The following is a 47,106-nucleotide window of genomic DNA, read 5'->3' on the forward strand; positions in this document are numbered from 1 at the left end:
TCCAACAGGAAAATACGCCATTGCTGCAATCAAAGCAGCTGAGAAAATGAACTTCTTCATGTGAAATAAATTTTGATAATGATAAAAAACTGGCCAGTAAGACTTCACTCGAAATCCTGCTACTAAATTATTATTATTATTATTATTATTTGCAAACTAATTAACTAATTTTTTTTGGAAAAGATGAGGAATTTCTATTTGGGAGGAAACTTTGCGATTGAAAAGATTAAACTATGGAAATCTTGTACCTTTGTATCCGATTATTAGCTACTCTATGAAATTACAGGACATCTATATTTATCCCATCAAGTCCTTGGGGGGCATTCGATTGGAGGAGGCGGTTTTGGAGGAGCGGGGTTTTCGCTACGATAGACGATGGATGGTGGTGGATAGAGAAGGGATGTTTATCACTCAAAGAACGCACCCGATCTTGGCATTGCTTCAAGTGGAGCTGGTAGCGGATGGACTAATGGTGTTTCATAAGCAGTATCCCGAGCAGCGCATCGTTGTTCCTTTTCTGCCATTGACCCAACGATTCATGCGTGTGACAATCTGGGAGGATACCGTGGAGGGACAAGTTGTCCAAGAGGAGGTGAGTGCCTGGTTCCAACAAATCTTAGGATTGGACTGCGAGTTGGTTTGTATGCCGCTCAGCACGCAGCGGAAATTGAAGGAGAAATATGCGGTGAATGGAGAGTCTGTCAGTTTTGCCGATGGGATGCCTTACCTGATCATTGGGCAGGAGTCTTTGAATGATTTGAATGACAGGCTCGAGAAACCAGTTCCTATGGATCGCTTCCGTCCAAATTTGGTGTTTAGTGGAGGAACTCCTTTTGTCGAGGATCAGTGGAAAGAAATTCGCATAGGCGATGCACGGTTCAAAGTAACCAAACCTTGTGCCCGCTGTGTCTTGACCACTGTGGACCAAGCTACTGCCGAAAAAAGCAAGGAACCCTTAAAGACCCTTGCAACCTATCGTACGTTCAATAATAATGTCATGTTTGGGCAAAATATGTTATTGCTTGTGGGGGAAAAGGTGAGAGTGGGAGATGACTTGGAGGTAGTCTTTTAGGTTTATTTAGACACAGATTTAGAAGATGTTCACGGATTAGTTCAGATGTTCCTGTTTACAGATTCCTTAATTATTGAAGCGTAGATTCCTTTTGGAATTGAAAAAAATCTACCTCTCTTGACTTCATATTTCTAACTTAAAAAAAAGCCCTCTGAAGCTATATCAGAAGGCTTTAATTTTTTTATTTGGGGTATTTTCAAAAACTAAACCCAGTTGCCAGTCTGTAAAAGGATTCATTTCCCTCATAGAAGTCTTTCCCAAAGGTAAATCGTACAAATGCGCCACCCTTTGGATTTTTGAATTGAATATAGGGTCCCAACCATTCGAGTTCGGTTGCCGGAGCCTCAATATTGGAGCCTCCTGTGTTGATTAGCTTCTCATAATGGGCCCCGAAGGAAAAAAAATCAGAAGCTCTGAAACCAAAGTTGGCTAAATAGTGAAGGTAAGAAAGTGTAGTGCCTCCCATAGGTGCTTCGTTTCTTAAGGGAGCGTAGTACCAAATTGCGGCTTCTCCTTCAGTTTTTGCCTTTTTCAGCGTGACAGTGAGATTAGGAACAATACCATCTCCCAAAATACCCGGTCCGTCAGCCCCTTTGGAAAGTAAGCTGCCTCCCAAAACACCAATTTGAGGGCTCACGTAAATGCCTTTAGCAGGTTCAAAACCTACGCCTACACCAAACTCGGTCCAATTACCCCAAGCAGCTCCTTCACCACCTGCCCATAGAATTCCATAAAATGTAAAGTCTAGTTTGCTGTTAAGTTTGTATGCTCCAGAGAAATAGGGATAGAAGCCCCAAAATTGGTCGGAAAACAACTGTACATCCATACTGAACCGATCTTCTTCTTGCGCAGATACTTGGGCAAATGCAGTTGTAAAGTAGCAAACAAATGCCAGACATATTGCTAGTGTGATTTTTGTAAATGTGTTTTTCATTAGGTCTAGTTAAGTGTTTAAGGGGTAATTGATTGTAGTTTTTTAAATTATTCAGATTTCGGGACGCAAAAGTATGATTGAATCAACACAATACACAATTATTTGTTTTTACTGGCAAAAAAAAGCCTGCTGAATTGCATCAACAGGCTTTGAGTCTTTTTTGGATAATTCAATCAGAAGCTAAATCCTGTAGTCAGCTTGAAGAAAGAGTCATTTCCTGCTACTAAGTCAGTTCCGAAAGAGAATCGTGCAAAAGCACCTCCTTTGGGGTTACTGAACTGTACATATGGACCTAACCACTGATAGACATCCGTAGCTTCTGATATCTCTGATCCACCTGTATTTACCAAATGCTCAAAGTGAGCACCTACTGAGAAAAATTCGGTTGCTTTGATACCGAAGTTTGCCCAATAGTGCAGATATGACAAGGTGGTTCCACCTACAGGAGCTTCATTTCTTAAAGGTGCATAAAAGCCTGCATAAATTTCACCCTCTGTTTTGGCTTTATCTAGTCCAATTGTCAGGTTTGGTACAAGACCATCCCCAAAGATACCTGCGCCTACAGCACCTTTTGAGAGTAAGCTACCTCCTAAAATACCAATCTGTGGGCTGACACTGATCCCTTCTGCAGGTTCAAAGCCAACACCGACACCAAACTCAGTCCAGTTTCCCCAGCCTCCGCCAGTACCACCGGACCATAAGATGCCGTAAAAGGTGAAATCCAAACTACTCGTTAGACTGTAAGAACCAGAGAAGAAAGGGTAAAACCCAAAGAACTGGTCGGAGTTGAGGGTTACATCCATATTGAAGCGACTCTCTTCTTGGGCTATTACTTGCTGAGAACTCATTCCCAAATAGCAAACAAACGTGAGTGCGGCCGCAGCCGTGATTTTTGTAATCTTGTTTTTCATAAGTTTAATAGGTTGTGTGAAAATTGGTTAAAAAAGAAGCCAGAAAAATCATTTTTTGATAATAATTCTGATTTCTTGGTGTTAAAATTAACTACTAAAATCAAAAATGCAACAAAATATTATTTCGAATGTAAAAAAATTAACTTCAAGCCTGTTTTATTGTAAATAATGCAATAACTCACAAATCCCGTTGAATACTTGTTTAGAGGGGTTTTTGTGGTTCAAAATCTTATGGAGGAAGGGCGATAATTCGCCGAATAAAAAATTGATAAAAAATAAAAAAGAGCGCTTTTGGCGCTCTCTGTATTAGAAGTTTTTCACAGTTTCTATAAAAACCTTGACTTTGTCAGGGCTGATGTCAGGATATACCCCATGTCCTAAGTTAGCAATATGGCGCGTGCCTTTGAATTGCTCTAGCATCAATCGGGTAGCAGCCTCCACTTCCCGGTTGCTACCATATAAAGCTGCCGGATCCAAATTTCCCTGGAGAGTTTTGTCTGGGCCAATCATTGCTCGAGATTCGGCAATACCCATGTTCCAATCAAGGCCAATAGTTTGGCAGTCTAACTTACCCATAGCCTCTCTTGCAAAGAAGGCTCCTTTGGCAAAAACTGTTTTTGGGACTGTTTGAATGGCATCACAGATTTGTGCGATGTATTTCAAGGAAAACTCTTCGTAATGATTGGGAGGAAGGATACCCGCCCAGCTATCAAATAACTGTACCAAATCAGCTCCAGCCTCAATCTGTGCTTTCAAATAGTTGATGGTACTATCGGTGATCATTTGAAGAAGTTGGTGCGAAAACTCAGGTTGCGTGTACAACATGGCACGGGCCTTAGAGAAGGTCTTACTGCCAGAACCTTCTATCATGTATGCAAAGATAGTCCATGGAGCACCAGCAAAGCCTATCAATGGTACTCTTCCATTCAACGCTTTTTTGGTGATTTTAATGGCTTCAATAACATAACTTAGGTCGTCTACCCCATCAGCAATCCGTAACTTCTTTAAATCATTCGCTGATTGAACTGTTTCTGGAAACAATGGGCCTCTTTTTTCAACCATTTCGTAGGGTAAACCCATGGCCTCTGGAATAACTAAGATGTCTGAAAATATGATGGCAGCATCTACCCCCAAAATATCCACCGGTTGGATGGTGACTTCAGCCGCCAATTCCGGAGTTTGTGCCAATTCAATAAATCCACTGACAGATTCTCTTACCGCTCGGTATTCAGGTAAAATTCTTCCAGCCTGTCTCATCAACCAAACGGGAGTTCTTTCCACCGGTTGACCGAGGGCTGCTCGTATCAATAAGTCGTTTTTCAATTGCATGTTGCAAAGATAGTTCAGTAAAATATTATTTGGCTTATACGGGAAAAGAAAAGTCCTGGGTTTGCCAGGACTTTTCTTTTTTTGATGTTTTCAAAAGATTATTGTCGGAATTTGACAACATCTTCTTCTGTTTTGCCAAGAAATTCCATTACTGCATGATAATCCGTCAAATCAAGTCTTGCATTGGCAAAATCTGCTGGAATGATAGCTATTCTGAAAATTTGATTTCTGGAGAAATCCGTTGGTACTTGGTTCAATGGGAAATTAGCCTCTAAAAAGAAACTGAAGTCGAACCTAGTGAAGTCGAAATTATAAATCATGATTCCATTTTGAAGAAAAATGGTTTGTGGTAGCGGTCTCCAAATATCTACTCCGTTATCAACTTGCCAAAGGATAAATGAGGCGATTTTATCGGAAGGTTCAATTGGGCGAGTAAACTCAAATACTTCCCGATAACCGTTGGCAGCAGTGAAGTTTACGTTTTCAATTTCAAATACTTCAGATAGGATGTTGATTCCTGGTTGGCCGGGTGCACCTTGGGGGCCTTGTGGCCCTGGAATCCCCGGAGGTCCCATAGGTCCTGAACACGATTGAATTCCTGCGAATCCTCCTAGAACGAACAGGATGGCTAATAATTTTCTCATATGGATAGCTTTTGGTAGTTAATGAATGAAAACGACTATGGGCAAGTTTTGGTTGCTTAAAAATTTTACCACTCCAAATCTGTACCAAATTTTCTATGTTATTTGAGAGGAGCCATAACTTCCACATGGTCAGGACTTATAATTTTATCTATAAAAATCCCTTCTAAATCCAATCCGTTTTCTTCTGCGAAGGACCGAATTTTCTTTTTCACTCGCTCAGGCCCAGGCATTACGAAGCGATTGGCCTGAATCGTAGCGACGATAAATGATTTTTCTTCGAAATTAAGTCTATCCCAATCCCCAATAAATGCGGGTAGTTCAGTATCCAATCCAATGTAAACTTCCATAGTATCCAATTTTCCAGCGGGCTCGATCAAATAAATGGTATGCAGCCGGGCTTCTGGGCTTGCCTCTTGAACTTCTTGGATATCTTTAAAAGCCTTGGCTAATTTGCGGTCTTGTGGTGTTCCCCTGTAATACACACCAGAAAGTGTCAGATCAAGTGTTTGTATTTCTAGATTGACAGGATTGAACCCTCCTAATTGATAGAATCCGATAAAGCCAACGCTTATCAGGAATAACACAGCAAATATGAGTAACTTTTTTTTCATTGAAATTAGAATAAATATCGGATACCAATCCCTCCTTGCAGTCGTAAATGTCCAAATCTATCCAAAACCTCCATGAAAAGACCGATTTCTGCAAATACACTGATAGGCAAATCATTGAAATAGTATTCCGCTCCTCCAAATGCTTCTGCACCGAAATCAATATTGGTTCGATCATCTCTGAACACGGCCGCTGAGATACTTGGGTCTGTATAGGCATAACTTACGCCTATGGATCGCAATTGTGCACCTGCACCTGCGTATGCCAGTAAATAGCCTTCTCCTATATTTAGATCATCGGTAATGTCTTCGTGAAGCATTCCTCTTAAGCTCAGGGAAAATCCACTTGATGCCGCATGGGAAGCATAGAATGCATTGGGGGTAGCTGGGTTTCTGTCAAAAGCCCTTCTGTAATAATTGGAAGAATTAGGACTGCCTCTTCCGATCATTGCTTCCAATGCAAACTGATCATCCAAGAATTTTTTATAGGTAATGGTCAAAGGCTCACCTAATCGTAACCCGACACCATCCTCTTGTGCAAAGCCTAAAAAGGGGACAATTAAGAAGGCCAACAAAAGAATCTTTTTCATAAAATATATTGGTTTAGTTTAAATCTGCTGATTTCAACGCACAAAATTAATGCACGTTTTTAAATTGCCATGGATTTTAATTGCATCTGATGCAATTGGGCGTAGTATCCACCTTGTTGAAGAAGGTATTCATGTGTGCCTACTTCCTTGATTTCTCCCTGATGCAACACAATAATTTTGTGTGCTTTTTGAATGGTCGACAATCGATGAGCAATTACAATCGACGTTCTTCCTTTCATCATTTTATCTATAGCTTTTTGGATCATTTCCTCAGTCTCGGTATCTACCGAAGAAGTAGCCTCATCCAAAATGATAATCTCAGGATTGTAGACCATGGCCCTTACAAATGAAATTAACTGGCGTTGTCCCACAGAAAGCGTGGCTCCTCGCTCCATCACATTGTAATCCAATCCTCCAGGCAATCGCTCAATGAATTTTTTTGCACCTACCAAGGTAGCGGCTTTCATGACATCTTCTCTCGAGATATTTGGGTTTCCGAGGGTGATGTTGTAATAAATTGTATCAGAGAACAGGAACACATCCTGTAAGACCACCCCAATGTGTTTGCGAAGTGTGTCCAATTCAAACTCACGGATGTCGGTGTTATCAATTTTAATGCTTCCTTTATTGATTTCGTAGAATCGGCTAATCAGATTGATGATGCTGGATTTTCCTGCACCGGTAGCACCTACTAAGGCTACTGTCTCACCGTGCTTGACATCGAAATTGATGTTTTTCAATACCCATTCTTCATCATTATAAGCAAACCAAACATTCTCCAACTGTATATTCCCCTTGATTTTGGCAGGCTTATGAGTGCCCTCATTCGGGATTTGTTCTTTGCTTTCCAATAATTTGAAGATTCGGGAAGAACTCACTACACCTAATTGAAGAGTATTGTAACGGTCTGCGATCATTCGGATAGGCCTGAAAAACAGTTGCAAGTACATGATAAAGGAAATCAGTACCCCAACTTTGATATCTGCATCAAATACGCCTGTTGCACCATACCACACCACCAAACCAATACCGATTGCTTGGATGATTTCTGCTACCGGGAAGTAAATGGAGTAGTACAAAACAGATTTGATATGCGCTTTCCGGTGCTCGCGGTTGATGTCCTTGAATTTTTCATATTCCCGTTGCTCCCGATTGAAAATCTGTACGATATTCATCCCGGTGATGTGCTCCTGCAAAAAGGAATTGAGGTTAGAAACGGCATTCCGTACGTCATTGAATGCCACCTTAATTTTCTCTTTGAAAATATAAGTGGAAATAATCAGGAGTGGTAGTGTACATAAAGAAACCAACGTCAACCTCCAGTCAATATAGAACATTACAGCAAGGATGGTAATCAATTGAAGCAAATCTCCAATGATAGCTGCCAGCCCTTCCGAAAAAACATCGGCGAGCGTTTCAATATCTGAGATATTTCTGGTTACCAGTCGACCGATTGGAGTATTATCAAAAAACTTCAGACGCATTTTCAATAAATGCCTGTACAATTTGATCCGGATATCTTTGATGATCACCTGCCCAATCCAGCCTGAAAGATATGTATGGGCAAACTGTACGATTGCTTGTAGAATTAATAAAAAAATCAGAAGATAGATAATACGCACTAAACCTTCCCCGTCTCCAACAGCTACGTAATCGTCTATGGCGACCTGTATGAAATAAGGACGGGTAGGCGCCAATACGGCCAAACCTATGGTCAAGAATACCAATAAATAAAATTGCACTTTGTACGGTTGTACGAAGCGATAGAGTTTCTTTAATACTTCGGTGTCTATAATCTCACCGCTTTTGACATTCTCTTTTTCGAGGCTCAAAACGTTACTTGTCTAAATGAAGATACTTTCCGGGTAACTCACCTTGCACAGGTATAAACCTTGTGCCGGTGCGGCTGCCTTCGCTTCTTTTCTATTTTTACTTTCAATAATTCTTCTGAAATCCTGCGTACTAAGCTTGCCTGTACCGACTTCTACCAAGGTTCCCACAATCGCACGGACCATTCCTCTCAAAAACCTGTTCGCTGATATGTTAAATAACAATTCCTGTCCATTTTGTTCCCACTTGGCCTCAAATAGTTGACATAAAAAAGTATTGACATCCGTATGGACCTTACTGAAGGATTCAAAATCAGTATACTCCATCAGGATTGCAGAGGCTTCATTCAATTTTTCAATGTCCAAAGCCTTGTAGAATAACCAATGAGAATCTTTGAAGAAAGGGCTTTTAGTTAATGTGATTTTATAAATGTAGCTCCGAGAGATGGCATCAAAACGGGCATGAGCATCCGGCTTTACTGCATGCAAATCATATACAGCGATTTCAGGAGGGAGGATCCCATTGATCTTTTTCAGAAATTCAGATTTTTCCAGCGTGACAGGGCTGTCGAAATGCGCAAATTGCTGGGTTGCGTGTACACCGGTATCTGTTCTACCACTTCCCATGATACCGATGGGTGTTTTTAAAAGGGTGCTTAGTCCTTTTTCCAAAGCCTCCTGCACCGTGTACGCATTGTTTTGAATCTGCCATCCATGGTAATTTTTGCCATCGTAGGCCAATTCAATAAAGTATCGATTCATTTCCCCCATAACTGCCTGCAAAGATACTATTCCCAAGCAATTTTGCAGTAAGAGATTGGCATTCCTTGCGATTGAGCTATTTACCTTTTTACTTTGTCAAAATTATACACGCATCATGATACAAAGAATTCAAACAGTATTCCTGTTTTTAGTGGCTGTTGCCATGGTTTTGGTAGTCACTTTTCCTATTTGGCAACAAGTCAATGTTGGTCAGACAGAATTGGCATCCATGGACGCTTGGAGCCTTTCAGTCAAAGTTATAGAGACAGACGAAGTACTGACATCCACCAGTGTGTTTTATATAGGTTTATTGGCTTTGGTAGTGGCTGGAATGGCGATTTTCAGTTTGCTTCAATTTAAAAACCGTAGCAAACAAATGTTGATCAACATGATTAATTCCTTGTTGATGGCAGTGACGTTAGGGTTAGTGGTATACACGACTTACTCCTTCAATGCAGAATTTAACCCACAAGCAAATGGGGCTTTTGTCTTAGGTTTTTGGGCAATTATAGGCGGGATGATTATGAACATCTTAGCCAATCGCTTTATTCGAAAAGATGAGCTATTGGTTCGCTCAGTGGATAGAATCCGTTAATTTGAAAGTTTATATCAGAAGCCAGTTTAACCGCTGGCTTTTTTTATTTTTAAAAAAATATTGAAATCATGAATATCGAAACCATTGCGATCCATGCGGGGAATATCGTCACTGATAGCCACCAACCGGCGGTCATGCCCATCACGCTATCCACTACTTTTCAGCATCAGGAAGATTCGCTGATTTATTCCAGGGCTAACAATCCCAATAGGATGGCTTTGGAGCAGGTGCTCACTCAGTTGGAATTTGGAGAAGATGCAGCAGCTTTTTCCTCTGGGAATGCGGCTGGAATGGCGGTCTTTCAAGCGTTGGAGCCTGGATCTCATGTGATAGCGCCGGATGATATGTACCATGGGTTGAGAAATCAATTGGTCAATATTTTTAAGGGAGTCTTGTCGGTGAGTTTTGTGGATATGGGTAATGTAGAGGCCGTTGCAGCAGCTTTCCGCCCAGAGACTGTGTTGGTCTGGATAGAGACACCGTCCAATCCTTTGTTAAAAATCGCACCCATCGAGGCCATCACCCGCTTGGCAAAGAATCATTCCTGCATAGTCGTCTGCGACAATACTTTTGCCACACCGATTTTTCAGAATCCATTGAAGTTGGGTGCGGATATAGTCATGCATTCTACGACCAAGTATTTGGGCGGCCATTCGGATATTTTGGGAGGTGCATTGGTAACGAAACAAAAAGATGCATTTTGGGAACGAGTGAGGATGATCCAACATACAGGAGGGGCCGTTCCTTCTCCATTTGATTGCTACTTTTTATGTAGAAGTATCAAAACCCTGCCTTATCGCATGAGAGCACATGCCGCCAATGGGAAAGCAATTGCATCCTATTTAGACACTCATCCAATGGTTGAGAAAGTCTATTACCCAGGATTACCCAGTCACGTCGGTCATCAAATAGCAGCTAATCAAATGAAGGATTTTGGAGGAATGCTTTCCTTCCTGATTAAGGGAGATGCATCTGCAGCGGATAATTTTGTATCCAAATTGCATTATTTCACGAATGCAACAAGCCTTGGTGGGGTAGAATCGCTGATCGAACGTAGGGCAGCTTCTGAGGGGCCCGACAGTCTAACACCCCCTAATTTGATCCGTGTTTCTGTTGGATTGGAGTCTTTGGACGACTTATTACTAGATATGAATCAAGCATTTCAATAAAAAAAAAGGCCCTCTTAGGGCCTTTTTACTGCTTAATCGGGTTGATTGTTAATATTAGGGTGACTACAAGCAACTTTTTTTCATAAGCTATTTACTTGCAAATAAATACAGAAAAATGAATTCTAAAAAAATTTACTTAACTTTTTTTATATACCGCTGTGTTTTTTTTATGTATGGTTGAATAATCTGTTGAAATCACCCTGCCCAGCCTTCTCTATCCAAACTTCTATACTGAATGGCCTCTGCTAAATGTTCCACTTTGATATCTTCGGAGCCCGCCAAATCTGCAATAGTCCTTGAAACTTTCAGAATCCGATCGTAGGCTCTAGCGGATAGACCCAAGCGTTCCATAGCTGTCTTCAGCAATACTTTTCCAGCTTCATTGATTTGACATACCTCTTTGACCAGGTGTGAAGGCATCATGGCATTACAGAAAATATCGGGGTTGTCCTGAAATCGGGTTTGTTGGATTTCTCTCCCTCTGATCACTCGCTCACGAATCATATTGCTAGGCTCAGTTTTTCGAGTGGAGGTCATTTCATCAAACTTCACTGGTGTCACCTCTACGTGTAAATCAATCCGGTCCAAGAGTGGACCACTTACTTTGTTAAGGTAGCGTTGCACGATTCCCGGTCCACAAACACATTCTTTTTCGGGGTGGTTGTAGTAGCCACAAGGACATGGATTCATGCTGGCGATCAGCATAAAGTTAGCGGGGTAATCTACGGAAACCTTAGCCCGAGAGATCGTGACTTTTCGCTCTTCTAGAGGTTGACGCATCACTTCCAACACAGTGCGCTTAAACTCGGGTAGTTCATCCAAAAACAGCACGCCGTTGTGGGAAAGCGATATTTCTCCTGGTTGTGGATTTCCTCCTCCGCCAACAAGCGCCACGTCACTAATCGTATGGTGAGGACTTCTAAAGGGCCTCTGCGCAATCAAAGAAGCATGTTTCCCCAGTTTGCCTGCAACAGAGTGAATCTTGGTAGTTTCTAGAGCTTCCTGTAAGGATAGTGGAGGCAATATGGAGGGTAATCGCTTGGCAAGCATTGTCTTTCCTGCTCCAGGAGGACCAATCATAATAACATTGTGCCCACCTGCTGCAGCAATCTCCATCGCCCGCTTGATATTCTCTTGACCTTGCACATCCGCAAAGTCAAACTCATAGCTCTCCAAAGAGTTGTAGAAAATATCTCGGGTATCGGTAACTAGCGGAGTGATTTTTAATTGGCCCTCCAAAAAGTCGATTGCTTCCCGTAAATTTTGTACCCCAATGATATCCAAATTATTCACGATGGAAGCTTCTGAAGCGTTTTCTTCTGGTAGAATAAATCCTTTAAATCCTCTTTTTCTTGCTTCAATGGCAATCGGGAGGACACCTTTTACTGGTCTCAAAATCCCATCTAAGGAAAGCTCGCCCATGATGACATATTGTTCCAATTCGGAGAAAGTAACTTGTTCAGAGGCTTTCAATATCCCCAAAGCAATGGGTAAATCGTAAGAAGATCCTTCCTTTCGTATATCCGCAGGAGCCAAATTGACTACCATCTTTTGACGGGGCATCCTATATCCGAAATACTTCAAGGCGGACTCTACCCGCTGCTGACTTTCTTTGACAGCACTGTCCGGCAGTCCTACCATAAAAAAACCTGTTCCCTGCCCTACATTCACCTCAATGGTGATCAATTTGGCATCTACACCTGATACAGCACTTCCAAAAGTTTTTGCGACCATAGTTTCAGTGTTTGTGAATAAAAAAAGGAATCCCTTCGGATTCCCCTAAAATTAATCAAATACGATTTATTTTTATAGTTTATTTGAAATTTTGTCGGGGTTTTATTCCTGTATTTTCTTTGTCCCCTTCTTTTTCCTCCAGTTTGCGTTCAATGTTTTTCAATTTTACGCCTTGTTCCAAATCGTATAGCTTAGCCTTCAACTCATTTTTTTCAGCTTCTTTTTTGGATAGTTCACTTTCGGTAGAGTTCTGTACGAGTACCGATGTGCCCCATGCACCCAAAAACAAGATACTTATAAACAGTATAAAGTTGACTACCAATCCACTGGATAATTCCTCAATTCCTAAAAGGCCTTTCGTGGTATTAGAACTTAGGAAAAATACCAAACTTACGCCTAACAATAAGGCAGTCAGTAGGTGCATAATTTTATTGAATTGTTTCATAAAGCAATTGTTTGGGTGTTTCTAATCCGTAAGTTACTAAACTGATTGGATATTCGAAAGTTGCTGATAGAGCCCCTCTTCTTGAGAGAGGGACTCATGAGTGCCTCGCTGTACTATTTTCCCTTGTTGGATCACTAAGATCTCATCTGCATGTTGAATGGTACTCAATCGATGGGCAATTACCAAGGTGGTTCGATTGGCCATAAGCTTTGTTAAAGCCTCCTGAACCAATTTTTCTGAGTTGGAGTCCAAAGCTGATGTAGCCTCATCCAAAATTAGAATAGGTGGGTTCTTTAAGACTGCACGAGCAATGCTCAGACGTTGGCGTTGACCACCAGAGAGTTTGCTGCCCCGTTCACCTATATTGGTATCGTAGCCATGCTCCAATTGGACGATAAATTCATGTGCATTGGCAATTTGTGCTGCTTCAATGACTTTTTCTTGGGAGATTCCCTCTAGACCAAAAGCAATATTGTTGAATACCGTGTCATTGAACAAAATAGATTCTTGCGTGACAATACCCATCAGTTTTCTTAGATGCTCAATGTCAATTTCCTGCAAGGGAACACCGTCTAGGGTGATTGTTCCATTGCTTGGGTCATAGAATCGTGGTACCAAATCCGCAATGGTAGATTTCCCCCCACCGGAAGGACCGACGAGCGCAATGGTTTTCCCTTTGCTTAAGGTGAAATTAATATCGGAAAGCACCTCTTCTTTTTCGTATTTGAAGCTGACTTGTTGGAATTTTACGGATTCTTTGAAGTCAGTAATTGCTTGTGGACTTTTGCTATTTTGGATAGCGCTTGGGGTGTCTACCACTTCGAAAATCCGCACCGCTGAAGCAAGTCCTCGCTGAATGCTGGACGCTGCTTTGGAGATTTCCTTAGCAGGGTTTAATACTTGAGTGAAGATGATGATATAGGTGATAAAATCGGAAGCATTGAGTTCGGAAGTATTGGATAAAACCAAACTTCCCCCGTACACCAAAATACCTGCGACTACAGATACGCCCAAAAACTGTGAAATAGGAGAGGCTAGTTCGTTTTTCTTCGCCATGGAAACATTCACATCAGAATAGAAACTGGTCTCCTTATCAAACTTACTTTGAATGTATTTTTGTGCTCCAAATGCCTTGATGACGCGCATTCCTCCGATGGTTTCATCGAGGATATTGACAATTCTACCCAAAGATTCCTGGCTTTCGATGGCTTTTTTACGCAGTCTTTTGGTAATACCTCCAATGATTGCTCCTGAAATCGGGATGACTAGGATGGTGAAAATGGTCAATTTCACGGACATCATAAAGAGCACTGCAAAGTATAAAATGATGGTTGCGGGTTCTTTGAATACTACTTTCAAAGACTGTACAATCATATTTTCCACCTCTTGGATGTCATTGGTGATTTTGGACATCAAGTCGCCTTTGCGTTCGTTGGAGAAAAAGCCGATATGCATCTGCGTAACTTGGGTGAAAATACCCATTCGCATTTTCTTGATGACTTCTGCTCGTACTTCAGCCAACACCACACCAGACAAATAAGTGAATAGGTTTGAAAGAAATACTGAAATTACAATGATGATACAGACGTACACCAAAGTGCCGAATTTACCATAGATTTCAGCAGTCTGTAAAAAGTGGTAATTGAATAAATGGATGAAGTAATCCAAGGAAAGACTGAAATCAGGCTTATTCATAAACCGCTCCATGGAAGTTGGCTCCACTTGTTCAAAAATCACATCAAAGAGTGGCTTAAGAAGTGTGAAGTTCAGCAAGCCAAATACAATGGCGAGCAAGGTATAGAGGATGTAAATAGGAAAATATCTTCTGTAAGGCTTAGCGTAGGATAAAATCCTGAGATAAGTATTCATGCCAATGATTGGGAGTTAAGCCCGCAAGTTACACATTTTTGGGGAGCTTAAACTCCTTCTCCAGCACTAGAACAAGTAGTCTTTCCGTACCATGTTGATCCGAAGGGCGAGATTGGTGAAATTGGTCCTGGCAGGGGAGTCCAAATCCTGTGCTGTCTGTCTCCGGTAGGTATGGCTGAAATCCAAGAAGATGTTCTGCTTCCACATGTAAGAAGCTGTAAACTGCGCCATGACTACTTGATTTTCTATCCCTTGCCCGATGCGGTGTCCAAAGAGACCCAAGCCGGTATTGGCATTCAAGCGATTTTTTAAAGGGTCTCTTCCGAAATTAACCTCCGGGCTGGGGTCATCTCCGAAAAACTGATACATCCCCGTAAAATTTGTTTGAAGCCTCGGGATAGGCTGGTAACGAACAATCCCAATGGCTTCTCTAAAGTTAGCTCCCAGCGGATGGGTCAAAGGGGTTCGGAAGTTGGTGAAGGATTGGAAATCAAATTTTTCCTGATAGGTGTAGGGTCTTGCTTGGTTGTATTCCAACTGTAAATCCAAATTATTGACCTTGAGTACATTGATGTATTTATAACCTGCTTGTAATCCATATTTGTTTCGGGAGGACTGTCGCCCATCAATTCCGAAAAATTCACCAAAAACAAATTCATCTAGCGCAAATTGCCCGTAAAGCTGCATGCCTTTGGCAAAATTCCACTTGGCATCTGTACCTAGCATGATTTTGTCAGGAGTTCCGAGTTGATGCTCTACCCATCGGTAGAAGATGATAGGATTGAGATAATTCACACTGAATTGGTTCATCATGACGGATTCAAAAATCCCAATATTCAATCGCTTGCCTATATTGGCCCCTAGGCGGTGCATGGCAAACCATTTTTGTGGATAGCGGTCATCGGTGGGTCTTCCAGCAAAGTCGTAAGTAACATCTGCGGTCATCTGTCCCCAGACATTGGTTAAGTTCAGTTTCCAAATGTTGGTGTTGAACTTCACAAACATATATGGATTGGAAAAATCGGATAAAATCATCGATCGAAATCCTTCGCCCACAAAATTACGATCGTGTCCGATTTGAGCTTGGATATGTTTGCTGACATCAAAACTGATGTGTCCCATGGCGGAGAAGTAGCCGTACCCTTCCTGATTGAATCGTTTCCAGAAACCTTCGCCGGGGATTGCTCCGCTATGTTCTACATAGTCTTTGACCCAAGAAGGAAAGATTACCTGATTGGTGGTCATGTGTGCATAGAAAGCGATTTTGCGGTCAATACTTCCTCTGAATTCCAAGCCTCGACTATTGCGTAAGCGGAAATTTTCAAAACCAGGTTCTCTTCCAGCGGCTAGATGAATCACGGGGTTGACATGAATATCAAAAACCTCGTCTCGATAGTGATAGAAATCAGCGGGTTTGCGATAGAATTGTTTCAAGATAGGTTGCTTGGAATCGGCTACCTCTTGAGTGACAAATTCCCAGTTGTCATTGGTAAGGTATGCGAGATTGAATCGGTCGGCAGCACTTTGGATTGTTGCGGATTGGATGAGAGAGTCCAAGTAAATTCCTACATGGTCTCTCCGATAAGGCTTAAAGCCTGTGTGAAAAATAGGGTTGTTGGGTCCTTCTAAGAGTTCATAGCGCTCTACTAGATGGTAGTAATCTCTATTAAAGGGAATGTAAGCCCCTTGGCCTAAGACCTGTATGTTGGTAAGGAGGACAAGTGCCCAAACAAGCAATGATTTTTTTTTCATGAATGCAACGCTCTCTGTTGGTAAAGCTAAGAAAAGAATGGGGAAATTATGGATAATGAATTGTTTGACGGATTGAAATAGTAAGGGGAAAGGTTGTCTGAATTAAATTATGTACATAATTTTGTACCAAATAAAATACATAGTCATGCAAATAACGACTGTCTCAGATTTCCGAAAGGATATGAAAACTTACTTGGATAGAGTTGCCAAGAACTTTGAAACTTTGATTATAAACCGAGGTAAAGATTCAGGGATTGTAGTCATGTCACTGGAAGAGTACAATTCACTTATGGCTACTAATCACGAATTATCATCTCGAAAGAATGAATTAAGGTTAGATGCTGCGATTGAAAAATTGAAAAAAGGAGAAACTTTCAGTAATGACTTAATTAAAGATAAATGAAGTATATTTTTGTCGATGAGTCTTGGGAGGATTATTTGTACTGGCAAAAGACGGACAAGAATAAACTCAAGAAGATCAATGAACTTTTAAAAGATATTGCTCGAAATCCTTTTGATGGACTTGGAAAACCTGAGCCTTTGAAACATAAATATGCAGGATTTTGGTCAAGACGGATCGATAGTGAACATCGGCTCATTTACCAATATCGAGAAGGAGAAATATTAATCGCTAAATGCAGATTTCATTATGACTAGATGGAAATTTTAAACCTTGGATTTGAAATGTGGTGTAATTTTTCAAGATTTTTTAGTTGGTTAAAACTCAAAAAGCACAAATTCTATGTGGTCGTTGGGAAAATAGATTAGGGAGTTAAATGAATATGAAGAGGAGACAATTTCAATTTTCTCAGTATAATTGGTGAACTATTCCTTATTTATAATCTCAATCGCTTTTTCTAGTATTTCATCTCTGCCCTCTCTTATTCCTTTGATTGAAGGTTTTATTTTTATGTCGGGAATGATGCCTATTCGTTGAGTCTCCGTGCCATCAGGGTAATAAACACCTATTCCGGAAATCAGTGTAAATAGTCCGCCAGGAAGCGGTATTTGAGAGATATTTCCATCAGCGCCAGCAGTATTGCTACCAATGATGGTTGTATTTTGGCCTGCCCTTAAAGCCATAGCGGTATATTCAGATAAGCTGAGAGATTCTTCATTTACTAAAACAATCACTTTGCCTGAATAAGTTTTTTCAATGGGCTGAAGTAGCAATGGTTCAGTGAAGATAAATTCGCCAGGGTTTTCAACAGTTCCATTGGTGAATTTGACAAACTCAGTAGGAGAGGAGATAAAAAAACCTCCCAAACTAAAAGGAACAAAATCTGCTGGATAATTTCGAATATCGATGATAATGCCCCTACTTTTCTCAAATGTTTCTATGACTGAGGGAATCTCATCATTTCTAAGTGTTTGAAGGTTAATATAGCCAATGTTTTTGTCAAACCACTTGTGTGATTTTGGAGTTTTATTTCTTGCCCATTCAATTGTTTTTAAGTCACTGAAAGCATGGAGTTGTAGTTTCTCTGTTTTTGTTGCTCCATTTTTTTTGATGTATTCAATTTCAATTTCTGATGAATTCGAACGTAAGATGTCTGATGAAATCTTAAGTAATTTTCTTGGAAGATTTGATTCAGGATAATATCCTGACTTTTCTTCAATAATCGATTCAATAGTTTTCCCGTTAATCTTTGAAAGAATATCACCCACTTCAAGCTTCGATGTCATCGCTGATTTTATTTGTGGATTGTAAAAGTCAGTGATGGTCAGTTTATCTTCTATGAATCTTACTTGAAATGGCGCGTAATATTTCCCTTTCCATTCATCAATTGTATGAGCTCCGCTGAGTGAAGCATGGGAATCTTGGATTTCACTGATTAGTTGAAGCACTGCAAGTTGGTAGTCTAATTCATTTTTGGCATCAATAAATATCGGTAGGTATTCTTTCAATATAGAGTCCCATCCATCGTCAATGAGATGTTTATATGGGAAAAAATAATTTATCATATTCCAATATCTAAACAAAGACAATAATCTAAATCCATCGTCTGGATAAAGCATATTGGAATAGGAATTTTCGTTGGTAAATATTGGGTTCCCAACACCCAAGGCCATTTCTATGTAGTAATGATTCCCCTGGGACCTATTCTTGTAGATATGATCAAGTTTATCCTTAAGCAATGTACTTTGGTTGTCTATCCATCTTAAGTCCGGTTTGAGAGGGGAGTCTATTTTGGAAGGTAAGCATTTATTACATTTGCGGACTTTTCCCAAAGAATCAATCCATTTTATCAATAGCTTATCTCTTTTTGTGTGGTTGCTTTCATAAAGATAATCTGGTAAAAATCTAAACAATTCATAGTCCCAATTGTATGCGCCATCAGCAATTTTAGGATGATGATATTTCAAAAATCCCCAAATCTTTCCCAGTAATTCAAGGTTTTCAATGGTTTCTGAGTTGAGTTCAGAAATCACAATGGATGAACCCTTGTCAAACGCTTTATCCAAAGGAGCTAAATATTCCTTTTTTTCAATTGGCAGGATTTCTTCAACATTTTTACCGTCTATTGTAAGAGCCAATTTATCAATCCACATTTTGCCTTTTCCTGCTAATAAACCACCAAAAACAATTTGCTTGGTGTTTGCAGGATTCATATCTAATGTGATTTCATATTTTGCCCAGTCGTTGGTTCCTTTTAATCCACGAGAATTCATGTTTTCAAAAGCAATTCCGGGGTCAATTCTCATCCAAAGCCCAGCAAATCCATCTGCTACATTTTCTGTTTTTATAAACCCAGTGAGGGTAATCTTTTCACCTGTATAATTGTCGGGGAGTTTGAATTCTAATGCTTTGAAGTCAGGGTTATCCCCATCGAACTCTATGAAAGCGGAGAATTTGCCATGATAATTGATTAATGAGTCAACACCAACTAAATAGTCGTTGCCTCCAAAAGTACTCCAACCAACAGGTAATCCTTTTTCAATATTTTCGAAGTCAAGGTTGAAATCTGATCTTTTATTTTCCTTTTTACAGCCAACAAGGACTACCAAAAAAAATAAAAAAAGTAGGTATATCGAATTCTTCATATGTAGCAAAGTAAGTAATAATGAAAATCAGACCATCCTAGAGGTACCCGAAAAGGCTGAGAAAGATTACCACATTTTTTATTATTTACAAACCAAAGTCTTAATTTAACCTTTCTTAACAGCTTGATAAATAGTTTAAAAAGGGTCATGGGGGTATGAGTTTAGAAGTGTTTTATTGAATGAAGTGAACCTCATTTTTCATTTACAAGGAAATGGGAATATTAAAATCTCTCCAAATCAAGCTCTCTAAAATCCTTGATTTCGGATAGCTTGATCAACCGATCGACTTTGATGGTTTTCCATGTTTCCTTGAAGATCTCATCCTCTCCTTCTTTATTTTCAAAGGTGTTCTCTCTTTCCAGTTTTTTTCGTGTCATAAAATTGATACTAATTTCCCGGGCTACCACAGGACCGAAGTTGTCGCTTTGATCATAACCGATGAGTTCGAAGTCCGAATGTTGGTATCTGAAGGTGTACTTTGAAGATCCATATCTCCCGTGGTCGAAAATCACATATAAATTGCCTTTTGCTATCTTAAAAGATAAATCCGGTGCATAATAGACACCCCCATCTTCATTGTCAGACGGAAAGCAAGTATAATTTTCTAAGGCCAACTCGTAAGTGCCTTTTTTTTGAATTCGGATGACGATTCCTCTTGGGTTATGATTGAGGGTTCCACGGGACTCATCTTCTACAAATAGCTTTTCGTCGGTCCCTTGGATGATATACACCACATCCTCCAAGTGATCTTTGGTTAAGTCTCCCCTCAATTCTTCCACCACCACGAAGCTCTTTGGTAAAAATTCATCAGGTTTTTCTGATGGGTTTACCTGGGCATATGCGGAGGTTAGTAGTAGCAGAAGAAGGGACATGCTAAGAATTCCATTCATTCCCGTAAATTAATTAAAAGCCAAAGAAGAATGGCAAGGCAAACACCACAAAAGCTATCCAAAGTAGATATACTGGAAGATACTTTACCAAGACTAAGCCCACATTGGGTGCCCTTGTCGCATCCCAAAAGGCAAACCACAGGCTTTTGGTCACCAGTAAAAGATGCACAAGCATCAGGATATTGCTTCCCAGTACGGCAATACGATTGGGCGACCAGCCAAACTCTACAATGCGGATCGAAATGGCATGTAAAGCAATGCTATTGATTAGAATAGTGATCGACGCTAGGGCAAACAGGATCAATGTTTGTATTTTCTTATGTTCAGTTTTGGAAGTTTCACTCACCGAAAACACGATCAAGGCCATCACTCCGATGAGCAGAAGATTGAAAAGCAATAAAAATTCACGATCTGTATAAATGCTTTTGTTGGAAAAAATCATCGATACGAGATAAGTGACCAAAATTACTAGTACCAAAGGACTAAAGAGTTTGGCAATGATAGGAGACACCCGATTAATCAGCGTGGGATTGTTGACTAAAATAAATCCTGCGATGACGGGGATGGAAGGGAGGATAAAAAGCACAATATTTTCAGTAAAGAATGCTCCGATCTGTATGCCAATCAGTTCAAAAAGACCAATGGTCATTGCTGTGATAATACCTCCAGAAAGTACCATGACAGTGATTAAGATGAGTATTTCTGCATTCAACCGGATAAAGCCTAAGCGCTTGGATAGGTTAAAAGGCTCGTGGCCTTGGTAGCTAAGTCCAAACAATCCCCACATCAGGAAGGGCAAGTGTATGCAGGCCAGAATGAATGTGTCGCTTTCTGTATATAAAGGCCACCAATTGATATGCAAGAGCGACAATAGACCAATTGCTGCTATCAACAATTTTGTTTTTTGGGTCACTTGATTTTTCCATGAGAAAAATGCTATCAAAACGCCAAAGGCTAAAAATCCTGCATTTCTTGCATAAAAGCTATCAGTTTCCATCGATAAAATTGCAGGTAGCTTCATGTAGATTCCAGCAAGAATAGCCCCGACTACTAAAAACCATCGTTCTTGACTATTCCCCCAGGAAATGGAATCTTGTTCTGTTTGCAAGCGCTCATACCAGAAGCTTGCAGCAGGGGAATCCTGAATTTCTTCGTAGCACGATAAGAAGGAGGCTTTAAATGCTGAAGGGTTTTGGCGATAGAGTTGTTCCAAAAAAGCAGGCTGGCTTATGTTAGAAAGGATTTCGTTTTTCATAATTGGAAAGTACTTTGGTTTTCAAAGTGAATGGATAAATTTTTTTATTTATTGAGATTGATCAAGTATTCGAGGTAGTCCAAGTGCTTTCGAAAGGCATCCTGTCCATGTTCGGTAGCACTGTAAGTTGTCAAAGGTTTTCTGCCTACAAAGGATTTTTTTACTGCTATGTATGCATGTTTTTCCAAGTAGCGAAGATGGGTGGCTAGATTCCCGTCTGTGACTTCCAATAGATCTTTGAAGGAATTGAAATCATAGCTTTCATTGACCATGAGTACAGACATGATGCGTAATCGTATGACATTTTCAAATGCCCTGTCGTATATACCAGCCGGTTTATTTGTCATACTTCACATGCATCAAAATACCATAAAGGATGTGGAGAACTCCAAAACCACCTGCCCAAAGCAAAAGGCTGAGGCTTGGCTCTACAAGAGCGATAAGCCCGAGCATCAGGCAACCTATACCCAAAAATTTCAATTCTTTAAAGGAGTGTTCGGAAGCTTGATACATCCCCAGCCCATAAAACAGTAAACTCATTCCAAAAATGAAGGAGTAATCCTTGTTCCAGGCCAGAATACCACATACCAATGCGCCAATAAGCATAGGAAAACCTAAACTCTGAAGGAATTTTTTAGAGGCTGGCGAATATAAATTCCCCTTTTTGGATTGTACACTTTTCCGTTGGCTCAAATACCACGTAATGCCCAGCGCTAACGAAAACGTCAAAAATGAGATGATAAGGATCGTGATGATTTCTGCCTGATTAAAACTGACTGTCACTGGAAATCTCCAGTTGAACCAAGAATCGTTGATGAATACATTGATGGCGGTAACTCCTGCTAAGGCTATGAAACCAACAGGAATGCCAGCAATACCACTCAGGGAAAGAAAGCGCTTACTTCTATCCATCATGGATTTGATTTCTTCAAGATCTTGGTGCGGGTTTTTCATATAAAAGTACTTTGTAATGCAAAGTAAAATAGAATTTTTGGTTGTATTCAATTTTTTGATAAAAATTTTGCTGTTAAAAGAACTTAATTTTATTTTCTTCGTTGCTTTCGGTGTATTCTTTTTAAATCTTTGGTCTTGGTTTAACTTATCGAAATTATGGGTAATGTTCTCTTTCAAAGAATTTCTTTGTTTTTGGCAGCTTTTTTTATCATCAATCACGATGTAGAGGGTCAGGATACTAGTTATTTTTCTGATAGGAATTCCGATGATTTCCCCACTGTGATATTACAGGAGGGTAATTGGGGAGGGGTATATTATTTGATTGATGGAAAAAGAGTCTCAGCAGGAGAGGTGAGGGCATTGATGAATCAAACTGATTTGAAAGATACTCAATTTGTAAATGGTCTCAATTCATTTCAAGGAGGCCGCATCATGTCTTATACTGCCCCAGTGGTTGTGTTTGTTTCTTCGGTTGGGATGTTAACAAGTGCTTTAGGGGGTAATCAGACTGCTTTGAGAAACTACTTTATCGGATCTTTAGTGGGCCTTGGTCTTGTAGTTGGAGGGAATGCTGTCCGGAATAATGGATTTCGCAAGACTGAAGAGGCTATTGATGCCTATAATTTCAACTTACGCTCTGGGTATTTTTCACAACCCTATCTGACCATGCGAAATCAACGAGGTTTTTTTGGGCCTAAAATGAGCTATTTTGACGGGGCCGTCCCTTTGTCAGAATCTCAGTTTGCAACTATACGCTCTTTAAATACGGAGTTGGATTTGGATCTTAAGCCAGCAGATAAGTATTTTAAGCGGGCAAGAACATTTGATATGATTTCCAACATTGGAACTTTAGCTTTTATATCTTTTGTAATCATACCTCAATTTCAATCGTCTGCTCCTAATTCACTCTTGTTGCCAATTTTTATAGTTGATGTAACGAGTTTTCAAATAGCTAACATCAACCATAGAAAAGCGAGAAATTCCACGCGTGTAGCCCTGAATTCCTTTAACTTTAGAGATTGATTGATAAGTTTGCCAATGAATCTCAAATAATTTTGTTTCTTTTTTGGGATGCTTTCAAAAAAGCAATATCTTTGTGCCTCATTTCTAACGAGTGATTAAGGAAAATAGCAATACAATGAAAAAAGACATTCATCCTAACTACAGACCTGTCGTATTTTACGATACTTCAAGTGAATATAAATTCTTGACTCAGTCTACGATCGAAACAAGTGAAACAATCGTATGGGAAGATGGTCAGGAATATCCAGTTTACAAGATTGAGGTTTCTTCTAATTCTCACCCTTTCTACACTGGTAAGAAAATGTTGCTTGATACAGCGGGTCGTGTTGAGAAATTCAACAGAAGATACGCAAAAAAATAATTTGTACATCACAAGCATTGAAAACTCCCTTCCTTTAGAGGTTGGGAGTTTTTTTATTCCAAACCCTCAAATAATTCGTCAAGGTCAAGTACAAATCCTTGGACGCATTGGGAAGCCACCTTGTCTCCAAGCGTAAAAAGCCTAGAAGGTACGTATGTTCCTTCGGTCAATGAATATACAAGCAATGTTTGTTCATAAGGATGAACAATCCAATATTCTGAAACTCCGCTTTCCTCATACACTTCATATTTGTTTTGTAATTCTTTTTTATTGTTGCTTGGGGATAAAATTTCTACAATTAAATCTGGTGCGCCAATACATCCATATTCATCTAATTTATTGGGGTCGCAGACTACACACAAATCGGGTTGTACGACTGTATTGATTGTTTTTGCTTGTTTTCCAGCAGTGGGCAGCCTGACATCAAAAGGGGCAGCGTACACTTTACACGGTTTTTTCTTGAGAAAAGAATGAAATTCACTAAATATCCTTCCCGATAATTCTTGATGTATTCTCCGTGGTGCTGCGGCTGCTTGCTTAAAAACTTTCCCTTTGATAAGTTCGACCATATGATCCAAATCCCATTGCAGATAATCCGCATAGGTGTAGCTCCCATATTCTGTATAGGGTTCTTTTACAAGATTTAAAGGCTCTTCTTTTTCCATGATTCTAATCTACTAAAATTTTGTAGTTGTTGAAAGTCTAAACTACCACTCATTTGACCCTGTACATACGAATATGTGAAAGGCTTGTTTATTCGCTGGAATAAAGGGGTTGTTTTCTGTGAGACTTTTTTATTTTTGTGACATGGAGAACTTTGTGTTATTTGATGACCCAGCTATTCGCGGGTCTTTATTGCCCTTTACTTTTACCCGTCCCGTAGCAGATATCCGTATTGGGATTTTGAAGATCTCAGAAAAGTGGCAGCGCTACCTAGGTGGAGAGGTCAGCTATCTCACCCAAGATTATTTACAAACGAAATTTCCGATAGTAGGGGCTCAGGACTTGTGGATCAATGGGGCTTTATGCCCAGATGAGAATGTGGTTACCGCCATTCGAGGGTTAAAAACAGGTGAAGTGCTTTTGTATCAACAGACGATTTTGGCTGCGAAAACCAGTAAGCAGAAGGCTTTTTCGATCGAGCAGGTGAAAAATTTCCAATCAGTTCCTTATGAGCATTCATGCACATTGGTTCAGAAAAATTGGCATATATTCCAACACAATGGAGTTCAAATCAAGCAAGACTTCACTTTAATCACCAAAGGCCGTGCTTCTGCTGCCATTGAAGATAAGCATACGGTCGTTTATCAAGCGGATAATATTTTTGTAGAAGAAGGGGCAACCATTAAGACTGCTGTTTTAAATGCTGAGGCAGGCCCTATTTATATCGGTAAAAACACAGAGGTTCAAGAGGGAGCACTCATCCGTGGTCCTTTTGCGCTTTGCGAAGGGAGTACAGTAAATATGGGCGCTAAATTGAGGGGAGACACCACCGTCGGCCCATTTTCCAAAGTAGGAGGAGAGATTTCCAATGCGGTAATTTTTGGCTACAGTAACAAAGGCCATGAGGGATTCTTGGGGAATTCAGTCATTGGTGAGTGGTGTAACTTGGGTGCGGATACGAATACTTCCAACTTGAAAAATAACTATGCTCCAGTAAAAGTATGGGATTATACCAAGGGAGGATTTACCAATACAGGTTTGCAGTTTTGTGGGCTGATGATGGGCGACCACTCCAAGACCGGTATCAATACCATGCTCAATACAGGAACAGTTGTAGGAGTAGGCGCTTTGATTTTTGGCGATGGATTTCCAAGAAATTTCATTCCTTCCTTTGCCTGGGGAGGTGCTGCCGGGTTTACGACTTTTCAGTTTCGTAAGTTTGAGGAAACAGCACAAGCTGTCATGAAGCGCAGAGGCTTGGACTTCGACGCTGTGGAGAAAGAAATCTTGATGAAAGTTTTCGAATTGACCAAACATTACCGTATTTGGGATAAAGAAGGCTAATTGATATGTTATTTTCATCTATTCCGGGTTTGCCTGAGGTCAAACAAAAAATTGTGCAGGCTGTCAAAAATGATCACTTAGCACATGCCTTGCTTTTTCATGGACCGGAAGGTTCCCCTAATTTGGATATGGCTTTGGCTTTAGCAACCTACTTGCATTGCCAAAACCCTCAAGAAGAAGATTCCTGTGGTACTTGTGCTTCCTGTCAACGGATGGCAAAACTTATCCATCCTGATACTAATTTTGCCATTCCGCAACCAGGAGGAACTTCGGATGACGATGATAAAGGTGCCAAAAGTGATAAAATCGATTTTATAGGAGCGTTTAGAAATTTTGTTCAGACGAGACCTTATGGCAATATCTCTGATTGGCTGTATTTCAATTCCATTGAAAAAAAACAACTGAACATATCCAAAGCAGCTGCCAAACAAATCATTCAGACCCTTTCTCTGAAGTCTTTTGAGGGGGGCTACAAGATTATGATCATTTGGTGTCCGGAGTTTTTACATATCAATGCTGCCAATGCGCTTTTGAAAATTATAGAGGAACCACCGGCAAAAACCCTGTTTTTTTTGGTGACATCCTTTCCAGATAGGCTGTTGACGACCATTTTGTCGAGAACGCAAAAAATCATGGTTCGAGCTTTTTCTGATGAAGAGATCAAGGCTCACCTTGTAGCCATGGATTTATGCTCGCCGGAGGCAGCAGTGCAAATTGCCCCTTTGGCTGATGGGAACATGCGAGAGGCTTTCCAGTTGGTAGATGGAGTCAAGGATAAAAATACCAACGTAATCCGAGACTGGTTTCGAGCCTGTTTTTCTTTGGATATCAATGCCATTTTTGGTTTTACAGAAAATTTCAGTTCTACAGACAAGGAAGGTCAAAAGTCCATGCTATTGACAGGGATCAATGTACTGAGAGAGGTTTTGCTGGATAAAAGCGAAGTAGTAAACTTGAAGAGGAGTGCTGATGAGGACAGGGATTTCATCCATAAATTGGGAGAACATGTGCTTTCAGAAGCAAAGCTGGCCAAAATGTATGCTTTGCTGAATGAGGCGCATTATCATATCGAGCGTAATGCGAATATGAAGATTATGTTTGCCGATTTATCTTTTCAGTTAGCCAGGATCATGAGAGCCAAAGAAACAGCATGAGTAGCAAAAAAATCATCGGTAGAAAAGAGAAAATCAGTTTTTTGGACTGGGGGATAACCAATATCAGCGCCAAAATTGACACAGGTGCTTATACCTCTTCCATCCACTGTGATTATGCTGAGGAACGGATAGAAAACGGTTCCAAAGTCCTCTATTTTAAATTGCTGGCTGTTTTGGATCGGAAATATTCAGGAAAGGAACTTCGAGCAACTACCTATACTCAAAAACGGGTAAAGAATTCTTTTGGAGAAGCGGAAGTTCGGTATAAAGTCAGTACAAAAGTCCGTATGTTTGGGGAAGAATTTGAAGCTGAGTTTACGCTCACTGATCGCTCCAAAATGCGGAATGCCGTCTTGATTGGCAGGAAGCTCATACATGGGAGATTCCTCGTGGATGTTTCTCAAGTTCATCTAAGTAACCCTCGAAAAAATAAAACTACACCAACGACTTAAGGAGCAGCCTCCCCACTATGAAAATTGCCATTCTTTCCAGAAATCAACATTTATACTCTACCCGAAGACTACAGGAAGCTATCCGTGCAGCAGGTCATGAAGCCTTGATTATTGATCATTTACTATGTGATCTAATTATTGAACAAGAGGGGCCTTCCATCATTTATAAGGGAGAAAAATTGGAGGGTATTGATGCGATCATCCCGAGAATCGGGGCTTCCGTGACATTCTATGGGACAGCCGTGGTGAGGCAATTTGAACTGATGGGAGCTTTTGCGGCAGTTCAGTCTCAGGCGATTGTTAGAAGTAGAGATAAGTTGAGGAGCTTGCAAATATTATCCAGAGAAGGTCTAGGTATGCCAAAAACGGCTTTCACCAATTTTTCCAAAGGAGGAGAAAAAACCTTGATCGAACAGGTCGGGGGCACTCCCTTGATCATCAAGCTATTGGAAGGAACTCAGGGATTAGGTGTGGTTTTGGCGGAAACTAAAAAGGCTGCACAGTCCGTAATTGAGGCATTTCATGGTTTGAAGGCACGGATTATCGTACAGGAATTTATTAAAGAAGCTAAAGGGGCAGATATTCGAGCATTTGTAGTCAATGGTAAAGTAGTGGGAGCTATGAAGCGACAGGGTGCTGAGGGGGAGTTTCGGTCCAATTTACACAGAGGAGGAAAGGCAACTGTCATTCGACTGACTAAACAAGAGCGTTTGGCTGCCTTAGGAGCTGCCAAAGCCCTTGGTTTGGATATAGCAGGTGTTGATATGTTGCAATCAGACAGAGGTCCTTTGATTTTGGAAGTCAACAGCAGCCCAGGTTTGGAAGGTATAGAAAAAGCTACGGGAATTGATATTGCAGGGGAAATAGTCAAATATATCGAGTTGTCGGTGCAAAAATCAGATAGAAAAAAACGAATCAAACATGAGCAAGCAGATAAAGATAGGCACTAGGGGGAGTAAATTAGCTCTTTGGCAGGCCTATCATGTGCAGGACTTGTTAAAAAAGCAGGGGCTGGAAAGTGAAATAGTAATAATCGAGACCAAAGGTGATAAGATCTTGGATGTATCCATTGCTAAAATCGGTAGCAAGGGAGTCTTTACGGAAGAGTTGGAAGATCAATTGGCCTCGGGGGCTATAGATATTGCTGTCCACAGTGCTAAAGATATGCAGTCATCTTTGCCAGAAGGGTTTGAACTGATTGCCTTTACTGAGCGGGAGAAAGTAAATGATATCATCTTGAGTCATCGGAAGGATATTGATTACAAGGATTCATCTAAACCATTATTGCTAGGCACATCCTCAACAAGAAGAGTGGCTACCTTGAAGCATTTCTATCCTCATATTCAGACGGTGGAAGTAAGAGGAAATCTTCAGACAAGAATTGCCAAAATGGAATCGGGTGTTTGTGATGCTTTATTATTGGCCTATGCAGGTGCGCATAGGATGGGTTATGATGAGCTAATTGTGGAGGAGTTGAGTTTAGAGGAATTTACTCCTGCAGTGGGACAGGGCTCTGTGGCTATTGAAGCAGCTTCTACATTAGATCCTGCCATTAGACAACACATCATTGCGGCTTGTCACCATCCCGCTACAGGGTATCGCTTGGAAGCGGAAAGAGCATATCTACGTGTATTGGAAGGTGGTTGCAGCATACCTGTTTTTGGCTTGGCGACCATAGCAAATGATGCACTTGTATTAAAAGGTGGGATTGTGAGCTTGGATGGGAAAGACCGACTTGTGCAGGAAATCCATGGGTCTTTTGAGGATGCTACTAAACTAGGAGAAAGCTTGGCACATTCCATTTTGAAAGCTGGTGGTGCAGAAATTTTACAGGATATTAAAAAAGGATTGAATACATGAGACAGTTATTATTAGGAGTGTTAGTGGTGCTAAGTTTTTCCTGCAAAACTGAAAAAGAATATCTGGTCAAGTTTGAAACCTCCTATGGGGATATGTATGCGGTGTTGTTTGACGAAACACCCAAACACAAAGAAAATTTTGTGAATTTAGCACAAGCAGGACGATTTGATTCTACTGATTTTCATCGGGTGATCAAAGATTTCATGATCCAAGGTGGTGATGTTTTTGGAAAAGAGGGTTTGCCTCAGGAAGACTGGTATACTGTACCGGCAGAGATTAAGCCTGGATTGATTCATGAGAAAGGTATGATAGCTGCTGCTCGGATGGGCAATAATGTTAATCCTGAGCGGAGGTCCAGCGGTTCCCAATTTTATATAGTCCAAGGGAAGGTCTATGATCGCAATGAATTAGTGGTGGACATGAGACTGTTGTCAGAGACTTTTTTTAAGTACATGCAGTTGGGGAGCAATCGTGAATTGATGGAAAAGTATCAGCAATTGTACCAAGCACAGGAGTTTGATGCCATCAATGAAATGATGCTCGCTGCTAAATCCGATTTGGAGGCATTCTACAATTTGAATTTGGAGAAAAATATGACCCCTCAGCAGATTCAAGCCTATACCACAGTAGGGGGAACCCCACACTTGGATAATGAATATACTGTTTTTGGAAAAGTGATTCAGGGATTGGATGTGATGGAAAAAATTGCAGCTGTGGAAACAGGTCCCCGTGACAAACCAGTCAGTCCTGTGTATATGAAAGTGAGTGTTTCCCAAATGCCAAAATCCAAAATCACCAAAGAATTTGGGTATGAATTTGGCAATTGAACGCTCTGAGACCATCCTGATTACTGGTGCCAATGGTTTATTGGGGCATAAGTTAGTGGAGTTGTTGATCCACCGGGAATATGTACAGGTGATTGCCACTGGCCTTGGTGAAAGTAGACTACCGGCACATTATACCAATTACTACCAATGGGAGTCCATGGATATCTCTTCCGAGGAGCAGGTAAGCAGAGTCTTTGACAAATACAGGCCTACCGTTGTTATCCATGCCGCTGCTATTACCCAGGCGGATATATGCGAAGAAAATAAGGGAAAAGCCTATACAGTCAATGTAATAGGTACAAAAAATCTAATTCAGGCAGCCGAACGAATTGGTTGTTATTTTTTATATCTGTCAACTGATTTTGTTTTTGATGGAGAAAATGGTCCATATACAGAGGAGGACCAACCCAATCCTGTCAATTACTATGGAATAACCAAATGGGAAGGGGAGAAACTCTTACAGCAAAGTAATCTGTCTTGGGCAATTGTGCGGACGGTGTTGGTCTATGGGGTAGCGGAGGGCTTGAGTAGGTCAAATATTATTTTGTGGGTGAGGGAATCTTTGATGGCAGGAAAAACTATTCAAGTGGTCACCGACCAAATCCGTACCCCAACTTTAGTGGAAGATTTGGCAGATGCTTGTTTGTTGATGGTGTTGAAAAAGTCCGTAGGAATTTTTCATGTATCAGGAGCGGAGGTCTTAACACCTTTCCAAATGGCTGAAATGACCGCAGATTATTTTGGTTTGGATAAAACATTACTGCAGCCAGTAAACGCTTCTACTTTTACACAATCGGCTAAACGGCCCCCTCTAACAGGATTCATTATTCAAAAAGTTCAAAATGAGTTCAATTTTGAACCCAAAAGTTTTACTAGCGGAATTGGTATTTTAGCAAAACAACTTAAATTAGCCGATTCTTAAAATTAATTTAATCTATAAATCACACTTACTTCGTAACGTATGGCTATGAATACAGATACCCAAGGTAGAGGCCAATGGGGTTCCAGCTTGGGTTTTATTATGGCGGCTGCCGGTTCAGCGGTAGGACTTGGAAATATTTGGAGATTTCCATACCTGACAGGTGAGAACGGCGGGGGCGCTTTTGTTTTTGTATATGCAATTTGTGTTCTTTTGATTGGACTCCCCTTATTGCTCAATGAAATAGCATTAGGAAGGATTTCTGGCAAAAACCCTATTGGAGCTATTCGAGGGACAGGGGGTAATAAATTTTGGCAGTTAGCAGGGGTGTTATGTATTTTGGTGTGTTTCTGCGTTTTGAGTTATTACTCAGTAATCGCAGGTTGGACAATTGGCTACATTTTCACTGAATTGATCGATATACCTGTTGATTTTGCCGATTTTCAGCAGACACCAATGTATGTGATTCCATTGTGTTTCATCTTTATTTTGATGACGATTGGCGTAGTATTGGGCGGAGTTTCTGGTGGTATTGAGAAGGCAGCTAAGTTTTTGATGCCTATCCTATTTATCATCATTATCTTTATTGCAGGGCGTGCGGTAACTTTGGAAGGTGCTAGCGCTGGTATTGAGTACTATTTGAAGCCTGATTTTTCTAAAATAGATGGAAAAGTAGTCCTATCGGCACTTGGACAGGCCTTTTTCTCCATGTCTGTGGGTTGGGGTTTGATGATTACCTTTGGGTCATATTTGCCAAAGAGTAGTAATATCGTTCAGTCTTCTGGCTGGATTGCAGGGATGGATAGTATGGTTGCATTGTTGGGTGGTTTGATGGTATTTCCAGCTTTATTTGCTTTGTTGCCAGGAAAAGACCCCGCTGGTGGACCTGCCTTGGTTTTTGAGGTATTGCCAAAAGTATTTGATGCAATGCCGGGAGGTAATTTTATTGGCGCATTGTTTTTCTTGTTATTGTTAGTAGCCGCCTTGACTTCTTCGATCTCTATGTTGGAAGTTCCTGTAGCGTATTTTATTGATGAGAAGAAATGGAGCAGAAAGAAAGCGGCTTGGACGATAGGTATTGCGGCAATGGCATTATCTGTGCCTTCTGCACTTTCTTCTATTGAAGGAAACTTCTTTGAATCACTTACCTTGAAATTTGGAGGGAATGAACAGGTAGGTTTCTTCTCAATTATGGATTTCTTGTTTGGGACTTTTGCGGTTGTATTGATTTGCTTTATGTTGGCACTTTACACAGGCTGGGCCAAGAAGATTTCCGATTTTGCCAATGAGCTTGCATTAGGATCACCGTCATTTAAAGGTCCTTGGCGTGCGGCTTGGGTTTTCTTTATCAAGTGGGTTTGTCCAATAGTTATCGCATTGGTACTATTGGATACGTTAGGGCTCTTTGGAGAGCCTCAAGAAGGAGGTTGATATACAAAAATATTCAAAAAAAGAGAGGTCTTCCTCTCTTTTTTTGTTTTTTATCTTCCAAAATTTGGTTTTCATGCTAAGAAATATGTAATTTACATTTAAATTTTTTTAGTTCGTTTACCATAAAATAAAAGGCATGAAAGTTCTAGTCGTTGATGATGATGCAGTAGCTAGATTAATCCTGAAAAAGGTTTTCGAAAAAGAGAACCATAAAGTCTTCACGGCAAGTGATGGGATAGAGGCTTTGGAGGTATTAGCCTTGGAAAAAGATTTTAATGTAGTCATTACAGATATTATGATGCCCAATATGGACGGATTGATGCTGCTTAGTGAGCTCAAGAAGTCTCCCAAGACACGTAATATTCCAATTATTGGCTTTACTGCTGGGAATATTGATTCCTACAAGAAAAAAAGTAAAGAAGTATTTGATCAATTACTGCCTAAACCAATGGACTTTTATAAGCTGTACGATATAGCCAAAGAACACGCAAGAAAATGACGGATCCTCCGATTTATACAAGATCCTGTTGAAATTCAGATTGACTATCTTTTTATTTCAATAAATGGTAGTTAACCTGAGTTTTCTTTTTCTGTTGATGGCAATAAAACTAGCTATCCTTGAGTTAGTTATTTATGGCTGATTTATTTACATTAGCAGAGATTACAAAATATAGGATATGAAAAAATTAAGTTTTGTCTTGATCGCAGCCCTTTGGTTTTCCGGATTATCTGCTCAGGATTTTTCCATAGGTCCAAAAGTTGGGGTTTCCCAAAGCTCCATTACAGTTACAGGTGACGGTTTTGAATCGGGATCTACTTCCCTTGGATATCATGTCGGAGCATTTGTACGTATGGGCGGTGCCTCAGTCTTTGTACAGCCTGAATTTTTATATACCAATACAGGTGGTACAATCATTCAAAAATCTGATTCTGGCATAGATGCTACTATTGATGCCAATTTCAATCGATTAGATATCCCCTTGATGGTTGGAGTGAAGTTGGCAAGAGTTTTCCGAATCCAAGCTGGCCCTATTGCCTCTGTATTGTTGGATTATACATTAGATGATGCCTTGAATGTGGCGCAAGATGTAGATTATCGTAAATCTACCCTAGGATATCAAGCGGGTATAGGCCTTGATTTAGGGAATCTTATTCTAGATTTCAAATATGAAAACTCTCTGGGAAGAATCGCCCAAAGCGTGGCAGGTTTCAATACCGATCAGCGTCAAAATCAATTGATGGTTTCAGCTGGTTTTCGCTTGTTCTAGAGTCATTCTTTATAAAGGATTAATCAGCACAAAAAAAGCACCTAAAATAAGTATCATGAACTCATTTTTTGAGACATGTTTTTTGATTTTTCCCTCTCCATCATGATAGAATCAAAAAAAAACCTAGACCGCTGAAGTCTAGGTTTTTTTCGTTATTGTTTAAGAAAGGGCTCCGATAGAAGTTCTGACTATTCGTAACAACATTTCAACATATGTCTTAAAGGTTGTTTCAATGTTGGTTCAACTTTATTTCTACCCAATTTCTTCTCTCAAAAAAACCAAAATATCTCCTATCAATTCAATCTATCAATTGATGTCAAAACTCTTATCAACTGAAATGCCTTTACTATCCGTGATAAGAAGAGAATATTTGCCTTTTGGAATAGAGGTTTCCATGTCCCAAGAAGTCATATTTACACCTTTTAAACCTGCTATTTCCCAAGACTTAACAGTTTCTCCTGTATTATTCTGAACTGTCAAGGTTACTGATTGGGCAGAAGGAAGGTAGAAAATGATTGCTTGTGAGTTTGTTCTTCCTGACATTGCGGACCAGCGTGGATTGATGCGAACATTGTCAGCTTTGAGAATGGCAAATGCTCCATTATCCTGTTTGATTTGATGTAAAACATCCAGATTGATGACATATACACTTCTTCCGTGCGTACCAATAACCAAATCATTGGCCTTGGCTTGAATCACCATGTCATAAATCGGAACGTTTGGCAAGTTACCTTGGAACAATGTCCAAATTTTCCCTCCATCCACACTTACATACAAACCATGGTCTGTTCCCAGATAAAGTATTTCCGCATCTTTTAAGTCTTCTTTGATAACATTAGTAGCCTCCATAGGTAAATTACTTTTGATGCTTGCCCATGTTTTTCCATAGTCAGTACTTTTGAAAACATATGCCTGAAAATCATCAAATCTGTAGCCAGTGAGCGTAAGATAGACTAAGCCTTCCTGATGGGCAGATGGAGTTACACTGCTTATCCATCTACCCTGAGGTAATCCTTTGCTGATATCAGTCCAGTTTTTGCCGTGGTCACGCGTTATCCAAATATTGCCATCGTCAGATCCTGCATAAAGTGTCCCAAACTCCAATGGAGATTCCTCTACTACTGTTAAGGTTGCAAATGGGACATTTCCGCTTTTTTGGTTTTTAGTCAAGTCTGGTGAAATGGTTTCCCAAGTATCTCCTCTGTCCAAGGAGCGGTACACGTATTGCGAACCCATGTAGAATATGTCCTGATTATGCTTGCTGAGCACTGCCGGTGTTCTCCAGTTCCATCGATTCGGGGCTCTGCCAATATCATGACCGGGGGTAACAGATTTACGTTCGCCAGTTTTGGTATTGATGCGAAAGTAGTTGCCAAACTGAAAGCCTGTATATACAATATCATTTGTTCGGGTGTCAACAGCTACCACCATACCGTCACCTCCCATTAAGGAAGTCCATACATCGGAAGGTTTTCCTGTTGATTTACCATACCATACGCCATTATCCTGCATTCCTCCGTAGATATTGTAAGGTTCGTTTTCATCTACCATGATGGAGTAAAACTGGCTGATCGTCAATTCTGTGTTTAAGTGCTCCCAGCGTTCGCCTCCGCCATAGGACCTGTATAAGCCCCCATCTGTTCCCAATAAAATATGTTTACTATCCTGTGGGTTGATCCACATCGCTTGATGATCCGAGTGTACATTGCCTACCGTATCGGTCAATGCAAAATTCTTCCCGCCATCTCTTGAAACTAATAGCGGCACACCCAATAAAAACAGTTCATCTGGATTTGTAGTGCTTGTACGGACTTCTCCAAAATAGTAACCATAGGTGTTGTAAAGTCTGGACAAGTCACTTTCGCTGACTTTTTTCCAGGATTTTCCACTATCTTCCGATCGGTACACCTCAGCCCCAACCACACTTGCATTTAGGATTGCGGCATTTGCATCCACACCACCTCCATTATAAGTAGCTATCTGCTTTGGAGTTATTTTCCCTTGGGCAACTAATCGCTTAACTGAAGCCGCATTGTATTTGGTGGCAAAGCGATTGCTGCGCAGAAAACGATCGAGTTTAGCATTATCCAAGTTTTGCACATCGGCTGCGCTCATAGTTTGGAAGCTTTCAAAGCTGAGATCTTCCGCATTCCTGCTGCCCATAGTTCGGGATGCTTCCCTCGTTTCAGTCCGTTGATTATCATGCAATGCATATACGATATTCGGTTGACTCATACTGAAGTCAAAGCCGATTCTTCCAACAAATTCATCCGTTGGGAATCCCGTATCTGATTTTTGCCAGGTTTCTCCACCATCTTCGGATTTCCAGATTCCGGAACCTTTTCCATTACCTATGAAATCATGCGATTGTCTAAATCGCTCCCAAGTTGCAGCCAACAAATGGTTTGGATTGCTTGGATCAACTTTGATATCGATGACGCCGGTATTGTTGTTGATAAATAAGGTTCGCTTCCATGTTTTTCCTCCATCAGTAGTTTTATATAGTCCTCTTTCTTCGTTGGTAGAGTAGAGAGAGCCCATGGAGCCCACCCAAACGATGTCTGGGTTCTCCGGGTGGATTTGAATTTGCCCTATGTGTTGGGAAAAGCCTAATCCCATATGTTCCCAAGTTTGTCCTGCATCAGTGGACTTGTATACGCCTGCACCTGCATAAGTGGATCGACTGGAGTTGTTTTCTCCCGTACCTACCCAGAGGATGTTATTGTTGCTTTTAGACAGGGCCATGTCTCCAATACCTATTGCGCCCTGATGGTCGAATATGGGAGCAAAAGACTGACCATTGTCACTTGTCTTCCATACCCCTCCGGAAGCTGCAGCAATGTAAAAGGTCTTATAGTCATTGCTGACTTCTATGTCAACCACGCGTCCACTCATATTAGTGGGGCCTACATTTCTAGCTGGATAATTTCTGAAAGGGGTTTCCGAAAATAGCTGTTGATGTTTTTCCACAGCTTCTTTTAATTCCTTCGCGGTTGTGGGTTTTATGTCTTGTGCGAGGGAGGGGGAGATAAGTAAGGCTCCAATAGCCAGGATCGAAAAAGAAAATTTTAAGTATTTTTTTAGCATAGCTGATGATTTTTTGCTTAGTAATATAAGTATTCAGAGGAATAAAATTGTCGAAAAATAGCTGAATGTGATATTCTTAGGATAATTGGATGGCAGGATGTTTGAAAATAGCCTGAATCTTTACTAAGTTCGAAGTACCAAAGGTAATTTAACTCAACGATTTCGGGAATCATGTCAAAAGTCCTCAAGTATAGCAAAAATTTCTACGTACTTTTTACGTTGTTTTTTATCATCTGGATGGTATTTATTGATTCCAATGATGTGGTGTCTCAATTCAAGCTGAGAACCAAGTTAAAAGAACTGGAAAATCAAAAAGAGTTTTATTTGGAGCGAAAAGAAAAAATCAAAGCCGATCGGGAGGAGTTGATGAGTAATTACGAATTGCTAGAAAAATTTGCTCGTGAGCGGTATTACATGAAGAAAAAATCAGAGGATTTGTATGTGGTGGTTGAAGAGTAGTGCTTTCTTGCTCACATGGGTACTGTTAGGGATGCAGCTCAGCTTTGCCCAGCGGGTAGTTGATCCGGAGGAAAGACCTCCTTTGAAAGACCGAATGTACTATGGGGGGAATTTTGGGTTATCTTTCGGTACGATTACTTTTTTGGATATATCACCTCTTGCAGGTGTCATGATTACTGACAAGTTATCTGCTGGCGCAGGACTCACGTATCAATATTTTAATGATAGCCGTTGGGTAGGTTTGTCCAACACACTTTATGGGGGGAGATTATTCACCAGATACAATGTGCTACCCAATATTTTTCTACATGCAGAATACGAGACGCTAAATTTTGAATTGTACAATTTTGAAACCAACACCTCAAGAAGAGAGTGGGTGGATGCATTTTTGGTTGGTGGAGGGTATTTCGTTCCTTTTGGGAATCGGGGTGGAGCAAACTTTATGTTTTTGTATAACCTCAATTACGATGTAAGACGATCTCCTTACAATGAACCATATGTGATTCGCGTAGGTTTAGTCTTGTAGTCATCATAAATTCATTTCTCATGGATTCTTTTGTTCAAAAATTGGCACTGGCTCATCGCAATTGTCCAGAATGCCCATCTGCTAAAGTTATTCAGTTATTTTTTGAGGACTTGTTAGGCCTTTTATTTCCTGATTTCTCAGAAGAACTCTTAAAAGACCCGGCACAAATTCAACAAAAAGTCGAAGAATTGAAATGCAGGCTGGGTGGCTTATTGATCAAAAATAAGCACTTACATCAAGCTGACGGAGGAGATTTAGCGGAACAGTTTTTTATCAACCTGGAAGCAATCTATGAGTTGATCCTCCAGGATGTACAAGCCATGTTTGATGGAGATCCAGCTGCTAAGTCATTGACAGAGGTGATCCGATGCTATCCTGGGTTTTATGCGATTACAGCCTACAGAGTGGCACATGGGTTACATACCTTGGGAATTAATCTTATCCCAAGAATGATAACCGAATATGCCCATAGTAAAACAGGTGTTGATATCCATCCAGGTGCCAAAATAGGACCAAAATTCTGCATAGATCATGCGACAGGAATTGTAATTGGCGAAACCACTGTTATCGGAGAATGTGTCAAAATATACCAAGGAGTAACCTTGGGTGCTTTGAGTGTGGATAAAATTGATGCTGATAAAAAGCGCCATCCCACCATCGAAGATCATGTGGTGATTTATGCCGGGGCAACCATCCTAGGGGGGAATACGGTCATTGGAAAGCATTCCATAGTAGGTGGGAATGTATGGTTGACCAAGTCTATACCTCCTCACTCTAAAGTATATTACCAAGCCAATATGCAAGACCCATCTGGAGAACATCGTGAAACTTATATTATCAAGACCTAATGTATATTGAAAAGCTGATCGGTAATACTCCTTTAGTGGAGCTTCGCACCATTCCAACCAATCCAGGCGTGCAGATTTATTGCAAATTGGAGGGACAAAACCCAGGTGGTTCTGTCAAGGATAGAGCTGCTTACAATATGCTGAAGTCTGCGCTTGAGAGAGGGACAATTCAAGCGGGGGATAATTTGGTAGAAGCGACTAGTGGAAATACAGGTATTGCCTTGGCAATGGTGGCTAATTTTTTGGGTTTAAATATGACCTTGATCATGCCGGATAACTCCACCAAAGAGCGAATTCTATCCATGGAGGCTTATGGTGCTAAAGTGATCTTAACACCTGCTGCAAAAACGATTGAATACTCTCGTGAACTTGCTGAGCAGATGGCCCGTGAAGAAGGCTATGTGATGCTGGATCAATTTGCCAACCCTGATAATTACATGGCCCACTATTATAGCACAGGTCCTGAAATTTGGAGAGATACAGAGGGTAAAGTCACTCATTTTGTGTCTGCCATGGGTACAACCGGTACGATAATGGGGGTGTCTAAGTTTTTGAAAGAGAAAAATCCAGCTATTCAAATTGTAGGGACCCAGCCTACAGACGGTTCGAATATTCCAGGAATCCGTCGATGGTCTCCTGAGTTTTTACCAAAGATTTTTGATCCTTCTCGTGTAGATCGAGTGATTGATGTCAGTCAAGATCAGGCCACTACTATGACTCGGAGAATGGCAAAAGAGGAGGGAATTCTTGCGGGTATGAGCAGTGGAGGTGCGCTTCATGCAGCCCTTCAGCTTGCTCAAGAGCTCGAGCAAGGTGTGATTGTTTGCATTACTTGCGATCGAGGGGATAGATATCTGAGTTCGGATTTATTTGGATGAAATCCAACGTTTTTCATTTTTCAAGTGAAATGGCAGAGGAATCTTTTACGTTTTTCTTGATTCTATTCACGAAATAGAAAAAGCATCCCAAGTTATAAACCATAAGTCCAAACACCAGAAGGACAGGGCTTGGCATTGTTCCAGTGTCCTGAATAAAAGCAACTAAAATACCTATTGGTAGGCCTATTAGAAAAAAACAGGCTGAGAGATTTAATAGTGCTTTTTTATGGAATAGTAAGTTTCCAATTTTCAACATGATACCTTGAGGGCTAAATTTTCAGAAATATTTTTTTTAAAAACTCAGGCAACCTTTAGTTGTCGTTATAGCCATTGCTTACCGGGATGAATCCATGGAATTCTATATGGACGTTCTAATAATTCAGTTGCCTCAGGATCATTCAAAATTATTCGTCGCTTCGGGTCATATCTCAATGGTCTTCCTAGGTCCATAGAAAGATTGGCCAAGATGCAGGACGCCGTCGAAATATGGCTGCTGTAAATATCTGCAATCGGATCAGTATTGTGACTAATGGATTCTACCATGTTTTGAAAATGCCTTCTCGTCGCTGGGGCTGCATGAATCTCCATGCCTGTTTCGGTCAAATCTTCGGGATATTTTTCTCGCTCATATAAACACTCAAATACTTGAGATTCTGCATCGGGGTAGGGGGTGAATTCAGCTTTGAAAGGAGAACCCGCGAGCACCCCATGTTCTCCATATATCTTAAATCCCCAAGGGTATTCAGGGTCTACGGGATTTCCCCAAGTTCGGTGCTGCCAGGTGACTGTCACATTGTCAAACTCAAAAATGGCGGTTTGGGTGTCTGCTGTATTGGATTGACCTTTATTTTGTACAAAAATCCCACCCTTTGCAGCAATGGTATGAGGCCAGTCCAAATTGAGCATCCAACGTACAGCATCCAACATATGCACAGCCATATCCCCCGTAATTCCATTTCCGTACTCCATAAATGATCGCCAGTGTAGACCATGGGGTAATCCTGTAAAGGGTCTCAAGGGTGCAGGTCCAGTCCAAAAGTCGTAATCAAAATGCGCAGGTATTTCTTGCAGCTCTTTGGTTTTATCCTCCCGCATGTGGTAGTAACAGAAAATATCCGCCGCTGCTATCTTTCCCAACTTATCTGTGTCGATGATTGCTTGCTTGGCCTCGATTAAGTGAGGGGTGCTGCGCCGTTGAAGTCCAACTTGGACGACCTTGGCATATTTTTTTGCAGCTGCCACTACAGCCTCCCCTTCCAAGACATCTACTGAAACAGGTTTTTGCACATACACATGGGAACCTGCTTCCAAGGCTGCAATGGTTTGCAAAGCATGCCAATGGTCTGGTGTACCAATGATCGTAATGTCTAGGGCATGATTTTTAAATAGTTCCCGATAGTCTTTGTACAGCTGGGGAGGATTGGATTGTGACTGTCTTTGTGCCAATAATGTTGCAGCTTCCTCCAATTGTATGCGATCCACATCGCAGAGGGCGACTACCTCACACGAGGCAATTTGGAGTAAACGAAAGAGGTCACTTTTACCATACCAACCTGTGCCAATGACGGCTACTCGAAGTGGTTGTTTATTTCCAATAAATCCAGCGGATAAATTTCCAAGACTAGAAAGTGCTAGTATAGCTGCGCTTTTCTTTAGAAAATTCCTTCTTCCAGAAGTTGAGACTGTTTTCATATGCCATGGATATACAGTCTCAAGTTACAAAAAGGAGAGGGGAAGACAAGGAGAACTTAGGAAAAGCTTACGCCCAACTTTTCTCCCAATTGGGTCAAATCTTCTACTACTGCTTGGAGTAAGGGTATTCCCTCTTTTCTTCGAATCGCTTCTAATTCGCGTTCAGGATCGCCTGGAATGATTACTTTTTCTTGTCCTTCTACTGGTGTGGCACTTCTGAATCGACTGATCCAAGTGTCCATATGACCTTTGAATTCATCCGCAGGTCTGAAAGCATCTACTCTCATGGCTCCAAAAAAGTGTCCTAAACCTTCCCCAACTGGATTGGGGTCAGGTTCTAGAAATGCTACAAACGGCGGAACCCAAGGACCGTAATTAGCACCTGATAAAACTGCAGAGAATATATCCACAATCGCCCCAAGTGCATATCCTTTGTGCGATCCATGATCTCTATCTCCACCCAAGGGTAATAGCGCACCACCCTTTTTGACACCGTTAGCATCAGTGGTTGGGATGCCCTGTGGGTCCTGAACCCATCCAATTGGAGCCTCTAAGTTTTTTCGCTGTAAAATTTCCAATTTTCCGTTAGCAGCAGTTGTTGTTGCCATATCTGCTACAAAAGGTGGTTGTTCATTAGCCGGTATGGCTACAGAAATAGGGTTTGTTCCCAAAAGACGCTCTTTGGAAAAAGTCGGAGAAACCAATGGACTTGCATTTGTCAAGGAAATTCCAATCATATCATGTTCCAAGGCCATCATCGCATGATAGCCAGCAATTCCATAATGATTACTATTTTTCACGGAAACCCATCCGGTACCAGCATTTTTGGCTTTCTCTATGGCCACCTGCATAGCAAATGGAGCGACCACCAATCCTAATCCACCATCTCCATCCACTACTGCGGTACTTGGGGTTTCGTATGTGACGCGGATAGATGGAGTAGCATTGATTCTTCCTTTTTCCCACAAGCGAACATAGCCAGAAAGTCTCGCTACACCATGGGAGTCTACTCCACGCAAATCAGCAGATACCAAAACATCGGCAGCCAACTTTGCATCCGCTGCAGGACAGCCAATTTTTCGCAGAATATCAACAGTGAATTGGTGGAGGTGTTCGTATGTGAAATTCATAAGCTTCGTTGGTCTTATTTCTCTGCAATGGCAAGAGAATCTTTTCCCATCAGTTGAGCGATGGCCCCTTCTTTGAGGGCAAAATTAGAACATACCAAGAGTTCTACTGAAAGGAATCCTAAAATAAATTCAATCAAACAAGAGGCAACTACAATCATATCCACACGCATAGGGATCATGCCAGGGATTTTGAGTCGTTCTTCCTTGGGTAAAGTATGTAGTTGGTTGGAAATTTGATCAAAGGCAGTACGAGGCAGTAAAAAGACCCGTTCTTCTCTGGTCTTATGTTTATGTAAAGAGGCGTAATAAATATCGGATAAAGTATCAAAAGTTCCGGAAGCACCTACAAAGCGTGAGGGTTGATATGTCTGTATAGCAGTGATTAATTCCTGAAGATTACCTCCAAGGTATTCAAATAAATTTTGTGTTTCTTCAGGAAGTATAGGATCATGGTAGTGAAAAAGGTCCAACATGCGTTGACCTCCAATCTCAAAACTTTGTTTCCACATGACAGCTTGCTGTGTCCCGATGATGAATTCTACAGAACCACCGCCAATATCCATCATCAAAGAAACTTCCTCATTCAAGGCTCCACTTAGTCGAATACCTTCATAAATCATTTGGGCCTCTTGCACCCCATCGATGACATTGATGTCTATCCCTATGGTCTGAGAAACCTTGCTAACAAAGGCCTGACCATTCTCTGCATTTCTAACTGCGGAAGTAGCGAAAGCAAATATTTCGGTGATTCCTTCACCGTCAATCAGGTTTTTGAAGTGTTGTAGGGTATGAAAGGCTCTTTTTTCAGCATCGGCTTGAATTACTCGTTGGTTAATTCCCCCTTGTCCTATTTTTACAGCGACTTTTTCTTTGTATAAAGTCGTGTATTTCTCTCCATAAATCTCCACCAACAACAAATGAAATGTGTTGGTCCCCATATCGATAATTGCAGCCTTTCTAGGTCTCATACTCACCTATTTTTAAGATGTGCGAATATAGAAACATAATCTTGAAAACTGCTAACCTATTTTCAGTCAATTTTACTGGAAGCCAAAGAGATGCTTTTGGAACTTTGGTAAATTGTATAGTCATTGACCAACAAATTTTTCTCACTATCGCAGTCCTTACTTATATTTGACCAAGTTAATATTTTAAACAGGGGATATCGATCGTAAGAAAAAAGCTTCCTAAAGAAGAGTTTTTCTAAAGTCACTCCAAAATAACCGTCGAAAGCAAACTTTAAACATATGAAAAGTCAAGTCAAAGGAATTTATAGCCTGCCGTCCAACAAGGAAAAATTCGAACTTTTAACTAAAAAGAATGAAGAAGCATTACTGGGAGGGGGAGCCAAAAGGATTGAAGCTCAACACAAAAAGGGGAAATTGACTGCCCGAGAGCGCATTGATTTTTTGATGGATGAAGGTACATTTCAGGAAGTTGATAAGTTTGTGATGCATAGAGCCAAGGATTTTGGCTTAGACAAGGAACACTACCTCGGAGATGGGGTGGTTACAGGTTATGGAGAAATCAATGGTCGATTAGTCTATGTGTACTCCCAGGATTTCACTGTTTTTGGAGGCTCTCTATCGGAGACTCATGCTGAAAAGATCTGTAAAATCATGGATATGGCTATGAAAAATGGAGCACCAGTAATTGGTCTCAATGATTCTGGTGGTGCACGTATTCAGGAAGGGGTCGTTTCGTTGGGTGGTTATGCAGATATTTTTTACAGAAATACACTCGCATCAGGAGTGGTTCCGCAAATTTCTGCGATCATGGGCCCATGTGCTGGTGGAGCAGTGTATTCTCCTGCGATTACCGACTTCATCTTGATGGTAGAAAATACTTCCTACATGTTTGTGACAGGCCCTAATGTAGTAAAAACGGTGACACAAGAAACCGTAACAGCAGAAGAATTGGGAGGAGCAAGTACGCATAGTACCAAAAGTGGGGTGACACATTTTGCATGTTCTAATGAATTGGATTGTATCAATCATATCAAGCAGTTGCTAAGCTATATTCCTCAAAACTGCGAAGATGAGGCACCTGTATATGCTTATGATAAGAAGGAAAATGAATTGAGACCTCAATTGGATACCATTATCCCAGAAAACCCCAATCATCCCTATGATATCCGTGAAGTGGTGAATGGAATTGTGGATGAGGATTCCTTTATGGAAGTGCATAAAAACTACGCGGATAACATCGTAGTTGGATTCGCAAGGTTGGCTGGCCGAAGTATTGGTATTGTGGGCAATCAACCACAATCTATGGCAGGTGTATTGGACAACGACGCTTCCATCAAAGCAGCAAGGTTTGTCCGTTTCTGTGACTCATTTAATGTGCCTTTATTGGTCCTTGTAGATGTTCCAGGATTTTTGCCAGGTACTGACCAAGAATGGAACGGGATTATCGTCAATGGTGCAAAGTTATTGTATGCATTCTCAGAAGCCACCGTCCCAAGAGTAACTGTCATTACCCGTAAGGCTTATGGTGGAGCTTATGATGTAATGAATTCCAAACATATTGGAGCTGATTTGAATTTTGCTTGGCCTACTGCGGAGATCGCCGTAATGGGCGCCAAGGGTGCTGCCGAAATTATTTTCAAACGTGAAATTGCTGAAGCAGAAAATCCAGAAGAAAAACTCCAAGAAAAAATCGACGAATACACCTCAAAATTTGCGAATCCATACCGCGCAGCCCATAGAGGATTCGTAGACGAAGTCATCCTCCCATCCGAAACCCGTGAAAAACTCATCCGCGCCTATAAAATGCTAGAAAATAAGGTGGATAAATTGCCTAGGAAGAAGCATGGGAATATTCCTCTTTAACGGCTAGTCAGTCAACGGTTGACGGTCAACTGCAAGCAGTGCGCAATTAACAGTGAGTAGTGAATAATGATAGTCGGTCTCTATGTAAAACCTACGATTTTCTTTTAATAGAGGATGATCGTAGGTTGGTTTTTAGTGTAAATTTTGTCAAAAGTGATACTTTTACTACTATGGCATTTAAGTTTGAAAAGTTAAAAGTTTGGAAAACTGCTTTGGAACTGGCTTTTGAGGTAAGTAAAGTAATTCAGGAGTTTCCTTCACATGAAAAATTTGTACTAGGGACACAAATGCAAAAAGCGGCTGATTCTGTTATACTAAATATTGCAGAGGGCTCCACAGGTCAAAGTTCTGCTGAATTTAAACGATTCTTGAATTACAGTATACGCTCAGCATTGGAAGTAGTCACTTGTCTTTACCTTGGCGAAATGAGAAAAATCATCAAAAGTGACGACTTTACAAGTTTATACAATAAGTATAATGATCTCATTAAAAGCATACAAGCTCTAAGAAACTCTTTAACCTAAACTATCTGAATTCGATAAATTGTTAAAGAAAATAGTAATCCCATTTTATACGTGTATCAAAACCGTTGACAATTGACCGTCGACTGTTGACATCCAAAACTCACAATATGCAATCTTCAAAAATATTCCTTACTAACTACCTCAACAACGCCTCTCCAACTGGATTTGAGGCATCTGGACAGCAAATTTGGCTGGATTATGTCAAGCCTTTTGTAGATACGTATTTTACGGATAATTATGGAACTGCTGTAGGAGTCATCAATCCCGATCATCCATACAAAGTGGTGATAGAGGCCCATGCAGATGAGATTTCTTGGTTTGTCAATTACATCACTCCAGAGGGGTACATCTATGTACGCAGAAATGGTGGTTCAGATCACATGATTGCTCCATCCATGCGTGTGAATATCCATACCGATAAGGGGATTATTCCAGGGGTTTTTGGTTGGCCGGCCATTCATGTGCGCAAAGATGGGAAAGAAGATGCTCCTACGCTGGATAATATCTTTATTGATGTAGGTGCCCGAACCAAGGACGAGGTCTTGGAAATGGGGATTCATGTGGGTTGTGTAATCACTTTTAAAGATGAATTACAAGAGCTCAATGGGAAGTTTCTTTCCGGGAGGGCCTTGGACAATAGAATCGGAGGGTATATGATCGCAGAGGTTGTTAGGAAAATCCAGGAGTCTCAGGTGAAATTACCTTTTGGTCTCTATGTGGTCAATGCAGTTCAGGAAGAGATTGGATTGAGAGGAGCAGAGATGATTGCTGCTCGTATCAAGCCCAATGTTGCGGTCATTACAGATGTTTGTCATGATACCACTGCACCCATGTATAGTAAAATTGTTTCTGGTGATCAGGTGGCAGGCAATGGACCCGTGTTGACGTATGGGGCAGCAGTACATAAAAAATTATTGGATTTGATTATTGCTACAGCTACCAAAAATGAGATTCCATTCCAAAGAGCAGCAGCTTCGAGAAGTACAGGTACTGATACTGATGCTTTTGCTTATTCTAATGAAGGTGTTCCTTCAGCCTTGATTTCCTTGCCTTTGAAGTACATGCATACAACTGTTGAAACAGCCAGTAAGCAAGATATAGATCATGTGATCGAATTGATGTATAAGTTTTTATTGGAGTTTGATCCTTCGTTTGATTTTAGGTATGTAGTCTAACTTATACCTTCAAAACTGAAAGCCCAAAAACAACTCAGTACATCTAGTTGAAAACAAAAAAGGCCTGCATTTCTGCAAGCCTTTTTGTGGAGGATAACGGAGTCGAACCGATGAACTTCCCGACGTCTGTCGGGACGCTCTAGCCAGTTGAGCTACTTTCGATAAGCCAAAGAATGTATTTTCTTGATTTTTTCCGTTTGATTTCTAGCTCACGTTTAAGAGCAGATGATCTATCTATCAATTCTTCGGTATAAACGATTTCCCAAA

The 47,106-nt window shown here is 40.7% G+C and carries 46 protein-coding genes and 1 tRNA gene; 24 read left to right on the forward strand and 23 right to left on the reverse strand.

The features are described 5' to 3' along the window. The first annotated feature begins 274 nt into the window (after positions 1–274). Positions 275–1,072, forward strand: a complete 798-nt coding sequence (locus ACXIUD_RS13920; protein ID WP_458053254.1) for an MOSC domain-containing protein — start codon at positions 275–277, stop codon at positions 1,070–1,072. Positions 1,073–1,268: 196 nt separating this feature from the next. On the opposite strand, the gene ACXIUD_RS13925 is transcribed toward ACXIUD_RS13920, so the two are convergent. The 8 genes from ACXIUD_RS13925 to truA all read right to left on the reverse strand — a co-directional run bounded on the left by ACXIUD_RS13925 (position 1,269) and on the right by truA (position 8,715). Further along, positions 1,269–2,006 carry a DUF6733 family protein gene (locus ACXIUD_RS13925; RefSeq protein ID WP_458053255.1) on the reverse strand — a complete coding sequence of 246 codons (738 nt, stop codon included), beginning with the start codon at positions 2,004–2,006 and terminating at the stop codon, positions 1,269–1,271. Positions 2,007–2,179: 173 nt separating this feature from the next. Next, complete coding sequence (locus ACXIUD_RS13930) at positions 2,180–2,917, reverse strand: DUF6733 family protein (protein WP_458053256.1); 738 nt, start codon at positions 2,915–2,917, stop codon at positions 2,180–2,182. A gap of 306 nt (positions 2,918–3,223) precedes the next feature. Next, entirely contained in the window at positions 3,224–4,246 is a 1,023-nt protein-coding gene (hemE, locus tag ACXIUD_RS13935; protein ID WP_458053257.1) for a uroporphyrinogen decarboxylase, read from the reverse strand. A gap of 98 nt (positions 4,247–4,344) precedes the next feature. After that, positions 4,345–4,890, reverse strand: coding sequence for a hypothetical protein (locus ACXIUD_RS13940; protein ID WP_458053258.1), 546 nt, complete (start codon positions 4,888–4,890; stop codon positions 4,345–4,347). 98 nt (positions 4,891–4,988) lie between these two features. Beyond that, entirely contained in the window at positions 4,989–5,501 is a 513-nt protein-coding gene (locus ACXIUD_RS13945; protein WP_458053259.1) for a hypothetical protein, read from the reverse strand. Between the two features lie 5 nt (positions 5,502–5,506). Next, complete coding sequence (locus ACXIUD_RS13950; protein WP_458053260.1) at positions 5,507–6,088, reverse strand: hypothetical protein; 582 nt, start codon at positions 6,086–6,088, stop codon at positions 5,507–5,509. Between the two features lie 59 nt (positions 6,089–6,147). Further along, positions 6,148–7,920: an ABC transporter ATP-binding protein gene (locus ACXIUD_RS13955; protein WP_458053261.1), complete on the reverse strand. Its 1,773-nt coding sequence runs from the start codon at positions 7,918–7,920 to the stop codon at positions 6,148–6,150. 12 nt (positions 7,921–7,932) lie between these two features. Continuing rightward, positions 7,933–8,715 (reverse strand): tRNA pseudouridine(38-40) synthase TruA, encoded by a 783-nt coding sequence (gene truA, locus ACXIUD_RS13960; protein ID WP_458053262.1) that lies wholly within the window; start codon positions 8,713–8,715, stop codon positions 7,933–7,935. A 79-nt stretch (positions 8,716–8,794) separates the two neighbouring features. Between truA and ACXIUD_RS13965 the strand changes: the two genes are divergently transcribed. Together ACXIUD_RS13965 and ACXIUD_RS13970 are read left to right on the forward strand one after the other, a co-directional pair. Beyond that, the gene (locus tag ACXIUD_RS13965; protein WP_458053263.1) at positions 8,795–9,274 is read left to right on the forward strand and encodes a DUF4293 domain-containing protein; all 480 of its coding nucleotides are present in this window, start codon (positions 8,795–8,797) and stop codon (positions 9,272–9,274) included. Positions 9,275–9,342: 68 nt separating this feature from the next. Further along, positions 9,343–10,443, forward strand: coding sequence for a trans-sulfuration enzyme family protein (locus ACXIUD_RS13970; RefSeq protein ID WP_458053264.1), 1,101 nt, complete (start codon positions 9,343–9,345; stop codon positions 10,441–10,443). A 195-nt stretch (positions 10,444–10,638) separates the two neighbouring features. Here the strand turns inward: ACXIUD_RS13970 and ACXIUD_RS13975 are convergent, their stop codons facing one another. From ACXIUD_RS13975 to ACXIUD_RS13990, 4 genes are all read right to left on the reverse strand, one after another. Then, complete coding sequence (locus tag ACXIUD_RS13975) at positions 10,639–12,177, reverse strand: YifB family Mg chelatase-like AAA ATPase (RefSeq protein ID WP_458053265.1); 1,539 nt, start codon at positions 12,175–12,177, stop codon at positions 10,639–10,641. A gap of 79 nt (positions 12,178–12,256) precedes the next feature. Then, positions 12,257–12,622: a hypothetical protein gene (locus ACXIUD_RS13980; protein ID WP_458053266.1), complete on the reverse strand. Its 366-nt coding sequence runs from the start codon at positions 12,620–12,622 to the stop codon at positions 12,257–12,259. 36 nt (positions 12,623–12,658) lie between these two features. Continuing rightward, positions 12,659–14,491, reverse strand: a complete 1,833-nt coding sequence (locus ACXIUD_RS13985; RefSeq protein ID WP_458053267.1) for an ABC transporter ATP-binding protein — start codon at positions 14,489–14,491, stop codon at positions 12,659–12,661. 66 nt (positions 14,492–14,557) lie between these two features. Continuing rightward, a complete protein-coding gene (locus tag ACXIUD_RS13990; protein WP_458053268.1) occupies positions 14,558–16,243 on the reverse strand; it encodes a hypothetical protein in 1,686 nt (561 codons plus the stop codon). 145 nt (positions 16,244–16,388) lie between these two features. Here ACXIUD_RS13990 and ACXIUD_RS13995 point away from each other — a divergent pair, with 145 nt between their 5' ends. Next, positions 16,389–16,646 (forward strand): type II toxin-antitoxin system Phd/YefM family antitoxin, encoded by a 258-nt coding sequence (locus tag ACXIUD_RS13995; RefSeq protein ID WP_458053269.1) that lies wholly within the window; start codon positions 16,389–16,391, stop codon positions 16,644–16,646. Next, the gene (locus tag ACXIUD_RS14000) at positions 16,643–16,900 is read left to right on the forward strand and encodes a Txe/YoeB family addiction module toxin (protein WP_014771086.1); all 258 of its coding nucleotides are present in this window, start codon (positions 16,643–16,645) and stop codon (positions 16,898–16,900) included. Before ACXIUD_RS13995 ends, ACXIUD_RS14000 begins: the two co-directional genes overlap by 4 nt. Positions 16,901–17,068: 168 nt before the next feature. Here ACXIUD_RS14000 and ACXIUD_RS14005 read toward each other — a convergent pair whose 3' ends face one another. The 5 genes from ACXIUD_RS14005 to ACXIUD_RS14025 all read right to left on the reverse strand — a co-directional run bounded on the left by ACXIUD_RS14005 (position 17,069) and on the right by ACXIUD_RS14025 (position 22,387). Then, complete coding sequence (locus tag ACXIUD_RS14005) at positions 17,069–19,288, reverse strand: S41 family peptidase (protein WP_458053270.1); 2,220 nt, start codon at positions 19,286–19,288, stop codon at positions 17,069–17,071. A 221-nt stretch (positions 19,289–19,509) separates the two neighbouring features. After that, entirely contained in the window at positions 19,510–20,178 is a 669-nt protein-coding gene (locus ACXIUD_RS14010) for a hypothetical protein (RefSeq protein ID WP_458053271.1), read from the reverse strand. 13 nt (positions 20,179–20,191) lie between these two features. Then, positions 20,192–21,433 carry a hypothetical protein gene (locus tag ACXIUD_RS14015; protein WP_458053272.1) on the reverse strand — a complete coding sequence of 414 codons (1,242 nt, stop codon included), beginning with the start codon at positions 21,431–21,433 and terminating at the stop codon, positions 20,192–20,194. A gap of 44 nt (positions 21,434–21,477) precedes the next feature. Continuing rightward, positions 21,478–21,780 (reverse strand): winged helix-turn-helix domain-containing protein, encoded by a 303-nt coding sequence (locus tag ACXIUD_RS14020; RefSeq protein ID WP_458053273.1) that lies wholly within the window; start codon positions 21,778–21,780, stop codon positions 21,478–21,480. Beyond that, the gene (locus ACXIUD_RS14025) at positions 21,770–22,387 is read right to left on the reverse strand and encodes a hypothetical protein (RefSeq protein ID WP_458053274.1); all 618 of its coding nucleotides are present in this window, start codon (positions 22,385–22,387) and stop codon (positions 21,770–21,772) included. The genes ACXIUD_RS14020 and ACXIUD_RS14025 overlap by 11 nt, the downstream gene beginning before the upstream one ends. Before the next feature lie 156 nt (positions 22,388–22,543). Here ACXIUD_RS14025 and ACXIUD_RS14030 point away from each other — a divergent pair, with 156 nt between their 5' ends. Both ACXIUD_RS14030 and ACXIUD_RS14035 read left to right on the forward strand, forming a co-directional pair. Then, complete coding sequence (locus ACXIUD_RS14030) at positions 22,544–23,410, forward strand: hypothetical protein (protein WP_458053275.1); 867 nt, start codon at positions 22,544–22,546, stop codon at positions 23,408–23,410. A gap of 115 nt (positions 23,411–23,525) precedes the next feature. After that, a complete protein-coding gene (locus ACXIUD_RS14035; RefSeq protein WP_189580574.1) occupies positions 23,526–23,771 on the forward strand; it encodes a type B 50S ribosomal protein L31 in 246 nt (81 codons plus the stop codon). A gap of 53 nt (positions 23,772–23,824) precedes the next feature. Here ACXIUD_RS14035 and ACXIUD_RS14040 read toward each other — a convergent pair whose 3' ends face one another. Next, the gene (locus tag ACXIUD_RS14040) at positions 23,825–24,436 is read right to left on the reverse strand and encodes a Uma2 family endonuclease (RefSeq protein WP_458053276.1); all 612 of its coding nucleotides are present in this window, start codon (positions 24,434–24,436) and stop codon (positions 23,825–23,827) included. Between the two features lie 142 nt (positions 24,437–24,578). Here ACXIUD_RS14040 and ACXIUD_RS14045 point away from each other — a divergent pair, with 142 nt between their 5' ends. The 10 genes from ACXIUD_RS14045 (at position 24,579) to ACXIUD_RS14090 (ending at position 33,689) form a co-directional block, all read left to right on the forward strand. Further along, positions 24,579–25,778: a GlmU family protein gene (locus ACXIUD_RS14045; RefSeq protein ID WP_458053277.1), complete on the forward strand. Its 1,200-nt coding sequence runs from the start codon at positions 24,579–24,581 to the stop codon at positions 25,776–25,778. Between the two features lie 5 nt (positions 25,779–25,783). After that, positions 25,784–26,932 carry a DNA polymerase III subunit gene (locus tag ACXIUD_RS14050; protein ID WP_458053278.1) on the forward strand — a complete coding sequence of 383 codons (1,149 nt, stop codon included), beginning with the start codon at positions 25,784–25,786 and terminating at the stop codon, positions 26,930–26,932. Continuing rightward, on the forward strand, positions 26,929–27,384 hold the full coding sequence (locus ACXIUD_RS14055; protein ID WP_458053279.1) for an ATP-dependent zinc protease family protein: 456 nt from the start codon (positions 26,929–26,931) through the stop codon (positions 27,382–27,384). The genes ACXIUD_RS14050 and ACXIUD_RS14055 overlap by 4 nt, the downstream gene beginning before the upstream one ends. A gap of 17 nt (positions 27,385–27,401) precedes the next feature. Further along, positions 27,402–28,334, forward strand: a complete 933-nt coding sequence (gene rimK, locus ACXIUD_RS14060; RefSeq protein WP_458053280.1) for a 30S ribosomal protein S6--L-glutamate ligase — start codon at positions 27,402–27,404, stop codon at positions 28,332–28,334. Further along, a complete protein-coding gene (gene hemC / locus ACXIUD_RS14065; RefSeq protein WP_458053281.1) occupies positions 28,306–29,244 on the forward strand; it encodes a hydroxymethylbilane synthase in 939 nt (312 codons plus the stop codon). The genes rimK and hemC overlap by 29 nt, the downstream gene beginning before the upstream one ends. Beyond that, positions 29,241–30,071: a peptidylprolyl isomerase gene (locus ACXIUD_RS14070; protein WP_458053282.1), complete on the forward strand. Its 831-nt coding sequence runs from the start codon at positions 29,241–29,243 to the stop codon at positions 30,069–30,071. Before hemC ends, ACXIUD_RS14070 begins: the two co-directional genes overlap by 4 nt. Further along, positions 30,055–30,993 carry an SDR family oxidoreductase gene (locus ACXIUD_RS14075; RefSeq protein WP_458053283.1) on the forward strand — a complete coding sequence of 313 codons (939 nt, stop codon included), beginning with the start codon at positions 30,055–30,057 and terminating at the stop codon, positions 30,991–30,993. Before ACXIUD_RS14070 ends, ACXIUD_RS14075 begins: the two co-directional genes overlap by 17 nt. A gap of 39 nt (positions 30,994–31,032) precedes the next feature. Next, positions 31,033–32,421, forward strand: a complete 1,389-nt coding sequence (locus tag ACXIUD_RS14080) for a sodium-dependent transporter (protein ID WP_458053284.1) — start codon at positions 31,033–31,035, stop codon at positions 32,419–32,421. A gap of 136 nt (positions 32,422–32,557) precedes the next feature. Further along, positions 32,558–32,920: a response regulator gene (locus tag ACXIUD_RS14085; RefSeq protein ID WP_458053285.1), complete on the forward strand. Its 363-nt coding sequence runs from the start codon at positions 32,558–32,560 to the stop codon at positions 32,918–32,920. A gap of 178 nt (positions 32,921–33,098) precedes the next feature. Further along, a complete protein-coding gene (locus tag ACXIUD_RS14090; protein WP_458053286.1) occupies positions 33,099–33,689 on the forward strand; it encodes a porin family protein in 591 nt (196 codons plus the stop codon). Positions 33,690–33,995: 306 nt separating this feature from the next. Here ACXIUD_RS14090 and ACXIUD_RS14095 read toward each other — a convergent pair whose 3' ends face one another. Then, positions 33,996–36,776 carry a WD40/YVTN/BNR-like repeat-containing protein gene (locus tag ACXIUD_RS14095; RefSeq protein ID WP_458053287.1) on the reverse strand — a complete coding sequence of 927 codons (2,781 nt, stop codon included), beginning with the start codon at positions 36,774–36,776 and terminating at the stop codon, positions 33,996–33,998. Between the two features lie 171 nt (positions 36,777–36,947). On the opposite strand from ACXIUD_RS14095, the gene ACXIUD_RS14100 reads away from it, so the two are divergent. From ACXIUD_RS14100 to cysM, 4 genes are read left to right on the forward strand one after another with little or no spacing between them, the layout of a single operon-like run. Further along, complete coding sequence (locus ACXIUD_RS14100) at positions 36,948–37,235, forward strand: FtsB family cell division protein (protein ID WP_458053288.1); 288 nt, start codon at positions 36,948–36,950, stop codon at positions 37,233–37,235. Further along, the gene (locus ACXIUD_RS14105; RefSeq protein ID WP_458053289.1) at positions 37,216–37,761 is read left to right on the forward strand and encodes a hypothetical protein; all 546 of its coding nucleotides are present in this window, start codon (positions 37,216–37,218) and stop codon (positions 37,759–37,761) included. Before ACXIUD_RS14100 ends, ACXIUD_RS14105 begins: the two co-directional genes overlap by 20 nt. A gap of 20 nt (positions 37,762–37,781) precedes the next feature. Beyond that, positions 37,782–38,609: a serine O-acetyltransferase gene (locus tag ACXIUD_RS14110; protein WP_458053290.1), complete on the forward strand. Its 828-nt coding sequence runs from the start codon at positions 37,782–37,784 to the stop codon at positions 38,607–38,609. Next, positions 38,609–39,487: a cysteine synthase CysM gene (gene cysM, locus ACXIUD_RS14115; protein ID WP_458053291.1), complete on the forward strand. Its 879-nt coding sequence runs from the start codon at positions 38,609–38,611 to the stop codon at positions 39,485–39,487. The genes ACXIUD_RS14110 and cysM overlap by 1 nt, the downstream gene beginning before the upstream one ends. 321 nt (positions 39,488–39,808) lie before the next feature. Here the strand turns inward: cysM and ACXIUD_RS14120 are convergent, their stop codons facing one another. From ACXIUD_RS14120 to ACXIUD_RS14130, 3 genes are read right to left on the reverse strand one after another with little or no spacing between them, the layout of a single operon-like run. Continuing rightward, positions 39,809–41,179, reverse strand: a complete 1,371-nt coding sequence (locus tag ACXIUD_RS14120; RefSeq protein ID WP_458053292.1) for a Gfo/Idh/MocA family protein — start codon at positions 41,177–41,179, stop codon at positions 39,809–39,811. 56 nt (positions 41,180–41,235) lie between these two features. After that, positions 41,236–42,309, reverse strand: coding sequence for an Ldh family oxidoreductase (locus tag ACXIUD_RS14125; protein ID WP_458053293.1), 1,074 nt, complete (start codon positions 42,307–42,309; stop codon positions 41,236–41,238). A gap of 14 nt (positions 42,310–42,323) precedes the next feature. Then, positions 42,324–43,277: a Ppx/GppA phosphatase family protein gene (locus tag ACXIUD_RS14130; RefSeq protein WP_458053294.1), complete on the reverse strand. Its 954-nt coding sequence runs from the start codon at positions 43,275–43,277 to the stop codon at positions 42,324–42,326. Positions 43,278–43,556: 279 nt separating this feature from the next. Between ACXIUD_RS14130 and ACXIUD_RS14135 the strand changes: the two genes are divergently transcribed. From ACXIUD_RS14135 to ACXIUD_RS14145, 3 genes are all read left to right on the forward strand, one after another. Beyond that, a complete protein-coding gene (locus tag ACXIUD_RS14135) occupies positions 43,557–45,140 on the forward strand; it encodes an acyl-CoA carboxylase subunit beta (protein ID WP_458053295.1) in 1,584 nt (527 codons plus the stop codon). Between the two features lie 170 nt (positions 45,141–45,310). After that, entirely contained in the window at positions 45,311–45,664 is a 354-nt protein-coding gene (locus tag ACXIUD_RS14140; protein WP_458053296.1) for a four helix bundle protein, read from the forward strand. 107 nt (positions 45,665–45,771) lie between these two features. Continuing rightward, on the forward strand, positions 45,772–46,839 hold the full coding sequence (locus ACXIUD_RS14145; RefSeq protein WP_458053297.1) for a M20/M25/M40 family metallo-hydrolase: 1,068 nt from the start codon (positions 45,772–45,774) through the stop codon (positions 46,837–46,839). A gap of 87 nt (positions 46,840–46,926) precedes the next feature. Here ACXIUD_RS14145 and ACXIUD_RS14150 read toward each other — a convergent pair. Next, positions 46,927–46,993 (reverse strand) — tRNA-Leu (locus ACXIUD_RS14150). Positions 46,994–47,106: the final 113 nt, after the last annotated feature.

The sequence above is a fragment of the Mongoliitalea sp. genome (assembly GCF_054166905.1).

What these genes read in the sequence shown, in the direction of transcription:
- cysM (WP_458053291.1), top strand. Translation starts at nt 38,609, where the DNA reads ATGTATATTGAAAAGCTGATCGGTAATACTCCTTTAGTGGAGCTTCGC.
- ACXIUD_RS14040 (WP_458053276.1), bottom strand. Translation starts at nt 24,436, where the DNA reads ATGGAAAAAGAAGAGCCTTTAAATCTTGTAAAAGAACCCTATACAGAA.
- ACXIUD_RS14110 (WP_458053290.1), top strand. Translation starts at nt 37,782, where the DNA reads ATGGATTCTTTTGTTCAAAAATTGGCACTGGCTCATCGCAATTGTCCA.
- ACXIUD_RS13965 (WP_458053263.1), top strand. Translation starts at nt 8,795, where the DNA reads ATGATACAAAGAATTCAAACAGTATTCCTGTTTTTAGTGGCTGTTGCC.
- ACXIUD_RS14075 (WP_458053283.1), top strand. Translation starts at nt 30,055, where the DNA reads ATGAATTTGGCAATTGAACGCTCTGAGACCATCCTGATTACTGGTGCC.
- ACXIUD_RS14015 (WP_458053272.1), bottom strand. Translation starts at nt 21,433, where the DNA reads ATGAAAAACGAAATCCTTTCTAACATAAGCCAGCCTGCTTTTTTGGAA.
- ACXIUD_RS13925 (WP_458053255.1), bottom strand. Translation starts at nt 2,006, where the DNA reads ATGAAAAACACATTTACAAAAATCACACTAGCAATATGTCTGGCATTT.
- ACXIUD_RS14100 (WP_458053288.1), top strand. Translation starts at nt 36,948, where the DNA reads ATGTCAAAAGTCCTCAAGTATAGCAAAAATTTCTACGTACTTTTTACG.
- ACXIUD_RS14005 (WP_458053270.1), bottom strand. Translation starts at nt 19,288, where the DNA reads ATGAAGAATTCGATATACCTACTTTTTTTATTTTTTTTGGTAGTCCTT.
- ACXIUD_RS13930 (WP_458053256.1), bottom strand. Translation starts at nt 2,917, where the DNA reads ATGAAAAACAAGATTACAAAAATCACGGCTGCGGCCGCACTCACGTTT.
- ACXIUD_RS13970 (WP_458053264.1), top strand. Translation starts at nt 9,343, where the DNA reads ATGAATATCGAAACCATTGCGATCCATGCGGGGAATATCGTCACTGAT.
- ACXIUD_RS13920 (WP_458053254.1), top strand. Translation starts at nt 275, where the DNA reads ATGAAATTACAGGACATCTATATTTATCCCATCAAGTCCTTGGGGGGC.
- ACXIUD_RS13940 (WP_458053258.1), bottom strand. Translation starts at nt 4,890, where the DNA reads ATGAGAAAATTATTAGCCATCCTGTTCGTTCTAGGAGGATTCGCAGGA.
- ACXIUD_RS13985 (WP_458053267.1), bottom strand. Translation starts at nt 14,491, where the DNA reads ATGAATACTTATCTCAGGATTTTATCCTACGCTAAGCCTTACAGAAGA.
- ACXIUD_RS14090 (WP_458053286.1), top strand. Translation starts at nt 33,099, where the DNA reads ATGAAAAAATTAAGTTTTGTCTTGATCGCAGCCCTTTGGTTTTCCGGA.
- ACXIUD_RS14120 (WP_458053292.1), bottom strand. Translation starts at nt 41,179, where the DNA reads ATGAAAACAGTCTCAACTTCTGGAAGAAGGAATTTTCTAAAGAAAAGC.
- ACXIUD_RS14000 (WP_014771086.1), top strand. Translation starts at nt 16,643, where the DNA reads ATGAAGTATATTTTTGTCGATGAGTCTTGGGAGGATTATTTGTACTGG.
- ACXIUD_RS14070 (WP_458053282.1), top strand. Translation starts at nt 29,241, where the DNA reads ATGAGACAGTTATTATTAGGAGTGTTAGTGGTGCTAAGTTTTTCCTGC.
- ACXIUD_RS14145 (WP_458053297.1), top strand. Translation starts at nt 45,772, where the DNA reads ATGCAATCTTCAAAAATATTCCTTACTAACTACCTCAACAACGCCTCT.
- ACXIUD_RS14095 (WP_458053287.1), bottom strand. Translation starts at nt 36,776, where the DNA reads ATGCTAAAAAAATACTTAAAATTTTCTTTTTCGATCCTGGCTATTGGA.
- ACXIUD_RS13975 (WP_458053265.1), bottom strand. Translation starts at nt 12,177, where the DNA reads ATGGTCGCAAAAACTTTTGGAAGTGCTGTATCAGGTGTAGATGCCAAA.
- ACXIUD_RS14085 (WP_458053285.1), top strand. Translation starts at nt 32,558, where the DNA reads ATGAAAGTTCTAGTCGTTGATGATGATGCAGTAGCTAGATTAATCCTG.
- ACXIUD_RS13945 (WP_458053259.1), bottom strand. Translation starts at nt 5,501, where the DNA reads ATGAAAAAAAAGTTACTCATATTTGCTGTGTTATTCCTGATAAGCGTT.
- ACXIUD_RS13950 (WP_458053260.1), bottom strand. Translation starts at nt 6,088, where the DNA reads ATGAAAAAGATTCTTTTGTTGGCCTTCTTAATTGTCCCCTTTTTAGGC.
- ACXIUD_RS13990 (WP_458053268.1), bottom strand. Translation starts at nt 16,243, where the DNA reads ATGAAAAAAAAATCATTGCTTGTTTGGGCACTTGTCCTCCTTACCAAC.
- ACXIUD_RS14035 (WP_189580574.1), top strand. Translation starts at nt 23,526, where the DNA reads ATGAAAAAAGACATTCATCCTAACTACAGACCTGTCGTATTTTACGAT.
- rimK (WP_458053280.1), top strand. Translation starts at nt 27,402, where the DNA reads ATGAAAATTGCCATTCTTTCCAGAAATCAACATTTATACTCTACCCGA.
- ACXIUD_RS13980 (WP_458053266.1), bottom strand. Translation starts at nt 12,622, where the DNA reads ATGAAACAATTCAATAAAATTATGCACCTACTGACTGCCTTATTGTTA.
- ACXIUD_RS14025 (WP_458053274.1), bottom strand. Translation starts at nt 22,387, where the DNA reads ATGAAAAACCCGCACCAAGATCTTGAAGAAATCAAATCCATGATGGAT.
- ACXIUD_RS14055 (WP_458053279.1), top strand. Translation starts at nt 26,929, where the DNA reads ATGAGTAGCAAAAAAATCATCGGTAGAAAAGAGAAAATCAGTTTTTTG.
- ACXIUD_RS14020 (WP_458053273.1), bottom strand. Translation starts at nt 21,780, where the DNA reads ATGACAAATAAACCGGCTGGTATATACGACAGGGCATTTGAAAATGTC.
- ACXIUD_RS14130 (WP_458053294.1), bottom strand. Translation starts at nt 43,277, where the DNA reads ATGAGACCTAGAAAGGCTGCAATTATCGATATGGGGACCAACACATTT.
- ACXIUD_RS13995 (WP_458053269.1), top strand. Translation starts at nt 16,389, where the DNA reads ATGCAAATAACGACTGTCTCAGATTTCCGAAAGGATATGAAAACTTAC.
- ACXIUD_RS14140 (WP_458053296.1), top strand. Translation starts at nt 45,311, where the DNA reads ATGGCATTTAAGTTTGAAAAGTTAAAAGTTTGGAAAACTGCTTTGGAA.
- ACXIUD_RS14050 (WP_458053278.1), top strand. Translation starts at nt 25,784, where the DNA reads ATGTTATTTTCATCTATTCCGGGTTTGCCTGAGGTCAAACAAAAAATT.
- hemC (WP_458053281.1), top strand. Translation starts at nt 28,306, where the DNA reads ATGAGCAAGCAGATAAAGATAGGCACTAGGGGGAGTAAATTAGCTCTT.
- ACXIUD_RS14105 (WP_458053289.1), top strand. Translation starts at nt 37,216, where the DNA reads ATGTGGTGGTTGAAGAGTAGTGCTTTCTTGCTCACATGGGTACTGTTA.
- ACXIUD_RS14010 (WP_458053271.1), bottom strand. Translation starts at nt 20,178, where the DNA reads ATGAATGGAATTCTTAGCATGTCCCTTCTTCTGCTACTACTAACCTCC.
- hemE (WP_458053257.1), bottom strand. Translation starts at nt 4,246, where the DNA reads ATGCAATTGAAAAACGACTTATTGATACGAGCAGCCCTCGGTCAACCG.
- ACXIUD_RS14080 (WP_458053284.1), top strand. Translation starts at nt 31,033, where the DNA reads ATGGCTATGAATACAGATACCCAAGGTAGAGGCCAATGGGGTTCCAGC.
- ACXIUD_RS14045 (WP_458053277.1), top strand. Translation starts at nt 24,579, where the DNA reads ATGGAGAACTTTGTGTTATTTGATGACCCAGCTATTCGCGGGTCTTTA.
- ACXIUD_RS14135 (WP_458053295.1), top strand. Translation starts at nt 43,557, where the DNA reads ATGAAAAGTCAAGTCAAAGGAATTTATAGCCTGCCGTCCAACAAGGAA.
- ACXIUD_RS14125 (WP_458053293.1), bottom strand. Translation starts at nt 42,309, where the DNA reads ATGAATTTCACATACGAACACCTCCACCAATTCACTGTTGATATTCTG.
- ACXIUD_RS14030 (WP_458053275.1), top strand. Translation starts at nt 22,544, where the DNA reads ATGGGTAATGTTCTCTTTCAAAGAATTTCTTTGTTTTTGGCAGCTTTT.